We start from the raw sequence: 55,653 nt of genomic DNA on the forward strand, positions 1-55,653 counted from the left end.
GGTCTCGGTCGCGGCGCTGACCGTCTACGACATGCTGAAGGCGGCCGAGAAGACGATGCGGATCGAAGGCATCCGGGTGGTGGTGAAGACCGGCGGCAAGTCGGACCTGATGCTGAGGGACAAGGACTGATGGGCGCCGAACCCGCCCCCGGCGCGCTGATCCCGGTCGCCGAGGCGCTGGCGCGGGTTCTGGCCCTTGCCGATGCCCCCGCGACCGAGGTGGTGCCCCTGCGCGCCGCCGCCGGCCGCGTGCTGGCGGCCCCGGTGATCGCGCTCCGCGATCAGCCCCCCTTCGCGGCCTCGGCCATGGACGGCTACGCGATCCGCGAGGACGACCATGTGACCGGCCGCAGCCTGCGGGTGATCGGCGAGGCCGGCGCCGGGCATGCCTTCGCAGGCAGCCCCGGCCCCGGCGAGGCGGTGCGGATTTTCACCGGCGCCCCGGTGCCCGCGGGCGCCGAGCGCGTCGTGCTGCAGGAGGACGTCACCCGTTCGGGCGAGACGGTCGTGCTGGGCGAGCGGCTCGAGACGCAGACCAACATCCGCGCGCTGGGCCAGGATTTCCGCGCCGGCGACCGGATCGAGGCGCCGCGGCTGCTGCGCCCCGTCGATCTCGCGCTGATCGCCGCGATGAATGTGGCCGAGGTCACCGTGGCCCGCGCGCCCGAGGTGGCGATCCTCGCCACCGGGGACGAGTTGGTGATGCCCGGCGAAGACCCGCGCCCCGACCAGATCGTCGCCTCGAACAGCTTCGCGCTGGCCGCGATGGCCGAGGCGGCGGGCGCCCGTGTGCGGATGCTGCCGATCGCGCGCGATTCCGAGGCCAGCCTGCGGCAGAGCTTCGCGCTGGCCGCGGGATGCGACCTGATCGTGACCATCGGCGGCGCCTCGGTCGGCGACCATGACCTCGTGGGTCGTGTCGCGGTCGAACTGGGGATGGAACGCGCGTTCTGGAAGGTTGCGCTGCGCCCGGGCAAGCCCTTGATGGCGGGCCGGATCGGGGCGGCACGGATGCTGGGCCTGCCGGGCAACCCGGTTTCGGCCATCGTCTGCGGGCACCTGTTCCTGCTGCCGCTGCTGGCCGCGATGCAGGGCCTGCCGGGCGAGGTGCGCAGCCTGACCGCAGAGCTTGGCTGCGACCTGCCGGCGAACGGTCCGCGGGCGCATTACATGCGCGCGAGACTGACGGGCGGCGCGGGCCTGCCGCGGATCGCGCCGGTCGACAGCCAGGACAGTGCCCGCCTGCGGCTGCTGGCAGAGGCCGACGCGCTGCTGATCCGCCCGGCCGGTGACGGGGCCCGCCGCGCGGGCGACCGTGTGGACTACATCGCACTTTAACGACCGCGGCCGGCCGCGCTTGACACAAAAGCGGAACAGTGCCAGAACTTTGCACGAACTCCCGGCATGGGTCCGGGGGCAGGCTGCAAGGGGATCCGGTCGATGCTGACGCGCAAGCAACTGGAACTGCTGGACTTCATCCAGAAACGCATGGATCGGGACGGCGTCCCGCCCTCGTTCGACGAGATGAAAGAGGCGCTGGACCTGCGTTCGAAATCCGGGATCCACCGGCTGATCACCGCACTGGAAGAGCGCGGCTTCATCCGCCGCCTGGCCCATCGTGCCCGCGCGATCGAGATCGTGAAACTGCCAGAGGCGATGGAGCGCAGCCGCAAGGCCGCGGCCGAGGCGCCCGCCTCCGCCTTCGCGCCCAAGGTCATCGAAGGTTCGAAACCCGCGCCGGCGGAGCGCCCGGCCGCGGCGCTGCCGGTCGCGGCCGTGCATGCGCTGGAACTGCCGGTGATGGGCCGGATCGCCGCCGGCGTGCCGATCGAGGCGATCTCCGAGGTGTCGCACATGGTGGCGGTGCCCGGCTCGATGCTGTCGGGGCGCGGGCAGCACTATGCGCTCGAGGTCCGCGGCGATTCGATGATCGAGGCCGGGATCAACGACGGCGACATCGTCGTGATCCGCGAGCAGGACACGGCCGAAAACGGCGAGATCGTGGTGGCGCTGGTCGAGGGGCTTGAGGCCACGCTGAAGTATTTCCGGCGCAAGGGCGGGATGATCGCGCTCGAGGCGGCGAACCCGGCTTACGAGACCCGGATCCTGCCCGAGGCGGCGGTGCAGGTGCAGGGCCGCCTCGTCGGGCTGATCCGAAGCTACTGAGACGACCCTCGCGCGTCACGCGAGACATGACGCGCGAGGGGGCCGTTCGGCGGGGCTGCCGCTCGCGTGGCCGAGGCCAGAGCGGACGGCGCCGGCCTCTGGGATGAGGCCGACGCACAGGCGGAAAGCGCGGACAAAGTCGGCGTTCACGCTTCGGGTGATGCCGGTGCGGAAGATCGCCACGCAGATGGCAATGATCACGCTTGAGGCCCATCCCGCCCGGAAGATCGGGCCCGGGCGCGACTTTCCACCATGGCAGACAACCGCCGCCCCGCCTGACATTCCGGCCGGGAGGATCCCGCCCGGAGCCTGTGGCTGAACGCGATGCACATGGTCCTGCCCGCGATTGCCCGCGCCGGGCATCCGACGGGCAGCCTGTTCGGCGCCGGGTCAGCCGATCAGACGCGGCGCGCCACCGTAGGTTTCGTCGTAGTGACGCTTGAGCTGGACCAGCGCGATCCGCAGCACGATCTTGCCCGACCGCGCCGACCAGCCCATGCGCTGCTCGGCGGTCTCGAGCCCCTCGAGATAGCAGCAGCAGCGCAGCACCACGTCGCCCAGCCCGGGCCCGAGCGCGCGCAGCGCCGCCGCCACCCGGTCCCGCGCCGCGGCCGAGCCGCCCCCCGGTCCCGCTGACAGCGCGAGGCCGCCGCGATCACCCGCGGTCAGGAACCGCTCCCAGTTCTGCGCGACGCGCGGGCCGAGCTGCGCCAGTTCGAAATCCTCGCGCAGCCGCTCGCCCGCCGCGACCAGCTCGGGCGCCAGGAACGGCGCCCCGTCCCGCTCGCGCCGCCGCGCCAGCACCGCCACCGGGCTTTCCGCAAGATTGGCGCGCTGGCGGCGCAGGCGGCCGTCCTCGGGATCGGGGATCGACCGTTCCTCCCAGACCCGGTGCTGCTCGGCAAAGCCCGGGGCCTCGTCCTCGCCCGCCTGATGGCGGCGCAGCGCGGCCCGCCCCGGTCCGCTGATCTCGTAGACCAGCACCCGTCCCTGCCGGCGGGTCAGCGCGATCCAGTCGCTGACCGCCATCTGCTGCAGCAGCCCGCGCTCGGCCACCGCAAGGCGGACCCCGTCGCGCAGCACCGCCGCCCGCTCCATGTCGGGGGCGACCGCAAGGAACGCCCCCGGCTCCGCCAGCCGCGCGAGGATGCGCATCGGCTGGGACGTGTCGTGCTGGACCGCACCCGTCTGGGCGCGGCGCATCTCCTGGCTCATCGCTTGGTCCTCTCTCCCCTCCGCACCATCCGTCCCCCGCCGCGCGAAGCGCCCCAACGCCTCGTCGACCAGCGGGTCGTCCCGCCGCGCCTCGAACCGGCGGACCCTGCGCAGCACGGTCGAGGCATGGCAGCCCAGATCCCGCGCAAGCGCGCGGATCGACTGCCCGTCCTCGACATGGCTGAGATAGAGCCGCAGGTTCTCGGGCGCGCAGGTGCACGCCCCACCGGTCCCGCCTTTCGGCAGGGACCGTTTCCCGCTTGCAGACATCGGCGGTGCCTTCGTTGCCGCCCCCGAAACAACCGTCCGCTGCATTGGTTACCCGTCCGTTAAGAAAGCGCGACGGGAGCGATAATCGTTTACAAAAACCTAAATATCGGCAAGCGCAGCGTTCGCAGCATCGCGCTTCGACGCAACACCCCCCGACGCGGGTGCAGGATCACGGCTTCCGTTCCGGGAGTGATGTGATGATGCTCGATCCAGCCGAGGGGCCGCGCCCCTTCGCCCGTCCGCGCCTACTGTGGCAGGCCGCCGCCGCCGGCCAGCCGCTCTACCGCCGCGCGCCGACCCTGCGCCGCCTGCTGGCCCTGCCCGAAGCGCCCGAGCCGGCGCGGGCCGCGCTGCTGCTCGCCGCGCTCGAGGCGCTGTGCGAGACGCGGCGGCGGCGGGGCGATCCGGGCTATCGTCCCGCCCTGCATGTCGCGGCGCTGATCGCGCTGCTGGCCGAGACGCGGGCGCTGACGCCCCGGCCCCGGCCCGCCCTGATCGAGGCTTAAAGGAAGCTGTCGGCCATCGAGGCCTTCTTGCGCGCGACGTAGTCCTTCAGCGCCTCTTCGGTGCCCGGGTCGATCGCCGGCTTGACGTAGTCGGCCAGCATCTTCTCGACCCGCGCCGCGGCCAGCGCCACGGTGTCGCGCGCGCCCTCTTCCTCCCAGGTCTCGAAGGGCTTGTAGTCCAGCACCTCGGTCCGCCAGAAGGCCGACTTGAAGTTCGCCTGGGTATGGGCGCAGCCGAGGTAGTGGCCGCCCGGCCCCACCTCGCGGATCGCGTCCATGCCCTGCGCGTTCTCGTCTATCGCCACGCCCGCGGCCATCCGGTGCAGGATGCCCAGCTGGTCGGCGTCCATCACGAACTTCTCGTAGGAGGACACGAGCCCGCCTTCGAGCCAGCCGCAGGCATGCAGCATGAAGTTCACACCCGACAGCAGGCCCATGTTCAGCGAATTGGCGCTTTCATAGGCCGCCTGCGCATCGGGCAGTTTCGAACCGCAGAAGGCCCCGGCCGAACGGTAGGGCAGCCCAAGCCGGCGCGCGAGCTGGCCCGCGCCATAGGTGATCTGCGACGCCTCTGGCGTGCCGAAGGTGGGCGCGCCCGAGTTCATGTCGATCGAGGTCACGAAGGCCCCGAAGATCACCGGCGCGCCCTTGCGCACCAGCTGGCTGTAGGCGACGCCGGCCAGCACCTCGGCCAGCACCTGTGTCAGCGTCCCCGCGACCGTCACCGGCGCCATCGCGCCGCCGACGATGAAGGGCGACACGATGCAGGCCTGGTTCGCCTTCGCATAGACCTCGAGCGCACCCATCATCACCGAATCGAAGGTCATCGGCGAGTTGATGTTGATCAGCGAGGTCATCACCGTGTTCTGGTCGACGAAATCGTCCCCGAACAGGATCTTCGACATCTCGACCGAATCCGCGGCCCGCGACGGTTCGGTGACCGAGCCCATGTAGGGCTTGTCCGACAGCGTCATATGCGCCAGCAGCATGTCCAGATGGCGCTTGTTCACCGGCACGTCGGTCGGTTCGCAGACCGTGCCGCCGGAATGGTGCAGCCATTTCGACATGTAGCCGAGCTTCACGAAGTTGCGGAAATCCTCGATCGTGGCATAGCGCCGGCCGCCCTTGGCATCGCGCACGAAGGGCGGGCCGTAGACCGGGGCCAGCACGAGGCTGCGCCCGCCGATCTCGACGGTGCGCTCGGGGTTGCGGGCATGCTGCACGATCCGGCCCGGCGCGGTGGCGCAAAGCTGGCGGGCAAGACCGCGCGGGATCCGCACCCGCTCGCCCTGCACATCGGCGCCCGCCGCGCGCCACAGCTCCAGCGCCGCGGGATTCTCGACGAAGTTGACCCCGATCTCCTGCAGCACGGTCTCTGCATTGTGCTCGATGATCGCGAGGGCTTCCTCGTTCAGGATCTCGAGGTTCGGGATGTTGCGCTCGATGAAGCGGGCCGTCTCGATATGGACCGCCGTCCGTTCCGCCCTGCGTGCCGCGCCGCCACCCGACCGGCCCCGCCGTCCAACAACTTCGTCCATCGCTGCCTCCCGCGCATGCGTCCAATCATGTTCTAACCGCCCCACGGGGGCGCGCCGGGTCGGTTTTCGGCATCCGGCGACCGAAACCGACATAGCCGCCCCTGCCGGGAAGCGCGACCCTCTTGCGCCGCGCCCCCTCGCGGCCTATGCGCAGGCGCATGACCCAGCATGATCGCCTTCTCATCATCGACTTCGGCAGCCAGGTGACGCAGCTCATCGCCCGGCGTCTGCGCGAGTTGAACGTCTATTGCGAAATCCATCCGTTCAACCGGGTGGACGAAGCCTTCCTTCAGGAGTTCGCCCCCAAGGCGGTGATCTTCTCGGGCGGCCCGGCCTCTGTCATCGACGAGGGCTCGCCCCGGCCGCCGGCCGGCGTGTTCGAGCTTGGCGTGCCGATCCTCGGGATCTGCTACGGCCAGCAGGTGATGATGGAATGCCTCGGCGGCAAGGTCGAGCGCGGCCATGGCACCGCCGAATTCGGCCGCGCCTTCGTGCAGCCCGAAACCGAGACGATCGAGCTTCTGGACGGCTGGTTCGCCGCCGGGCGCGAGCAGGTCTGGATGAGCCACGGCGACCACGTCTCGAAGATCGCGCCGGGCTTCAAGGTTTACGGCACCTCGCCGAACGCGCCCTTCGCGATCACTGCCGATCTCGAACGCCGCTTCTACGCCGTGCAGTTCCACCCCGAGGTGCATCACACCCCGAAGGGTGCCGCGCTCTACGAGAACTTCGTGCGCCTCGCCGGCTTCAAGGGCGACTGGACGATGGCCGCCTACCGCGAGGAGATGGTCCAGAAGATCCGCGACCAGGTCGGTGATGCCAAGGTCATCTGCGGCCTGTCCGGCGGGGTCGACAGCTCGGTCGCGGCGGCGCTGATCCACGAGGCGATCGGCGACCAGCTGACCTGCGTCTTCGTCGATCACGGCCTTCTGCGCCTGAACGAGGGCGAGCAGGTCGTGCAGATGTTCCGCGACCACATGAACCTGCACGTCATCCACGCGCAGGAGCAGGACCTGTTCCTTGGCGCGCTGGAAGGCGTCTCGGACCCCGAGGTGAAGCGCAAGACCATCGGCCGTCTGTTCATCGACGTGTTCCAGAAATACGCCGACCAGATCGAGGGCGCGCGCTTCCTCGCGCAGGGCACGCTCTACCCCGACGTCATTGAATCGGTATCGTTCTCGGGCGGTCCCTCGGTCACGATCAAGTCGCACCACAATGTGGGCGGCCTGCCCGAGAAGATGGGGCTGAAGCTGGTCGAGCCGCTGCGCGAACTCTTCAAGGACGAGGTCCGTGCGCTGGGCCGCGAGCTTGGCCTGCCCGACAGCTTCATCGGCCGCCATCCCTTCCCGGGCCCCGGCCTCGCGATCCGCTGCCCCGGCGAGATCACCCGCGAGAAGCTGGAAATCCTCCGTCAGGCGGATGCGGTCTATATCGACCAGATCCGCAAGCACGGGCTCTACGACGAGATCTGGCAGGCCTTCGCCGCGATCCTGCCGATGCGCACCGTGGGCGTGATGGGCGACGGCCGCACCTACGACTACGCGCTGTCGCTCCGCGCCGTGACCTCGGTCGACGGGATGACGGCGGATTACTACCCGTTCACCCACGACTTCCTGGGCGAGACGATGACCCGCATCATCAACGAGGTGCGCGGCATCAACCGGGTGTTCTACGACGTCACCTCGAAGCCGCCGGGCACGATCGAGCTGGAATGACATCGCGTGCGCGCAGGCCGTCCAACCGGCTTGCGCGCCGCCGCCGCCTTCGCTAGAGAGGGCGCGTTGCGGGTGTAGTTCAATGGTAGAACGGCAGCTTCCCAAGCTGCATACGAGGGTTCGATTCCCTTCACCCGCTCCACTCTCCCCCAACCCCCAAGATCCGATTGACCCTGCTGACAGGCGTGACCGCAGGTCCTCGCCCTGGCGCGGGCTGTCCGCCACCGGGGCCCCTCCGGGCGCACCCGCATAGGGCGACAGGCCCGCGACAACGGGGCCCTGCCGCGCGGATTGTGCGAACGCACTAAATCTGGCGTGAAAACACACCTAACCCGCCAGACCTGCGCCGTTATTGGACCACAATCCGAAGCGATCTCTGCCTGAGGAAGACCCGGAAGGAGACGGCAGAATGCAACAGGTGGGTGAGTGGATGCGCAGCGAACTGCGGATGGTGCGCAGCTCGGTCGAGACCCTGCGCTGCCTTGGCGCCGCCATCGAGTTCTTCGGGCTCGCGTTCCTCTGCATGATCCTGACCGTCGCGCTCTGGTCGGTCTGGTAGCGCAAGCGCCGCACCGCGGCAAAAGCCGTCGCGAAGGGCTGGACCACGGCCCGCGCCGCCGCTACCGATAGGTCCCGACGCAAGCCGAAAGGAAGATCATGCCCGACATCACCCGCCTCGAAACCGGCGCCCGCATGAGCGAGGCGGTCATCTGCAACGGCATGGTCTATCTGGCCGGCCAGGTCGGCAACCCCGGCGAGAGCGTCGCGGACCAGACCCGCACCTGCCTGTCCGAGGTCGATCGCCTGCTGGCCCTTGCCGGCACCGACAAGACCCGGATCGTCACCACCCAGATCTGGCTGGCCGACATCGCCAGCTTCGACGACATGAACGCCGTCTGGGACGCCTGGGTGCCCGCGGGGCAGGCCCCGGCCCGCGCGACCGGCGAGTCGCGCCTTGCCGCGCCGGAATACCTCGTCGAGGTGATCGTCACCGCGGCCCTGCCGTAAGCTTTCGGCACGGGACGGTTGCACCCGCCCCGCACCCGCGCCATCATTGCGCGAATTGCAGCATCGCGACGCGGCGTCCCCGCCGCGTCCGCACCCCCGGCAGAAGCCGGGGCCGACCTGGAAGAGAGGACAGAACGCCCGTGGCGACACCGCCGACACCCCTCGCCGCCCCCCGCATCGCCCGCCGCCCCCGCGGCGGTACCCTCGGCGGGGTTGCCGCAGGACCCGCGCGATGACCGAGCGTTTTGCCCCCGTCCCCCCCGAACGGCTCTGGATCGACACCGACATGGGGTTCGACGACCTCGCGGCGGTGCTGCTGATCCGCGCCCGCTCGACCCGCATCGACGGGATCTCGCTGGTCGCCGGCAACACCGTGCTCGACCAGGTCATCCGCAACGCGCTGTCGGCGGCCGAGCATTTCGGCTGGTCCTTCCCGATCCATGCCGGGGCCGCCAACGCCCTGTCCGGCGACCCGATCGAGCCCTATTTCGCCCCCGGCGAGACCGGGCTGCCCGGCGGCCGCAACTACCTGCCGCCGGTCGCGGGCTCGATCGACAGCCGTGACGCGGTCGGCGCCATGGCCGAATGGATCCGCGAGGGCGGCCGCACGATCCTCGCGCTCGGGCCACTGACCAACATCGCCGAACTGCTGACCCAGCACCCCGAGCTTGCGAAGAAGTTCCGCCTGCTCTGGCTGGGTGGCTCGGCCGGTGCCGGCAACCAGACCGCCGCGGCCGAATGCAACGCCTATGCCGATCCCGAAGCGGTGCAGATCGTCTGCGATTCGGGTGTCGAATGGGGGATGATCGGGCTCGACACCTGCAAGCAGGTCACCGTCACCATCGTCGATGCCGAGCTGATCCGCGCCATGGGCGGCCCGCGGGCCGAGATCCTGGCCGACATGCTCGACGCCTATGCGCGCACGCCCGACCCGCTGGGCCGCCGGCCGATGCCGCTCTACGACCCGGTCGCGGCGGCGGCGTTGATGGACCCCTCGACGGTGCTGTTCCACCCGGTCGCGGTGGATTGCGAGCTGCAGGGCAAGCTCACCCGCGGGATGACGGTCGTCGAATGGCGGTCCTACGTGAAGCCGCCGAACACGATGATCGCCACCTCGACCACGCCCGACATGGTGCGAGAGTTGTTCCTCACCGGCCTTGCCGTGGCCGCGATCGAAGAACCCTCCGCGCGCCGCCAGGGCGCGCGGGTGTAAGCGCGCGCGCCTGAGGGTCAGGCCTTCACGAACAGCTTGCGCGGCACATCGGCCAGCAGCTCGTGGCCGGTCTCGGTGATCGCGACGGTTTCGGTGATCTCGAAACCCATGTCCGCCATCCACAGGCCGGTCATGAAATGGAAGGTCATCCCCGGCTGCAGCACCGAGGTGTCGGACGGACGGATCGACATCGTCCGCTCGCCCCAGTCCGGCGGATAGCTGACCCCGACGGCATAGCCCGCGCGGCTTTCCTTCTCGATCCCGTGCTTCGCGAGCACCGCGAAATAGGCGCGCGCGATGTCGCCGCAGGTATTGCCGGGCTTCGCCGCCGCCAGCCCCGCCTCCATCCCCTCCAGCGTCGCCTCCTCGGCGCGCAGGAAGGCGTCGGTGGGCTGGCCCAGGAACAGGGTGCGCGACAGCGGGCAGTGATAGCGCCGATAGCAGCCGCCGATCTCGAAGAAGGTGCCCTCGCCCGCCTGCAGGGGCCTCGCGTCCCAGGTCAGGTGCGGCGCGGCCGCGTCCGAGCCCGAGGGCAGCATCGGCACGATCGCGGTGTAGTCCCCCGCCTCGCCGTCGACACCCATGGTCAGGGTCTTCAGGATCTCGGCCGCGACGGTGGACTTGGGCACGCCCGGCTCGCAGACCTCGAGGATGCGGGCATGGGCCGCCCCGACGATGCGCCCGGCCATCCGCATGTAGTCGAGCTCGCGCGGGGATTTCACCGCCCGGCACCAGTTCACCAGCCCGGTCGCATCCTTGATGCGCGCCTCGGGCAGGCCGGCGCGCAGCGCGGCATCTGCGGCGGCGGTGTAATAATAATTGTCCATCTCGACCCCGATCCGCGCCAGCCGCAGCCCGCGCGCGACCATCGCCCGCGCCAGATGGGTGGCCGGGTGGTCGTCGGGATTCTGCACGCAGGCTTCGGGGTAGGACAGCACGTCCGCCTCGGGCAGCCAGGCGGTGCGCAGGGCGCCGGCGGCATCCATCGGGCGGCCGAACCAGAAGGGCTCGCCAATGATCGGCAGCACAACCCATTGATGGACATAGAAGGACCAGCCGTCATAGCCGGTCAGCCAATACATGTTCGACGGGTCGGCGATCACCAGCGCATCGAGGCCCGCGGCCTCCATCGACTGGCGGGCCCTGTCGAGGCGGGCGTCGAATTCGGCGGCGTCGAAATGCAGGACGGGAGCGGGCATGGCATCTCCTTGCGGCTCATGCCCAAGGGATGACCGATCCCGCGGCGGCTGTCACCTGCCGCGGCGCCGCAGGCGAACGGTCGCCGAAACCCGGCGGCATCGGGACAGTTTTCCGCAGTCTTCGTGACTTCAGGAAGGACTTATCACGACAAATCCGGTAGAGATGTCTTGGGTTAACAAGATGCCCATGATTCCGCCGCACTGCGGAAAAATCGGGCAAGGAAAGGACACTGCCATGTTCGCGAACCCGCGCTCGCCCCGGACCAATGCCCTCGCGCTGGGCGTCTTCGCCGTTGCCTATGTGGCGGTCATGGTCTTCCTGTTCGTGCCGAAAAGCTGGTTCGCGGCAGATGCCGGCACGCCCCAGCGCGCCGCCCTCGCCGCCGCGGCGGTGGACCAGCCGCTGACCCACTGACGCCCGGCCGCGCGCCCTCGGGCGCGGACCCACCAGCGCCCGGTCGCGCCCTTCGGGGCGGGTCCTGACAACGTTCGGTCGCGTGCCCTCAGGCGCCGACCGCCGCGCGCTCATAGCGCTCCAGGAAGGCCTCGACCGGCAGCGCGCGGAAATCGTCCAGCGCCGCCCGCAGCCGCTCGTGATCCCAGTCCCACCAGGCCAGCGCCATCAGCCGCTCGGCCGCCGGCGCGCTGAACCGTGCCCGCAGCGGCACCGCAGGTACCCCGGCGACGATCATGTAGGGCGCCACGTCCTTCGTCACCACCGCGCCCGAGGCCACGATCGCGCCGTGGCCCACCGTCACCTCGGGCTTCACGATGGCGCCGTGCCCGATCCAGGTGTCATGGCCGATCACCGTACGCCGGGCGGCGCGGGCGGCGAAGAAGGCCTCGTCCCGCCCCGCATCTTCCCAGTAGTCGCCCGAGCGGTACAGGAAGTGGTGCAGGCTCGCCGTGGTCATCGGATGGTCGGTCGGCCCGATCCGCACCATCGCCGCGATGTTGGCGAACTTGCCGACCTCGGTGTTGGCGATGTCGCAGAGCCGCTCGCAATAGCTGTAGTCGCCAAGGGCCGAGTTCAGCAGCCGCGCGCCCTCGCCCACCTCGCAGAACCGGCCCAGCGTGGAATTGAAGACCTCGGCGCCGGCGTGGATCAGCGGATGCTCTGCGGACAGTTTCGGCACGCTCATTCCCCCTTGATCAGGCGCCGGCGGATCTTGCCGGAAAGCCAGTCCATCGCCATCACCATCAGAAGGATCAGGGTGATGAAATAGGCGACCTCTTCCCAGTCCTTCTGGGTGATCAGCGCCTGAGTCAGCAGAAGCCCGATGCCGCCGCCGACGATCGCCCCGATCACCGTGGCCGAACGGGTGTTCGATTCCAGGAAATACAGCACCTGGCTCAGGATCACCGGCGCCACCTGCGGGATCACGCCCCAGCGGTTCCGTTGCAGCGTGCCGGCGCCGGTCGAGCGCAGCCCCTCGACCTGCTTGCCGTCGATGTTCTCGAGCGCTTCCGAGAACAGCTTCCCGAAGCTGCCGGTGTCGGTGATCAGGATCGCGAGCGCCCCGGTCAGCGGCCCGGGCCCGAAGGCGCGGGACAGGATGATCGTCCAGATCAGCCCGTCGACGCCGCGCAGGAAGTCGAAGACCCGCCGCACCCCGAACCGCACCGGCAGGACCGAGAAGTTTCTGGCCGCGAGGAACGCCAGCGGCAGCGCGATCAGCGCGCCCCCCATCGTGCCGAGGAAGGCCATCAGCAATGTCTCCAGCATCGCGCCGAAGACCCGGCCGTGCTGCCACATCCCGTTGTTCCAGAAGTCCTGCAGCATCGCCGACAGGTTCGACATGCCCGGCCGCAGCTCCTGTCCCGACACCAGCGCCTGCCCGATCTGGCCCCAGCTCATGAAGTGGAACGGGCTTTCGAGGTCGAAGAACCACAGCTCCCAGCCGTAGGAATAGCGGAAGACCTCGGTCTTGGCCTTGGTCACCGTCAGCCGCCCCTCGGGCGCGGTCACCTGCACCCGGGTGTTCGAGGCAGAAACATAGTCCGGCAGCGCCTTGCCCTCAGGCGCGGTGATCGTGATGCCCGAGCGTTCCGGCACGATCACCAGCGTGCCATAGCCCGGCAGCACCATCCGCACGTCCTCGGGCGCGATGCGCACGCCGGCACCGTCCTTCAGCGCGACATCGGTCACGCCCGCGTCCTCGCGCACCCAGTCGGGCCATTGCGCGGGATTGGCATAGGTGCCCTTGCGCTCGCCCTCGATGGCGACGCCGACCTCGCCCGAGCGGTTCTCGCGCGTGACATGGGTCTTGTAGCTGTAGCTGTCCGAAATCAGCGTGGCGCCGTTCTCCCACCGCGCCTTGCCCAGCAGTTCCGGCAGGTTGAAGGCGAACAGCGCATAGACGAGGTAGGTCAGCACCGCGGCCGGGACCGCGAAGGACATCAGCCGGCGGCGGGTCATGCGGGCCATGACCTCGGTGCGGACTTCGGGCAATGCGCCTTGGGCAAGCGTGGCGGTCATCGGCTCACTCCCCCTTCACAAGGCGGTTGCGCAGCGCGCTCGACCCCTGGTCGATCACCACGATGGTCAGGAACAGCAGCAGGAAAACGGCCGCGGCGGCGTCATAACGGCCCTGCCCCCAGCCGATCGCGATCTTCAGCTCGTAGCCGATGCCGCCCGCGCCCACGAAACCGAGGATCGCCGAAGCGCGGACGTTGATCTCGAAACGGAGCAGCGCGTAGCTCAGCCAGTTCGGCGCGACCTGCGGCAGCATCGCCAGCCCCATGCGCTGGCCCCAGCGCGCGCCGGTGGACAAAAGCCCCTCGACCGGTTTCGGGTCGGCGTTCTCGTTCACTTCCGAGAACAGCTTGCCCAGCGCGCCGACGGTATGGAAGCAGATGGCGATCATCGCCGGCACCGGGCCGCCGCCCAGCACGAAGATCAGCATCAGTGCGATGACGATCTCGGGCATCGCCCGGCAGAGGTCGAGCAGCCGGCGGAACACCGGCACGGCCTGTGGCCAGGGTGCAAGTCCCGGCGTCGCCAGCAGCGAGATCAGCCCCGCCAGCATCGCGCCCACAAGGGTCGAGACCGCGGCGATGTTGATCGTCTCGACCAGCGCCGGGAAGTAGGTGACCATGTTGCCGGGAAGCGCCGCGCGCTTTTCCCAGGCCTCGGCCAGAAGTTCGGTCGGGAAGTCGAAGACCCGGTGCAGGCCGGACCAGAAGCCGCCGGCATTGCGCCCATCGGCCAGGTCGAAGCCCGCGGCCATCATCGCCACGAACAGCGCGATCAGGACCGTGGAATAGACCCGCTTGCGGCGCGTCTGGGCGAGGTAGTCCTCGCGGATCGCGACAAGGCCGCGGACGCCCTCGCTGCGATGGATGTCGCTCGTGGTCTCTGCCATCTCGGCCCCCGCCTCGGTCTTCTGCGCCGCCTTCGCCGCCCCCCTCGGCGCAGGCATGAAAACGGGCGGGGCCGGAAGGCACCCGCCCGTCAGGTTCGCTAAGGCGATCAGCTGCCCGACATCTTGCGGGCGTCGATGATCGACTGGTACTGCTCGTGCTTCACCGGGATGAAGTCCTTGGCGTCGCCGCCGGCCACGCCATAGGCGCATTTGGCGTCCTCTTCCCAGAGGTTGGCGGTCAGCTCGGTGACCTTGGCCTTCACGTCCGCCGGCAGGGCCGAACGGATGACCATCGGGCCTTCCGGGATCTCTTTCGACTTCCAGACCTGCACGAGGTCGTTCATGTCGACGAGCCCCGCATCCACGGCCTTGCGCAGCGCGCCCGAGTTGTAGCCGTCTTCCCAGTTGCCCAGGCCGTCGGCCCAAGTCACGCCCAGATCCACGTCGCCGTTGTTGACCGCGACGATGGTCTGCTCGTGGCCGCCGGTGAACTTCACGTCCTTGAAGTACTGGCCCGGCTGCATGGCGATGCCCGACTGGGTCAGTTCCACGTTCGGGATCAGGTAGCCCGAGGTCGAGTTCGGGTCGCCGAAGCCGATGACCTTACCCTTGCCGGTCGCCATGTCGGTGATGCCGCTGTCCTTGCGGGCGATGCCGATCGAGTAGTAGCCGATCGAGCCGTCGAGGTTCTGCTTGACCAGCACCGGCTCCACCGCCTTGGCGTCGGTCAGGTAGACCTTGGCATAGCCCGAGGCGCCCATCCACGCCATGTCGATGGTGCCGCCCAGCAGGCCCTGGATCACGCCGTCATAGTCGGCGGGGGTGAAGACCTTGACCGGAACGCCCAGCGCGTCCTCGATCTTCTTGCGGTAGCACTCGTTCGAGTTCAGGCGGTCCTGGGCGTTCTCGCCGCCGAGGATGCCGATGTTGAAGCCCTTGATGTCCTGGGCCTGGGCGGTCGAGACGAGCGCGGTCGAAACCAGCGCGGCAGCGATAATGGCCTTCATGGCTTATCTCCTGGGGAGGGGTTCGCCCTGCCGCCGGTCCCCGCCGGACGGCAGGAAGGGGTCAGTCCGCCAGCATCCGCTGGGCGTAGGTGCCATCCGCCTGGTGCGGCGGGGCTTCCAGCGCCTCGATCGAGGTCGAGGTCGCGGCTTCCGAGAAACTCGCGTCGGCGCCGTAGATCTCGCGCGCGGCGGCGGTGGTCAGCAGGTCGGGCGTGCCGTCGAAGACGATCCGCCCCGCGCGCATCCCGATCACCCGGTCGCAATAGCGCCGCGCGGTGTCGAGCGTGTGCAGGTTCGCGATGACGGTGCGCCCGTCCTCTTCATGGATGCGCCGCAGCGTCTCCATGACGATCTGGGCGTTCATCGGGTCGAGCGAGGCGATGGGTTCGTCGGCAAGGATCACCTTCGGGTCCTGCATGACGGCGCGGGCGATCGCCACGCGCTGCTGCTGGCCGCCCGACAGCGCCTCGGCCCGTTTCGGGGCCTGTTCGGCGATGCCGAGCCGGTCGAGGATGTCGATGGCCTTGAGGATGTCGTCCCTGGACCAGACGTTGAACAGCGTCGCCAGCGTGCCACGGCGGTTCAGAAGCCCGTGCAGCACGTTCGACACCACGTCGAGCCGCGGCACCAGATTGAACTGCTGGAAGACCATCGCGCAATCGGCCTGCCAAACGCGCTTGGCCGCGCCCTGCAGCGCCAGCACGTCGCGGCCCTCGACCATCAGCCGGCCAGAGGTCGCGTCGGTCAGCCGGTTCATCATCCGCAGGAAGGTCGACTTGCCGGCGCCCGAGCGGCCGATGATCCCGATCATCATCGGGCGGTCGACCTGGAAGGTGGCGTTGTCCACGGCAGGACCGCGCCCGAAATCCTTGGTCACACCCTCGACTGAAATGAGCATCCGGCCCCCGCTTGCTGCTGGGGCCGGAGTAGGCCGCGTCGGTCACGCGGAAGAGTCGGTTTGCTGAAAGTTTTGCGACAGGCGCGGATGACGCCCGACGGGACGCGTCACGCCTCGGCCAGAAGCCCCCCGGCCCGCGCGACCCGCCCGAAGAGGCCCAGCGAGATCGCCGCCATCACCGCCGCCAGCACCAGGAAGGCGCCCTGGATCTCGAAGGCCTTGACCAGAGGGGCCGAAACCAGCGGCGACGAGAACTGGCCCACGAAGAAGGCGGTGGTCAGCATCCCCGCCGCGCGGCCGCGCTGGTTCGCGGGCACCCGGTTCAGGAAATAGGTGGTGTAGTTGGCCATCGACGGCCCGATGCCAAGGCCGGTGATCATCACGCCCAGGATCGACAGCGGCAGGCTTGCGGTCTGCGAGATCAGCAGGAAGCCCGAGGCCATCAGCGCGAAGCTGGTCGCGAAGACCGTCATCGCCGAGGCATATTGGCGGATCCGCCCGTAGAACAGCGCCCCCGGCGTCGCGGCCAGCATCATGCCGGCCATGATCATGCCGGTGAAGGCGCTGTCGGTCACGCCCATCTCGGCCAGCCGGAAGGGCATGCGCGTGGGCATCATGTAGAAGGTGGACATGAAGACGAAGGCCAGCCCGCCGGTGAAGGCGAAGAGGCCCCAGGGGAAGCCGCCCTCGGCCGTCTCGCCGGCCTGCACGCCCGAGGCCAGCGCGCCGCGGCGCGCGGTATGGGGCCGCAGCAGCAGCAGCGCCGCCAGCGCGATCGGCAGCGCGATCAGGTAGACCGCGAAGGCCCCCCGCCAGTGCAACGAGGCCAGAAGACCGCCCAGCACCATCACGACGACCCCGCCGCCCGACATCGCCGCGCCCTGCAGGCCCATGTAGCGCGCCCGCGCCGGCCCGTGCCACAAGTCGGTCGCATAGGCCATCGCCAGCGTCATCGACCCCGCGACGCCCAGACCCAGCAGCGCGCGCCCGGCCAGAAGCTCGGTCAGCGACTGCGCGACCAGCCCCGAGGCGCCGCCCAAGCCGTAGCAGACCAACGAGAAGACCAGCAGCGCCAGCCGGTTCCAGCGGTCCGCCGCCCAGCCGAACAGGCCCGCGGCAAGGATGACCGAGGCCGAGGGCAGCGTCAGGATCAGCCCCGCCAGCGTGTCGATGCCGGGGGTGTCGGCGAAATGCTCTTTCAGCCCGGGCAGCGAGGGCGAGATCGTCGCATTCGCCATCACCGTCATCGAGGCGACAAGCAGGACGGTGACGGTGACGGCCGTGCCGGGACCGGCGGAAACGGCCGTCTGGGAAGAGGTGGTCATCGGGACTTCCTTGCGGAGCGAACCGCGGCCGGGGCACCGCCAGACAGGGGCCCGACCCGACGGGGGCGCGGCGCGTGGCGCGGTGACCCCGTGCGGGGCGGTTCGTGGGATTTGGTGCTACGTCACTAAACTAGTCGGTTCGATTGGGTCGCACAAGAGATTTGATGCAGTTGCAGCAAAGTTTGTGCCTCTAATCGCTGGCCACCCGATACGCCGGGACGCATGCGCATGGGCGGATCCGCCCGGACCGGCGCCCCGAAACGCGAAGGGCCCCCCGCATGGCGGAGGGCCCGAACCGTCCCGGCTGGTTGCCCGGGGCTCAGTGGTGGTGCGCGCCCTCGATCTTGCGGCCGGTGATCCGCTCGATCCAGTAGAGGACGAAGACGAAGAACACCGGCACGAAGAACACCGCAAGGATGGTGGCCGAGATCATGCCGCCGATCACCCCGGTGCCGATCGCGTTCTGCGAGGCGGCCGAAGGGCCGGTGGCGATGGCCAGCGGCACCACGCCCAGCGTGAAGGCCATCGAGGTCATCAGGATCGGGCGGAACCGCAGGCGGCAGGCCTCGACCGCGGCCTCGAGCAGCGTCATCCCCTCCTGCCGCAGGTCCTTGGCGAATTCCACGATCAGGATCGCGTTCTTCGCCGACAGGCCGATGATCGCGATCAGGCCGACCTTGAAGTAGACGTCGTTCGGCATGTCGCGCAGCATCACCGCAAGGATCGAGCCCAGCACCCCCAGCGGCACCACCAGCATGACCGCCAGCGGGATCGACCAGCTTTCGTAAAGCCCCGACAGCAGCAGGAACACGAAGACGATGCTCATCGCGAAGAGGATCGTCGAGGTGTTCCCGGACGAGATCTCTTCCAGCGTCTGGCCGGTCCATTCATAGGCGAAGCCCGCGGGCAGCTCGCCGGCAAGGCGCTGCATCTCGGCCACCGCCTCGCCCGAACTGTGCCCCGGCGCCGCCTGCCCCGCGATGCGGATCGCGGGATAGCCGTTGTAGCCCACGACCTGGCTCGGGCCCTGGCTCCAGCTGACAGAGGCGAAGGACGAGAACGGCACCATGCCGCCCTGATCGTTGCGCACGGTCAGCTTCAGGATGTCCTCGGGCGATTTCCGGGCCATGTCCTCGGCCTGCACCACCACGCGCTGCAGCCGTCCCTGGTTCGGGAAGTCGTTGACATATTGCGAGCCGAAGGCGTTCGATACCGTGGTCGCGATGTCGGCGAAGGCCACGCCGAAGGTCTGGGCCTTGTCGCGGTCGATGGTCAGGTTGACCTGCGCCGCGGCGGGCATGCCCTCGACGCGCAGGCCCACAGCGATGCCGCCCTTGCCGGCCTCGGCGATCAGCTGGTTGGCCGCCGCCATCAGCGCCTGCTGGCCGTTCCCGCCCCGGTCCTGAAGCCGGAACGAGAATCCGCCGGTGGTGCCGAAGCCCGGGATCGGCGGCGGGCTCAGCGCGAAGGCCCGCGCGTCCTTCAGCCCGTAGAGCATGCCGTTGGCCTGCCCCGCGATCTCGGTGGCGGAACGGGCACGGTCGGCCCAGTCCTTGAAGGTGATGAACATCAGCGCCGCGTTCGGCCCCTGCCCCGAGAAGCTGAAGCCGCGGATGCCCACGACGTTCTCGACCTCTTCCATCGACTGGAAGACGCCCAGCGCGCCCTGCACCACCGCGTCGGTGCGCTGGGTCGAGGCCGCGGGCGGCGCCTGCAGGTCGGTGATGATGAAGCCCTGATCCTCGTTCGGCAGGAAGGACGACGGCAGGCCGGTGAAGGCATAGCCGACATAGCCCACGATCGCGAGGTAGACGACCATCACCAGCCCCGAGCGCCGCGTCAGCCCGCGCACGCCGCCGGCATAGCGCCGCGTCATGCGGTCGAAGCCGCGGTTGAACCAGCCGAAGATGCCCTTGCGCTCGTGATGGCCGGTGACCGGCTTCAGGAAGGTGGCGCAGAGCGCCGGCGTCAGGGTCAGCGCGAGGAAGGCCGAGAACAGGATCGACACCACCATCGTCAGCGCGAACTGGCGATAGATGATCCCGGTAGAGCCGGGGAAGAACGCCATCGGGATGAACACCGCCGCCAGCACCAGCGTGATGCCGACGATGGCCGACTGGATCTGGCCCATCGCCTTCTGCGTGGCCTCCCGCGGGGCCAGCCCCTCTTCGGCCATGATCCGTTCCACGTTCTCGATCACGACGATGGCGTCATCGACGAGGATGCCGATGGCCAGCACCATCGCGAACATGGTCAGCACGTTGATCGAGAACCCCGCGACCAGCATCACCGCGATGGTGCCCGCCAGCGCGATCGGCACGACGATCGTCGGGATCACGGTGTAGCGGAAGTTCTGCAGGAAGATGAACATCACCACGAAGACCAGCGCCACGGCTTCCAGAAGCGTGTGCAGCACCTTCTCGATCGACGCGGCCACGAAGGGCGAGGTGTCGTAGGGGATCGCATAGCTCATGCCCGGCGGGAAGAACTGGCTCAGCTCCTCCATCTTCGCCTGCACCGCGGCCGAAGTGTCCAGCGCGTTGCCGTCCGAGCTTTGCTGGATGCCGATGCCGGCCGCCGGCTGGCCGTTCAGCCAGCTCGAGAAGCTGTAGGTTTCCGAGCCGACCTCGACGCGGGCCACGTCGCCCAGCCGCACGGTCGAGCCGTCCGGGTTGGCACGCAGCACGATGTCCTCGAAGGCGTCGGGGTCCTGCAGCTGACCCTTGACCAGCACGGTCGCGGTCAGCTGCTGGCCCACCGGGTTCGGCGTCGCGCCGATCTGGCCGGCGGCGACCTGCGCGTTCTGCGCGCGGATCGCGGTGGCGATGTCGGCGGTCGACAGGCTGTAGCCGGTCAGCTTGTCGGGATCGATCCAGACCCGCATCGCCTTTTCCGACGAGAAGGCCTGCGCGCGCCCGACACCGTCGATGCGGCGCAGCTCGCCCAGCACGTTGCGCGTGGCGTAATCCCCAAGCTGCGTCGCATCCATCGAGCCGTCGTCGGACTTCAGCATGACGAACATCAGGAAGCCCGTGCCCGCCTCTTCGACCTGGATGCCCTGGTCGACGACCGACGAGGGCAGCACCGGCTCGACGCGCGCGATGGCGTTCTGCACGTCGACCTGCGCGGTCGACACGTCAGTGCCCGGCGCGAAGGTCGCGGTGATCGAGACCGAGCCCGAGACGTCGGAGGTGCTTTCGAAATAGACGATGCCGTCGATGCCGTTCAGCTCTTCCTCGATCGGCTGGGCGACGGACTGGTACATCTCGGTGGGGGACGAGCCGGTATAGACCGCCGAGATCTGGATCTGCGGCGGCGCGACCTGGGGATATTGCGCGATCGGCATCTGCGGCAGCGCAAGCGCCCCCGCGATGACGATGAAGATGGCGATCACCCAGGCCAGGACCGGGCGGACAATGAAGAATTGCGACATGGGTCCGCCTTCAGTTCTTCGGCTGGTCCGCGGCAGGCTTAGCTGCGGCGGCGGCCTTGGGATCATAGGGCGAGGGCACGACCTTGGCCTGCGGATAGACCTTCATCAGCCCCTCGACCACGACGCGGTCGCCGGGGGCCAGCCCCTCTTCGACCACCCAGCGCCCGTCCTCCAGCGTGCTGCCCAGCTTCACCGGGCGGACGGCGACGGTGTCATCGGCGCCGATCACATAGACCTGCGCACCGCCCTGGTTGTCGCGGGCGACCGACATCTGCGGGATCGCGATCGCGTCCTGACGCACGGCCTGCTCGATGCGGACGCGCACGTAAAGACCGGGCAGCAGGTGCCCGTCGGGATTGGGGAATTCGCCCCGCAGCGTCACCTGCCCGGTGGTGCTGTCGACCGTTGCCTCCGAAAACAGCAGCCGCCCGGCATGCTCATAGGCGGTGCCGTCGTCGTAATACAGGTGCACCTCGGCCTCGCCCGGCGCAGTGGCCGACAGCTGCCCGGCCTCCAGCGCGCGGCGCAGCGCCAGCACCTGGCTCGAGGACTGGGTGAAGTCGGCATAGACCGGGTCGAGCTGCTGGATCGTCGCCATCACGTCGGTCTGCGCGGTGACCAGCGCGCCCTCGGTGATCAGCGCGCGGCCGATGGTGCCGTCGATCGGCGCCTTCACCTGCGTGTAGTCGACGTTCAGCTGCGCCTCCTGCAGCGAGGCCTGCGCCACGGCGACATCGGCATCGGCCTGCGCCAGCGTGGTGATCGCGTTCTCGTAGGCGGTGCCGGCCGCGACGTTGCGCTGGCGCAGCTCGGCCTGCCGGTCGGCGTCCAGCCGCGCGTTCTGCTGCGCGGCCTGGGCGCGCTGCAGCGTGCCCTGCGCCGAGGCGAGCCGCGCCTGGAACGGCCGCGGGTCGATCTTGTAGAGCACGTCGCCCGCATGCACGGCGCTGCCCTGCTCGAAGACGCGCTCCTCGACGATGCCCGAGACCTGCGGGCGCACCTCGGCCAGCCGCGTGGCCGAGATCCGGCCCGGCAGGTCGTTCACGATGGGCAGCGGTTCGGGCTTGATCTCGATGAAGCTGACCGGGGCCGGCGGCATCTGCTGCTGGGCCAGTGCCGGGGCGGCGAACAGGCCGAGGCCGATGGCGAGAGAGGGAAGAAGACGGGTCATCGAATACCTTCGGAAGACGGAGGGCCGGCGGGGCAGACGGGCTCTGCCCCGCCCGCGGCATCGGGCTGGATCTGCGCCCCGATCAGGTCGAGGCAGCGGTTGCGGAAAGCGGGGTCGATCTCGCGGAAGCCGAAATGCTCCAGCGATTTCAGGCCGAAGAAGGCCAGGTAAGCAAGAAGGGCGGCGTCTTTGTCGCCGGCCTCTGCGGTGATGCGTTCGAGGTCGTCGGTCACGCAGTCGCGGACCACGGCGCGGCATTCGTCATGCGCGGCCACCCCGGCCGACAGGATCATCGCCGTGGCGACGTCATCGTCCGAAGGCGGCTTTCGCGCGCAGTCCAGAAGCCCGCGCAGCCAGCGGTCGCGGCCCTCGGGCGCGGCAGCGCAGGCCTCGGCCTGCGCGGCGCGGTGGCGGCCGATGCGGGACCGGGTGAACTCGGCCAGAAGGGCCGCCTTGTTCTCGAAATCATAGATCACGCTCGATTTCGAGATCCCGGCCTCGCGCGCCACGGCGTCGATCGACAGGCCCGACAGGCCGTGCTGGCGCACCACCTGCTCGATGGCCGTCATCAGCGTCTCGCGATCGATGCTGCGCCTGCGGCCCATGCCGGGTCACTCGTTCGTTAATTTCCAACTGAACGTTCGAGTATGATTTCGCGCGGCCGTTTTCAACGGGGACCGATGCATTTTCCGCCGGCGGACGCAAAAAAGACGGCTGTATCGTCACCGATATGCCGCAGTGCCGCATTTCTGGGCGGGGTCCGGCGCCTCAGGGGCTATCGGCGGGCAGCAGGCCCATGCCGCGCATGTAGATGCCGATGCCGGCCTCCAGCAGGTCTTCCGGCGCGAAGGGCCCGCGCGCGCCGGGAGTGCCGCGGGCGAACAGCTCGACCACGCCGTGGCTCATCGCCCAGATATGGGCCGCGACCATCGAGGCCGGCGGGCGGCGGTCTTCGGGCAGATGTTCGGTCAGCGCGGCGGCGGCGCGGTTCAGCACCGACTGGCTGCGCTGCGCGACCGCCGCCAGTTCCGGCGAATGCCGTGTCGAGATGCCGCTTTCGAACATCGCAACGTAATGGCCCGGAAACTTGCGGGCAAAGGCTAGGTAGGCGCGCCCCGTCGCCTCGAAGGCGGCCAGCGTCGAGGGCCGGCCGTCGTTCCAGGCGTGGTCGATCAGGTCGGCGAAGATCGCGAATCCCTGCCGCGCGCATTCGGCGATCAGGTCGTCCCGGCCGGCGAAATGGCGATAGACCGCCGCCGGGGTCACGCCCGCGTCCTTCGCCGCTTCGGACAGCGTGAAGCCCGAAGGGCCCTGCGCCTCGATCCGTCTCAGCGCGGCATCGACCAGCGCCTGGCGCAGGTTGCCGTGATGATAGCCCTGCTTAGCCATTCGCCTCGCGTCCCGCGAGGATCTCGGGCCCGCCGCAGATCGCCGGATCGGGCTTGCCGATCTTCGCCAGATCGCGGCCCGGATAGTCGACCGCGTTCAGGATCGCCCGGATCGCCGCCAGCCGCGCGCGGCGCTTGTCCTCGGACAGGATCACCGTCCAGGGCGAGATCGTGGAATGGCTGCGGATCAGCGTCTCGTGGATCGCCTCGGAATAGGCGTCCCAGCGTTTCAGCCCCTCGACGTCGATCCAGCTCAGCTTCCACTGCTTCAGCGGGTCCTTGGCGCGGTCGAGGAAGCGGCGCGTCTGCTCGGCCCGGCCGACCTCGAGCCAGATCTTGACCAGGGTGATGCCCTCGTCGACCAGAGTGTTCTCGAAATCAGGCAGTTGGCGGAAGAACCTCGCGCGGTCTTCCGGGGTGCAGAAGTCGAAGACCTTCTCGACCACGCCACGGTTGTACCAGCTGCGGTCGAACAGCGCGACCTCGCCCCTGGCGGGCAGCCAGTCGACATAGCGCTGGAAATACCACTGCCCCGCCTCGCGCTCGTCGGGCTTCGGCAGAGCGACGATATAGGCCGAGCGCGGGTTGAGGTTCTGGCGGATCACCCCGATGGTGCCACCCTTGCCGGCCGCGTCGCGCCCTTCGAACAGCACGACCAGCCGGCCGCCGGCGGCGCGCATCCCGGCGAGCATCCGCACCAGCTCGACCTGCAGCATCTCCATCTCGGCGTCGTAGACCTTGCCCTTCAGCACCTTGGCATAGGGATAGGCCGGGTCGAGGATCTGCTTCTCGTCGGCCTTGGCGATGGCCTTGCGCACCGGGTCCGGCGCAGCCTTGTGATACCAGTCGAGGATATCTGCGACGAAGGGGATCTCGGGCTGCGGCGCCCCGGCTGCGGCCTCCGTGGGCTCGGCGGATTTCTTGGACATGTCTCGGTTCCGGCTCAGGGATTTTGGTCAAGTATCGCGATCAGCGCGGCTGGGGCAATCGCGCTTATGCCCGCCCTTCGGCGCGGGCCGCCGCCCGGTCGATCGCCGCGACCAGCGCCGCGGGCCGCGCATGGTGCGGCATGTGCCCGACCCCCTCCAGCATCACCAGCCGCGCCCCCGGCACCGCGGCGGCCAGCGGCTGGGCATGGACCGAGGGCCAGACGATCTCGTCCGCCGTGCCATGCAGCATCTCGACCGGCAGGTCGAGCTGCGGGTAAAGCTGAGGCATAGCATGAAGTTCGCCCTTCAACGCCTTGCGTTGCCTTGCATTCAAGCGAAGCACGCCGCGTGTCGCCGACAGCATCGGCCCGAAATGCGCGGAATAGCCTTCGGGCACCGGATCGGGCGCGAAGACCTCTTCGACCGCGCGGCGCAGGGTGGCACGGCGCACCCAGGCGGCGATCAGCGGCACCAGCAGTCGCTGGCCCCAGCCCGCCGAGGTCAGGCGGTAGAAGAGCGGCATTCCCCCCTTCCAGACATGGCTCGGCGCCGCGACCAGCACGAGGCCAGAGATCGGCCCCACCCGCCGCGCCGCCCAGGCCAGCGCCACCGCGCCGCCGTAGCTGTGGCCCAGCACCAGCGGATCGCGCGCGCCCAGAAGCGTCACCGCGGCGCTGAGGATCCGCGCCTGCGCCTCGAGCCCCTCGCGCCCCGGCGCCGGATCGGACCAGCCGAAGCCCGGCCTGTCGGGGATGAACAGGCGGTAGGGTCCGGCCAGCCGCTCGGCCAGCGCGAAGGTGAAATCGCGCGCAGCACCCGAGGCGCCGTGGATCAGCACGAGGTCGGGAATGCCCGGCCCGCCCTCGCCGCGCACCACCACATGCAGGCGCACGCCGCGGGCGGTGACGAATTCGCCCTCGGGCGGGTGGCTGCGGCGTTCGCGCGCCTCGCGCCGGGCAGCGCGGAACGGGGTCGCGGCGGCGAGGACCGCCACCGCGAGGATCAGGGCAGGAAGCGCCTCAGCGCCCAATCTCGGCCAGGTCGTAGGGGGTCGACTGGTAGATCTCGTTGATCCAGTTGCCGTAAAGAAGATGCGCATGGCTGCGCCAGCGGTTCAGCGGCGGGCGCGCGGGATCGTCCGAGGGATAGTAGTTGTCGGGCACGTTGATCGGCTTTCCGGCCGCGGTGTCGCGGTCGTATTCCTGCTTCAGCGTGCCGGTGTCGTATTCGAAATGGTTGAAGATGTAGAGCGCGCGATGGCCCGGATCTTCGACCAGACAGGGTCCGACCTCGTCCGAGCCCAGCAGCGTCAACAGTTCGCCATCCGCCGCGATCTCGTCCTGCCGCATCTCGGTCCAGCGCGAGACGGGAATCACGAAGTCATCCGAGAAGCCCCGCAGGTAAGGCGAGGCCGGCGCGAGGTTCTGGTGGCGGAAGCAGCCGAAAGCCTTGGCGTCCAAGACATGCTTGCGCACGCCCGGATGGAAATGGTGGATCATCGCCATGCCGCCCCAGCAGACGCCGAAGGTTGACTGCACATGGGTCTGGGTCCAGTCGAAGACCCGGCAGAGCTCGTCCCAGTAGGTGACCTCCTCGAAGGGCAGATGCTCGATCGGCGCGCCGGTGATGATCAGCCCGTCGAACTTCTCGCCCGAGGCCTCGACCTCGGAGAAGGGGCGGTAGAAGGCCTCCATGTGCTCGGCCGCGGTGTGCTTGGACTGGTGGTCCGACATGCGGATCAGCTGGAAGTCGATCTGCAGCGGCGTCGCCCCGATCAGGCGCGCGAACTGGTTCTCGGTCTGGATCTTCATCGGCATCAGGTTCAGCAGGCCGATGCGCAGCGGCCGGATGTCCTGGGTGGCGGCGCGCCCGGGGCTCATCACCATGACGCCCTCCTTCGAGAGGATCTCGAAGGCGGGAAGCGTCTCGGGAAGGGTGATGGGCATCGGTCGTCTCCTGAAGGGTGTGTGCGCAGATAGACCCTGCGCCGCGCGATCTCAAGGGAAAGGGGCGCTGCCCCCTCTGTGCCTCACGGCACATTCACCCCCGGGATATTTCTGCCAATGAGAAGCCGCGTTTTCTTACTTGCTCAAATATCCCCGCCGGAGGCATCCGCCGCGGGTCAGCCGCGCCGGTCGAGGGCAAGGGCGACGAGATCTGCGAAATCCTGCGCGTCGCGCGACCGGGCGACCTCTTCGGCCGTGACCTTCACGCCCCAATGCGCGGCCATCGCCGCGTAGCGCGGCTGGCGGTGCGCCAGCGCACGGGCATAGGTCCAGCGCACGAAGGCATCGGGATCGACCGTGGCCTCGGTCAGGCCGGTCTCGTCGAGGTAGGCCGCCCAGGCGGCGGTGAGGAAGTCGGGCTGATAGTACATCGGCTTCGGGGCGCGGTCGAAGCGGCGCACGAGTTCGTCGGTATGGGCGTCGGAGCCCTCGATCCAGACCATCAGCGTGCGCGAGGACAGCGCGGTCAGCACCGCGTCGGCCGGGTCCCAGGGATCGACGACCTCGCAGATCGAGCCGCCCGAATCGCAGACGAAATGCGGGTAGCCGTAGATCGCCTGCGCGCGGTCGATGAAATGGCCGGTGTCGAGCAGCGCCGCGATCTCGGCCCGGCGGTGCTGATCCTGGCGCAGCCGGTACTCGGCCAGGCTGAGGCCGCCCTTCGCCGGGTCGCCGGGCTTGCCGAGATAGGTCGAGAGCGGCGCGAGGTTGTCGAAGGTGATGTTCGAGGCGATGAAGACCGAGTCGGTCATCAGCAGTTCGCGCAAGAGCGGCACCTTCATCGCCTCGCGCTTGAAATTGTCGGCGATCAGCTCGCCCATGTAGCGGGTGCCGATGCGGTAATCGATCGAGTAGTGGAACCAGCCGCCCGCCGCGCGCAGCGCGTTCGAGACATGGGTCTTGCCAAGGCCCGACATCCCGAACAGCAGCACCCGGCGGTTCTCGGCCGCCTCCCAGGCCTTGCGGCTGTCGTAGATCATCGCCTTCGCCTTCCCTTCCGGTCCCTTGGCCGGTTCCTAGCGGGCCATCTGCGCGACGTCACGGGGTTTCCTGCGCAGCAGCCGCCCGTCAATGGTCACGAGCCCCGCCGCGATCAGCGCGAAGCCGGCGAAGGCCCGCGCGGGCAGCGCCTCGCCGAAGAACAGCGCCCCGAGCAGGATCGAGATCGGCGCCACCATCAGCGTCACGAGGCTGGTGTTGCCGACACCGGCCAGCGCGATCAGCCGGAAATACAGCAGGTAGGCAAGGCCCGTCGCCACCGCGCCAAGGTAGCAGACCGCGAACCAGTCGACCGGCCCTGCCCCGGCGAAGCCGCCCGTCCCGGGCAGGCTGCCGGCGGTGCCGCCGATCAGCGCGGCGGGCAGCGCGAAGACGGTCGCGCCGGTCAGCATGCCGGCGGCCGAGACCTCGGGCGCGGTTCCGGTCGAGGCGAGGCGCGCGATGACACCGCCGAAGGCATAGCTGAGCGCGGCGCCCAGAACCGCCAGCTGGCCGATCGAGGCCGGGTCGAAGGCCGCGAGCCGGTGCAGCCCCAGCGTGACGCTGACCCCGAAGACGCCAAGCGCCACCCCGGCGGCCTTGCGCAGGCCCAGCCGTTCATCCCGGAAGGCGATGGCGGCGACGGTGACGCCGAGGATCGCGGTCGAGGTGTTCAGGATCGCGGCCAGCCCGGAATCGATCCGGGTCTGGCCCCAGACGATCAGCGCGAAGGGCAGTGCGCTGTTGAAGAACCCCATCAGCAGGAAGCTGGCCCAGACCCGGGGCGCGCGCGGCAGCGGCAGGCCGCGGGCGGCGACGACGCTCCACATCACCAGCGCGCCGATGCCCACGCGCAGCGCCACGGTGGGGGCGACGCCGAAGGCATGCACGGCGACGCGGTTGCCGGGGAAGGACCCGCCCCAGATCAGGGCGAGAAGCAGCAGTTGCGCCCAGGCGGCGGGGGGAATCTGGCGTTGGCTCATGGCGACCTTCTGGCAGCGCGCGCGCGCGGGCGCCACCCGGATGCTGCGGATCCGGCGCGCCGCGGCAAAGCGGCGGCGCCGGGAGATGTCAGGCAGCCGCGGCCAGCGCCGCGGCCCCGGGGATGTCAGGTGGCCGCGGCCAGCGCCGCGGCCTCGGCCCGTCGGCGGCCGTCGACATAGAGGCTCACCCAGTTCGCGGCGAAGATCACCGCGCCGCCAAGGATCACCATCGGGTCGAAGGGCTCGGCATAGAACAGCGCGCCCACCACCGCGATCAGCGGCAGCCGCAGGAAGTCGATCGGCGTCACCACCGAGGCCGGGGCGAGCGAGAGCGCGGTGGTCAGCGACATGTGCGCCACCACCCCGGCCACCGCCACGAGGCCCAGCATCAGCCAGTCCTGCCCCTGCGGCCAGAACGGGTGGCCCGCGGCCAGCAGCAGGGGCAGCGCCATCAGCCCCTGCAGGACCGACATCCAGAACAGCACCGACAGCACGCTGACCCGCCGCGTCAGCCACTTGGTCACGATGGCAGAGCCCGCGAAGCCCACCGCCCCCAGAAGCGCGGTCAGGATCCCCGGCGAGAGCCCGCCGGCGCCGAAGGGCCGCGCGACGATCAGGATGCCGCAGAACCCCGCCAGCGCGCTGGCCAGCTTCACCGCGCCCAGCCGCTCGCCCAGCAGCAGCGGTGCCACCAGCGCGACCATGATCGGGTAGGAGAATTCCATCGCGAAGAGCTGCGCGAGCGGGATCATCGCCAGCGCGTGGAACCAGGCGTTCTGCCCGGCGAAATGCGAGGCGTTGCGCAGCAGGTGCAGGCCCATCGCCTGCGGGCGCAGCTCGGCCCTGCGCCGCATCGCCACCGCGAGGCCCGCGACCAGCACCATCCCGATCACCGAGCGCCAGAACATCGTGCCCAGCGTGGTGATCCCGTCGCTGAGCCCCCGCGCCGCCATCGCCATCGCCGAAAACCCGAGGATCGCCCCCAGCATCCAGAGCGCGGCGAGATAGGGCCTCTCGCCAAGGGAAGACGGGTGGGACATCGGCAGGCGCTCCTCGGCGCGGCCGGGGGAAGGCCGCTCGCGGGTCAGGCTTAGACCTCGCCGCCGGTGCTCACAAGCGCAGGAGCGACATTCCGTCGCGGCTTTGGGCGGCGGCGGCCACAGACGACAGGTCCGGGGGTCGTTCCGCGCCCCTAACACCCGTGCCAGCGCAATCGCCGCCGTCCGGACACCGCGGGTGATCCCCGCGGCGCCCCGCGCCCGCGCAAGGGCTGCGGCCGCGTGCCGGCGTCTTGAGCGCCCCTGTCGGCGTGACCCCCGCGGTCCGGTCACCGCCGCGGCGCCTGCGGCGCGACCGCTCCCGCTCACAGGTTGCGGCACGGCGCCGGCGTCCTCTGCGCCTCATCCGGCGTGATCGCAGTGGTCAGGTCATCGCGGCAAGGCCGACAGGGCGCCCGCGCCGTCGCATGGGCTGCGACCCGGTGCCGGCGTTCGGCGCGCCCCTGACTGGCGCGATTGCGGGCGCTCGGTCATCGCGACGGCGGCGACAAGGCACCCTCGTCTGCGCATAGGCTGCGACCCGGTTCCCGCATCCATCGCACCTCCCGCCGGCGCGATTGCGGCGGTGCTGTCGCTTGCGGCGGCGCCGATAGGGCGCCCGCGCACAGGCTGCGGCGCGAATCAGACGTCCCTTTCAGACCGCCTCGTGACCGGGCCCGCGCGGCGTCAGGCGACGGGCCGCCCGCCCGCCCGCGGCCGGCGGCCTAGCGGAACAGCACCAGCGCCGAGGGCGACCAGGCGACGCGGGTCCGGGTCCGAATGTCCAGCACCGGGCGGCCGGGCGTGTTGCGCATCGAGATCCGCACCGGCTTTTCCACCCCGTCCAGACGCACGTCGTAATAAGTCATGTCGCCGTAATAGACGACCTCCTCGACGGTGCCGGGGGTCTCGCGCTCGGGCGCGGTCTGGCCCTCGTAGAGGATCGTCAGCGTCTCGGGCCGGAAGCCCACGCTCGCGCCCTCGCCCGTCAGCGGGCCCGGCGCCTGATCGGCGCCGATCTCGGTCTGGCCGAGCCCCTGCACCTCGACCGTGATCCGCCCCCCCGCCTCGCCCACGACGGCGGCGGGCAGGAAGTTCATCACGCCGATGAAATTCGCCACCTCCTTCGAGGCCGGGCGGCGATACAGAGTCTCGGGATCGGCGAGCTGGGCGATCTGGCCCTCGAACATCACCGCGATCCGGTCGGACATGACCAGCGCCTCTTCCTGGTCATGGGTGACGAGGATGAAGGTGATCCCGACCTGACGCTGCAGCTTGATCAGCTCGACCTGCATGTGCTCGCGCATCTTCTTGTCGAGCGCCGACAGCGGCTCGTCCAGAAGCAGCACCTTCGGCTTCAGGATCAGCGCGCGCGCCAGCGCCACCCGCTGCCGCTGCCCGCCCGACAGCGCATGCGCGGCGCGGTCGCCGTAGCCGCGCAGCCCCACCATCTCGAGCGCTTCCTCGACCCGCCGGGCCTTGTCGGTGCGCGAGCCGGGGTCGCGGCGCAGCCCGAAGGCCACGTTCTGCGCCACGCTCATGTGCGGGAAGATCGCGTAGGACTGGAAGACCATGTTGGTCGGGCGCTTGTTGGCCGGGATCTGCGTCGCGTCCTTGCCGTCGATCAGCACGGCGCCGGACGAGATGTCCTCGAACCCGGCGATGGTGCGCAGAAGCGTGGTCTTGCCGCAGCCCGAAGGGCCCAGCAGCGAGAAGAACTCGCCCGCCCGGATCGAGGCGTTGATGCCGCGCAGCGCGTGGTAGTCGCCGTAGTATTTGTGGACGTCCCGGAACTCGATCATCGTCGGGCGCGGGGCCTGTCCCGTGGCCTTGGCGGTTGGGGAAAGGGTCACAGGAAGCCTCCGGTATCCTTGCCGCCGGTCTTCGCGATGCCGCGGCGGCGGTAATATTCGGCCAAAGTCAGAAGCACGATCGAGAAGGCCACCAGCAGGGTGCCAAGCGCCATGATCGTCGGGATGTTCTTGGGGAAGCGCAGCATCGAGTAGATGTAGACCGGCAGCGTCACCTGGTTTCCGGCCAGGAAGAAGGCGATGATGAATTCGTCGAGCGAGATGGTGAACGAGATCAAGAGCGCCGAGATGATGCCGGGGGTCACCAGCGGCAGGATCACCAGCCGGAAGGTCGACCATTTCCCCTCGCCCAGGTCATAGGCGGCCTCTTCCAGCGAGCGGTCGAGGCTGTTGAAGCTGGCGGTCAGGATCGCGATGGCGAAGGGGGTGCAGACCAGCGTGTGGCCCATGATGACGGTGCCGAGGTTCAGCGTGAAGCCGACGCCCAGGAGCACCATCAGCAGCGAGAGCGAGATCAGGATGTCGGGCAGCACGAGGGGCAGCATGATCAGCCCCATGATCGGGCCCTTGCCCTTGAAGTCGTAGCGGGTCGAGGCGCGGGCGGCGAAGATGCCAAGCACCGTGGCCGCCACCGCCGAGGTCACAGCGACGATCAGCGAATTCGTCAGCGCGGTGCGCAGGGTGGTGTCGCCAGCCATCGTCTCGAACCACTTGGTGGTGAAGCCGCGCAGCGGGAAGGCGATGATCGTGCCGTCGTTGAAGGCGAAGAGCGGCAAGAGGATGATCGGGGCGTAGAGGAACACGAGGTAGAGGATCGTGTAGGTCTTGAGCCCGAGGCCGTTGGATTTCATCGCGGGCTCCTCAGCGCGTGGTCTTCTTCAGGAAGCGGCGGTTGGCGAAGACGAAGGCCACCGACAGCAGCCCGACCGCCGCCATCGCCACCACCGCCAGCGCCGCGCCAAGCGGGCGGTTGTCGAGGCCGAGCATCCGGTTCTGGATCAGGTTCGCGATCATCGGAAGCTTGCCGCCGCCGATCACCTCTGGCGTGACGTAGTCGCCCACCGTCGGGATCAGCACGATCAGCACCGCGGCGACCACGCCCGGCATCGCCAGCGGCAGGGTGACGCGCCAGAAGGTCATCAGCCGGCTTTCGCCGAGGTCCTGTCCCGCTTCCAGCAGCGAGCGGTCGATCTTTTCCAGCGCCACGAAGATCGGCAGGATCGCGAAGGGCGCATAGGCATGGGCCAGCGTCAGGACGATCGAATTGGTGTTGTAGAGCAGGAAGGACAGCGGCTCGTCGATCAGGCCGATGGTCTTCAGGCCCGAGTTCACCACGCCGTTGAACCCGAGGATCACCTTCCACAGGAAGACCCGGATCAGGTAGCTGGTCCAGAACGGGATGGTGATCAGGAAGAGCCACAGCGACTTGCGGTTCGGGGCGACGTGGAAGCTGACGAAATAGGCCACCGGGAAGGCCAGGATCACCGTCGCCGCCGTCACCAGCACCGAGACATAGAGCGAGCGCCACAGGACGGCGCGATAGATCGGCTCGGTCAGCGCGGCGGTGTAGTTTTCCAGCGTGAAGGTCCAGTCGACCGTGGCCGGCTGGCTGGAATCGGTCAGGAAGGAATAGAGGAACATCAGCGCCAGCGGCGCGCCCAGAAGCAGCAGCGCGACGATCAGCGTGGGCGAGATCAGGGCAAGGCCGGCCGCGTCCTCGCTGCGCCGGAAGCGCGCCCACCGGGTCTGGTCGTTCATGCCTGGCGCCCCTTCTTGCCTTGCGCACAATTTGCCCTTTCGAGGGGCATGGGATCAAGGGGCCAAGTGCCGGATGCGAAGCGGGGATTTCGCGGCGTGGGGCAGATGCCGCGAAAACGGGCAGCGCCCGGCGCAGTGCAGTTGCCCGCGAATGCGGCGGCGGGTCGCCGCGAGCGTTCCCGGATCCACAGCGCGGGTGGCCAGAGGAAGGACGAGCCGAAGCGGGGCACGGTGCGACCGCTGACGCCGGGGGCTCTCCGCGCACCACGCGCTCGCCACCCATGGCGGAGGGCGATGCGCCGCGGGCCATTCCCGTTGGGGCGCTCGCTCCGACAGGCCGCACGAGCCGCCAGAGGGCCAGTCTGCACGTGGCGGGAGCGGCGCATCACCCTCTGCCGGCCGTGCGCCCCTGCCCGCGAACACGCCTCGGGACGCAGACGCGGCGCGGTGTGACCCATTCTTGCCGTCAGATCGGTACCGGAGCCCCGCCGGCCGCCGCAGAAGCCGCCGGATCGGGGCCGCTCCGCACGAGGCGGGACCGGCGCAGCATCCGCCGCCGGTCGTGGAGTTCTTCCCGCAAGCGGGCCCGAGATGGGGCGCACTGCGGCGAGACCACCCTGTGCCGTCGGATCGCGACCGGGTCGTCGGGCGGCCCGCGGCCGGACGATGTCAGAGGTGGTGCAGGACCAGCGGGCGGCCGCCGACCTCGGTCACCTCCAGCTCCATGTCGTAGAGGGGGCCAAGCACGGCGGGGGTCAGCACCTCGGCGGGCGTGCCTTGGGCGATCACCCTGCCCTCCTGCATGGCGACGACATGGTCGGCCCAGGCGGCGGCGTAGTTCACCTCGTGGATCACCACGACGATGCTCTTGCCCTCGTCCCGAAGCCGCCCGAGCTCGCGCATCAGCGAGCGGGCATGCGACATGTCGAGGTTGTTCAGCGGCTCGTCCAGCAAGAGCCAGGGCGTCGACTGCGCGAAGGTCATCGCGAGGAAGGCGCGCTGGCGCTGGCCACCCGAAAGCTCGTCGAGGAAGCGGTGCGCGAGCGGGTCGAGCCCGAAGCGGGTGATCGCGGCGGCGATGGCGAGGTCGTCGTCGATCCGCGGCCGGCCGCGGTGATGCGGCCAGCGGCCGAAGCCCACCAGCTCGGCCACGGTCAGCCGGCTCGCCACCGGCGTGTCCTGCCCCATGATCGCGACATGGCGCGCAAGCTCGGTCGTGTCGGTCGCGGTCACGTCGAGCCCGTCGAGCGTGATGCGCCCCTGCGAACAGGGCATCAGCCGGCCGATCAGGCGCAGAAGCGTCGACTTGCCGGCGCCGTTCGGGCCGATCAGCGCCGTGACCTTGCCCGCCGGCAGCGTCAGGTCGATGTCGGACAGGATCTTCGCCGCGCCGATGCTGTGCGACAGGCCCTGGACCTCGATACCCCTCATCGCACCCGTCCCTTCAGAAGCAGCCAGAGGAACACGAGGCCCCCGGCGAATTCGATCACCACGCTGAGCGTGCCGGCAAGGCCCAGGAACCGCTCGAACAGCAGCTGCCCGCCGACGACCAGCACCGCCCCGGTCAGCGCCGCCGCCGGCAGCAGCCGGGCATGGCGCGCGGTGCCGGCCAGCGCCCGGCCGAGGCCTGCGGTGATCAGCCCGAGGAAGGCCACCGGCCCGACCAGCGCGGTCGAGACCGCGACCAGAACCGCCGTCAGCGACAGCGCCGCCACCATCACCCGGTCATGCGCAAGGCCCAGCGACACCGCCGGATCGCGCCCCAGCGCCAGCACGTCGAGCCGCGCCGACAGCCGCCACGCGGCGCCCATCGCCAGAAGCGCGATCGGCGCCGCCCAGATCAGCAGCGCGCCGTCGATGCGGCTGAAGCTGGCGAAGCTCGCCGCCTGCACCATCGCGAAATCGTTCGGATCCATCGCCCGCTGCACCAGTCCGCCCAGCGAACGGAACAGCACGCCAAGGATCACTCCGGTCAGGATCATCCGCGCGACATCGCCCGAGCCCGCCCGCGTCAGCAGCGTACCGAACAGCGCCAGCGCGGCGGCGGTCATCACCACCGTCTCGCCCAGGAATTTCGCGCCCACCGGCACCGCGGCATAGCCGGCGATGCCGAGGCCCGAGATCATCAGCACCTGCCCCAGCATGTAGAGCGCGTCGAAGCCCATGATCTGCGGGGTCAGGATCCGGTTGCGGCTGACGGTCTGGAACAGCACCGTCGCGACCGAGACCGCGGCACCGATGATCAGCATGCCCGCCAGCTTCTCGGCCCGCAGTTCGAGGATGAAGGCCCAGCCGCGGCCGAGGCCCTGGAACAGCCAAAGCCCCGAAACCACAAGCAGTGCCGCGGCCATCAGCCAGAGCGCGCGACGCCCCGCGACGCTGCGGGCGCGCGGAGTGTCCGCCGGGGCCGGGGCGAAGCTGAGGGCCGCGTCAGCCATGGCGGCGCACGGCAGGGGTCGAGGGCGCGGGGCGGCGCCAGAGCAGCCAGAGGAACAGGCAGGCCCCGATCACGCCCAGCACCGAGCCCACGGGAAGTTCGTAGGGATAGCGCACCAGCCGCCCGATCAGGTCGCAGGCCAGCACCAGCGCCGCGCCGCCTAGCGCGGTCGCGGGCAGCGTCCGGCGCAGGTTGTCGCCCATCAGCCGCTGAGTGATGTTCGGCACGACGAGGCCCACGAAGGGCACCATGCCCACCGTCGCCACCACCATCGCCGTCACCACCGCGACGACGACAAGGCCGAGGCGCATAACCGCCTCTGGCTTCAGGCCAAGGCTGGTCGCGCGGTCGGTGCCGAGCCCGAGGATCGCGAAACGGTCGGCCGCGACGAAGGCCAGCGCCGCGGCGCCCCCCGCGACCCAGAGAAGCTCGTAGCGGCCCGAGATCACGCCCGAAAACTCGCCGCTCATCAGCCAGACCGAGACGAATTGCAGAAGGTCGGTCTCCCAGCCGATGAAGGTGACGACCGCCTGCAGGATGCCCGCCAGGATCATGCCGACCAGCGGCACCAGCAGCACCTCGCGCACTGGCAGGCGGCGCACGAGGCGCAGGAAGAGCCATGTCGAGGCCAGCGCCGCCACCGACGCCGCCAGCATCTGCGACCAGATCGGCGCGCCGGGGAACGAGGCGTTGACCAGAAGCAGCCCCAGCGCCGCGCCCTCGGCGGTGCCGGTGGTGCCCGGCTCGACGAAGCGGTTGCGCACCAGCTGCTGCATCACCACCCCCGCCACCGACAGGGCCGCCCCGGTCAGGATCACGGCCAGCGTCCGCGGCAGCCGCGAGACGGTCAGCACCAGCCAGCCATCCGCCGCCAGCGCCGACGTGCCGAGCCCCGCCGCGCCGACCATCAGGCTCGCCAGCGCCAGCGGCACCAGCACGAGCGCGAAGAGGATGGCCGGGTTGCGGAGCATCGGCGGATCACGAGCCCTTGCGGAAGGCCGCGAGGATCTCGTCCATCGTGCCCATCATCTGCTGGTAGCCGCCGCCGGCGATGTAGAGCGGCGCGGGCGAGAGATAGACCACCTGCCCGGCCTTCGCGGCCTTGGTGCCCGCGACCAGCGGGTTGTCGAGCGTCGCCTGCGCGGTGCCGTCCTCGGCCTCGCGGCCGATGGCCACGGCGCGGTCGACGACGATCAGCCAGTCGGGATCGGTCTCGGCGATGAACTCCATCGAGATCGCGTCGCCATGGCCGGCGACTTCCAGCCCCGGATGCGCCTCTTCCAGCCCGATGGTGTCATGCAGCCAGCCGAAGCGCGAGCCGCGGCCATAGGCCGAGAGCTTCGGGCCGTTCGCCATCACGATCAGCGCCTTGCCCTTGCCTTCGGCGGCGGCCTCGACCTCTTTCAGCTTGGCCTCGTAGGCCTGCGCCAGCTCGGCCGCCTTGTCTTCCTTGCCGAAGAGCGCGCCGTATTCCTTCAGCCGTTCCTCGGCCCCCGCCGCCACGTCGGTCGGCATGGTCATGTCCGCGACCGGCGCGATGCGCGAGAGCGCGTCGAACTGCTTGGCCGAGCGGCCGCCGATGATGATCAGGTCGGGCTGCAGCGCCGCCACGGCCTCCATGTTCGGCTCGAACAGCGTGCCCACCGTCTCGGCGTCGCCGCGCTTGATATAGGTGACGTAGGTGTTGTCGGTGACGCCCACCGGTTCGACGCCGAGCGCCTCGATGGTGTCGAGCGCGGCCATGTCAAAGACCACGACGCGTTCGGGCGTCTTGTTGATCTCCATCGGGCCGCGGGCGGTCGTCAGGGTGAAGGCCTGCGCGAGGCCGGGCAGCGCCAGCGACGCGGCAAGCACCGCGGCGGCGGGCAGCGCGGGGAAACGGATCGAGGACAGCATCGCGGGGGACCTCCGGGGACTGAGGGAAAGCGTGTGGCTGTCAATGGCTTCACGCGGGTCACCCCGAGGCCTAGCGCCGCGGCGGCGCGAGGTCCAGCGATAATCCTAAGGAAACAGTCGGGAATTCACCGGATGGTGATCGCCGCTGCGCCAGCCGGCCCCGACCGTCAGCCCTGTGCCGGGCGATAGATGAAGCCGTAGGTCGGATTGATCCGTCCGTACCCGGTGGTGTTCTCGACCCGCACCGCGGACCAGTCGTTGTCTTTCGACACGTCGACCACCCGGTCCGAGGTGATGCGGTTGCGCGTCCAGTTGGCCTGCGTCACCTCGATCTCTCGCGCGCTGATCACGCCGGAGACGACGGCGACATGGCCCAGCGGCATCGCGCCCGAGGCGCGGAAGTTCAGCACCGCGCCCACCACAGGCTTGCGCCCGCGCGGATAGTCATCACCCGCCCCGCGCCACCAGGTGGCGGCATTGCCCTTGATCTCGATCCCCGAGACATCGCGGGCATAGGGCACGCACCAGATCCGCCGGCGGCCGTCCATCCGCTCGGCCGCCGTCTGCGCCGCGGCGGCAAGATCGCCGGGATCGACCGCGGCCACCACGATCCGCCCGGGCGCGGGATCGCCCTGCTGGCGGGCGGCGGCGGGCAGGCCCGCGCCGGCGGTTGCGGCCAGAAGAAGCGCCCCGATGACAGCCTTATGGCCGGTGATGTTCCGCATGCCCCGTCTCCAGTCCCCAGCGTCCGTCCTTGAGATCGGGCGCGCTTGCCGGCGCGCCCGGAGCGGCGGATGACCGAAAACCGGTTAATGAGGCAACCTGTGACGGACAGGCGTGGAACGCCTCGGCGACGCGCCGCCGACCGCCGCAGGCAGTGTTCGGCACGATGCCGCGCAGCAGCGAAAACCTCACCCGAGCGTGAAGAGGGTTTCGACCTCGCGCTCTTGCGTCACCGCCACGATCCGGCGCAGCCGCCCGTCCTGCGCGGCGAGCCGCGCGGCGATGGCGGGCACGGCCTCGCGCGGGGCAAGGCAGAGCGCGGTCGAGGCCGCGTCGGCCAGCGCGGCGCTGTCGGCCTCGACGGTGACGGTGGACCAAAGCGCGGGCTCGCCCCGTGGCCCGAGGATGTGGCCCTGACCGGGGCCGAGCCACAGCGCGCCGGGGCTCGAGGTCGCGAGCGCAGTGCCGGTGAGCGTCACCGTGCCGAAGGTGCCAAGATCGGGGTCGCCGAGGCCCAGACGGAACGGCCCGCCCAGGCTTGCGACCTCTCCCATGTCGACGAGCGCGCGGGTGAAGCCTGCGGCCGCGAGGTCGGCGCGGATCAGATCGGCGGCCCAGCCCTGCGCGATGCCGTTCAGCGTCAGCGCCTGACCGGGGGCCAGCCGGACCGCGCCCGCCTGCGCGTCGATCCGAACCCTGTCCCAGCCCACCGCCGCCCGGGCCGGTGTGGGATCCTCGCCCCGTGCCAGCGCCTGCCACAGCGGCTGCACCGTCGGATCGAAAAGCCCCCCCGTCGCCGCGTGGATCTGCCCCGCCAGCGCCAGCACCCCGATCAGCAGCGGATCGGCCCCGGCGCAAGCGCCCGAGGCATTCAGCCGCGACAGCGCCGATGCGGGGCGTTGCAGCGAACACAGCCCCTCGATCCCCGCGATCCGCGCGGCGACGCCGGCCAGCGCCGCCTCTGCCTGCGCGCGTGGCCCCGACAGCGTGATCCGCGCCGGGGCGCCGAAGGCCATGCCCTGCCATTCGGCCGCCGCGGCCTGCCCGGGCCGCGCGGCCAGCGCCGCCGCGCTGATCTGCAGGAACCGCCGCCGACCGATCATTTCGCCCCCCCCGGCATCCGCCGTCCCTTCGCCGCCAGCACCAAGGGCACGCAGGCCTTCGGATCGTCATGGATCGTCACGCAGTCGAGGCAGGCGAAGCATTCGGCGTAGTCGATCTTGCCCGAGCGCCCGATCGCGCCATAGCGGCAGCGCACCCGGCACAGCTGGCAGGGCGTGCCGCACTCAACCCGCCGCGGGATCCAGCGGCGCAGGCGCAACAGGTCGCCAAGCGCCATCACCGCGCCCAAGGGGCAGAGATAGCGGCAGAAGCCCTTGAAGGTCACCGCACTCAGCGCCAGCCAGAACACCGCGTAGGCGACGTAATACCATTCGCGGCGGAAGAGGGTGGTGACGGCGGTCTTGAAGGGCTCGATCTCGGCCACCTTCTCGGCCCGCGCGGGCGCGAGGAAGGCCACCGCCACCAGCCCCGCCAGCGCAACGTACTTGCCCCATTTCAGCCGCCTGTCCCACAGTGCCGAGGGCTCCCACTGGCGCAGGCCCATCCGGCGGCCCAGATGGCTGGTGAACTCCTGCATCGCGCCGAAGGGGCAGAGCCAGCCGCAGAAGAGCCCCCGCCCCCAGATCACGAAGCCCGCAATGGTCACCGCCCAGATCACCAGCGAGAAAGGATCGTAGAGCAGCACCTCGAGCCCGCCGCCCCCCGCCGCGGCCCGCACCACCGCAAGGACGGTGACGATCGAAAGCTGCCCCTGCCCCCAGAAGCCGACGAAGCCGGTCATCGCCGCCAGCAGCGCCAGCCGGATCGGGGTGAAGCCCGGCACGGCGGCGAAGCGGCGCATCCCGGGGCCCAGCAGGACAAGCAGCGGCACCAGTGCGAGGGCCAGCGCGATCAGGTCGCCCTGCCGGTTGCGGATCGCCTCGCGCCAGGGCGGCAGGCCCGGCGCGGCACCGGCGTCGGGCTGCAGGAAGAAGCGCGGATCGGCGCGGCTCATCAGCGTGAAATGCTGGGATCCGAGCTCGGGCTGGAACATGCCATGCGCCCGGACCGCCTGCGCCGCCAGCACCCAGTCGCGGGTCGGGTCGAACCCCAACCGGCGGTCGGTGCGCAGGATCATCGCGGTGCCGTCGCGCAGCGCCTGCGGCACGCCTTCGTTCAGCGCGAAGCTGAGATCGGCGTCGCGCAGCGCGACCGGAAGCCCGTCCTGCGTCGCCGACAGCCGGTCGGGCGCGGTGTTGCGCACGAAATCCTGCGACACCAGCCCGTGCCGCCCCGCATCAACCACGAGGATCGGCTCGTCCTCGGGCGAGACGGCCAAGAAGCGCTGCAGATCGCGCAGGCCCGCCGGGTCGAGCGCCGCCCGCGCCACCGAGGGCGGGCCGAGGTCCACCACCCAGAGGTCCAGATAGACCCCCGCCGGATCGGCCTGCGCCTCGGGGTCGTCGGCGGCCCAGACCGTGCCGGCGAAGGCCGCGTCCAGTTCGGCATTGCTAACCTTCAGGTTGCGCGCGAGGCCCTGATCGACCAGCGCCTGCCAGTCGAGCGGCTCGTCATGGGCCGGATCGGGGCGCGGCGGCGCGCCGGTCTTCACGCCGCGCATCTTCTCGCGCGCGACCGCCAGCGCCGCGGCGAGGATCGATTCATGCGCGATCCGCACGCTGGCCGTCGCCTTGGTCACCCCGTCGAGATAGACCAGATCCGACCCGCCGCCGCCCGCGCCATAGGGCGTGCCCACCACCAGCGGCTCCGAGATCGAATGGCCGCGGTACTGTTCCAGAAAGGCCCGGAACGGCGCTTCGCCCAGGCCCGAGACGAAGATCGGTTCGTTATGGTGCAGCAGGGTCACGTCGAGGAACCGTCCCTCGAGGTCCAGCGTCACCAGCATGTCGATCGGCTGGCCCGAGAAGCCGGGGATCGGCGCCAGCGGCCCGGTCTCGAACACGTAGCCCGCCAGTGCGCCGCCCGAGTTCAGAAGCTCGTAGACGCCGTCGCCGCCTGTCTCTGCCCCCAGCGCCATCGGCGGCACGATCCGGGCCGCGATCTGGTCGCGCGGCAGGGGCGCGGTGCCGGCGGCAAAGACCTTGCCGGTGGCAAAGACGGTGCCGAAGGACAGACAGAAGACCAGCACGGCTGCCAGCCGTGGCCACAGAATGCGCATCACCGTCCTCCCGTCGCGGAGGCTAGGCGCAGGCTCCCCCGCCCGCCTATCCGACCAAGGTATGGGACTGTTCGCTAACCGAATCGCCGCTATGCTCGCGGCGGGGAGGCTTAGCCATGCAACAGCGGGTCACGGTCGCAGAGACGGCACCGCCGGCGGTGCCCGCTGCGCTGCGCCCGCCGCGCCGTTCGGGCCGCGGTCCGATCTTCCTGGCGTCTCTGGCCGCGCTGGTGGCGCTGTGGTGGGGTCTGGCGATCCTGAAGGCCGATCCGCAGGTGCTGCCCGACCCGCCCAGTGTGTTGGCGGTGTTCTGGGACGAGACGCTTTCGGGCCGCTTGCCGCACCACCTGCTGGCGACGCTGCGCCGGGTCGCGATCGCCTTCGTGCTGGCGATGGCGATCGGCTCGGTGATCGGCGTGGCGCTGGGGCGCAACCGGACGCTCGACATGATCGCCGACGCCTGGGTGACGGTGTTCCTGAACCTGCCGGCGCTGGTGCTGATCGTGCTGTGCTACCTGTGGATCGGGCTGAACGAGACCGCGGCGATCCTGGCGGTGACGCTGAACAAGACCGCGATGGTCATCGTCACCCTGCGCGAGGGGGCGCGGACCTTCGACCCGACCCTGCGCGACATGACCCGGGCCTTCGGCTTCTCGCGCTGGAAGCGGTTCCGCCATGTCATGCTGCCCGAGCTTGCGCCCTTCCTTGCCACCGCCGCGCGCAACGGGCTGGCGGTGATCTGGAAGATCGTGCTGGTGGTCGAGTTCCTGGGCCGCTCGGACGGGATCGGCTTCCGCATCCACATGCATTTCCAGCTGTTCCAGACCGCGCATGTCATGGCCTATGCGCTGGCCTTCGTCGCGGTGATGCTGGCGGTGGACTATCTGGCGATCCAGCCCTTCGAACGCCGCGCCCGCGCCTGGCGAAAGTCGCCCTGACGCGGGGACCGGCGCCCCCCCTCAGGCCAGCCCGGCCTCGGCACGCAGCTGCGGGCGAAGGCGATCGAGCCACATTGCCAGGATCACCAGCGGCGCATTGTCGATCTCGCCGCTGTCCAGCAGCTCCATGAACCGCGCGAAGGGCAGGACATGGCTGCGGATGTCCTCTTCCTCGGCCTCGAGCCCGCCGGTCCCCACCACCGCATCCGGCAGGTCGCAGACCGCGACATAGTGATAGAGATATTCGCTGAGCGCCCCCGGCGAGGCATAGCAGCTTGGCCCGCGCAAGAGCCGGGTCAGCGTCAGCCCCGCCTCTTCCGCGGCCTCGCGCCGGGCGGCCTCTTCGGGGCTTTCGCCGCCGTCAATGCGCCCGGCGATGGTCTCGACCAGCCAGGGCTCGGCATCACCGCGGGCCATGGCGCCGACCCGGAACTGCTCGATCAGGTGTACCCGGTCGCGCACCGGGTCATAGGGCAGCACGATGACCGCATCGCCCGAGACGAAGACCGCGCGGTTCGCCTCGCGGCTCATCGCGCCGTCGAAACGTCGCCAGGACAGGTCGTATTCCTCGACCGCGAAATAGTTCGCGTAGGGCCGCGACAGCCGGCCGATGCGGATGTCGTCCGCGCCCTGCGCGCGGCGCAGGGTCACGGGCGCCGTCTCGCGCGCGCGCACCTCGGCCCCGCCGCGCACCAGAAGCTGGGTCCAGCGCCGCGCCGCCCGCTCGGCCCCGCCCTCAAGCCCGTATTCCGCCATGAAGGCCCGCGCCGCGGCGACCGAGGTTTCGCCCCAGCGCGCGCGCCAGTCGGCGAAGTCCCACAGCCCGCCAGAGATCCAGCCGGGATCCTGCGGGCGGAAGAGCGCCGCCTGCACCGGCCCCTCGGGCATCTCGAGCGTCACCGGCGCACCGTCGAGGGTGAAGCCCGCCTCGTAGAAGCGCAGCCGGTCGATCTCGGCCGCGGTCAAGCCCTCGACCAGCAGCCCCTCGGTCACCGCGCCATGTTCGGGCAGGATCATGGGGAAGGCCTCGGTCCCGGCGCGGTTGACGGCGGTCAGCACGACATGGCCGGCCAGCTGCGCCGGGCGTGCCGGCGGCAGCCGCCCGGTGACCGTGGCCAGAAGCGCGGGATCGCGCAGCGATCCGTAGAGGAACAGCCGCATCTCAGCGCCAAGCCCGGCCGGCGCGTGCCGCGGCCCAGGCGGCAAGGATGCCGCCCAGGATCAGCGTCGCCAGCACGTCGGGATGGAAAAAGAGCTGCCCGTAGTCCAGCGCCAGCGCGAAGACGCCGACCAGCGCGTCCATCGGCCCGCGGTAGCGCCCGTCGAGCGAACGCAGGATCATCACCACGAACGAGGTCACGAACAGCGTCGCCACCGCCGTCACCGCCGCGGCCTTGATCCCGGCGCTGGCGAAGGTGACGAAGCCCGGCGGGCCGACCGGGGCCAGCGTCGGGCGCGGGCTGAGGTCGCGGCCCAGCAGACGCCAGCCGATCAGCGCCCCGATCGCCGCGGCGATCTGGCCGAGCCGCCCGGGGCTCTGGCCATCGGGAAGGTGCGGGGCCACGGCGACGGCGCCAAAGAACCCGACCGCGGCCAGGCAGAGCGCGGCCACCAGCTTCGCGGCATTCGGCATCTCAGCCCGCCACGGTCTTCGCCCGCGGTCCGGGGCGGGTCACGGTCATCTGGGTCACGTCGCAATTGCCGCCATGGAAGGTCCCCGCGCAGGAGGTCAGGTAGAGGTTCCACATCCGCCGGAACCGGTCGTCGAAGCCAAGCCGCGCCACCTCGTCCCACCTGTCGTTGAAGGTGACATGCCAGCGGCGCAGCGTCTGCGAATAGCTTTCGCCGAATTCGCGCGATCCCGCAACGGCCAGCCCCGCGCGTTCGACCTCGCGCTTCAGCGCGCCGGGCGAGGGCAGCATGCCGCCCGGGAAGATGTGCTTCTGGATGAAATCGACGCCGCGGCGATAGATGTCGAACCGCCGGTCGGGGACGGTGATGATCTGCAGGCAGGCGGCGCGGCCCGGCTTCAGCACGCCGTGCAGCCGCTCGAAGAACACCGGCCAGTATTTCTCGCCCACCGCCTCGAACATCTCGATCGAGCCCACGCCGTCATACTGGCCGCGCTCGTCGCGATAGTCCTGCAGCTTGATCTCGACCCGGTCCGACAGGCCTGCCCGCGCGATCCGCGCCACCGCGTAATCGCGCTGCGCCTGCGAGATCGTGAGCCCGGTCACCTTCAGCCCGCGCTCGGCGGCGGCATATTCGGCAAAGCCGCCCCAGCCGCAGCCGATCTCGAGCACGTGCTCGCCGGGGCTGACCCCCATCCGGTCGACGAGGCTTGCGTATTTCGCGCGCTGGGCGGCCTCGAAGCTTTCCTGCCCGGTCTCGAACAGGGCCGATGAATAGGTCATGCTCTCGTCGAGCCAGAGGCTGTAGAACTCGTTGCCCAGATCGTAATGCGCCGCGATGTTGCGCTTGGCCTGCGCGCGGGAATTGCCGCGCAGCCAGTGGCGCAGCCCCTCGAAGGCGCGGGCCAGCCGCATGCCGGGGAAGCCGTCATAAAGCTCGTCATTGCCTGCATGGACCAGATCCATGAAGGCCATCAGGTCCGGGGTCGACCAGCCGCCCTCCATGTAGCTTTCGCAAAACCCGAGATCCCCCTCGCGGATCAGCCGCGCGAAGAGGTCGGGATCGTGGATCTCGATCTCGGCCACCGGGCCGGGGCCCTGCCCCTCGGCCCGGAAGCGGCGGCCGTCAGGCAGGGTGAAGTCGATCCGGCCATGCGGCATCCGGCGGGCCAACTGGAAGACGCTGGCGAAATAGCGCGGCAGCCCGGTCTGGCCCTCGGTCGTCGTCAGCATGGCATTCCCCTTAGGTCGTTTCAGAAAAGTTAATCAAATCCCCGGCGGGCGGTAAACCGCCGGGTCTCTAGCGGTGCGAAACTATCAGCACGCCGATCACGATCAGCGCGACGCCCGCCCAGGCGCGCGCCGAGAGCGCCTCGCCAAGGAAGAGCGCGGCGAAGACCGCAACCAGCACCACCGACATCTTGTCGATCGAGGCGACCTGCGCGGCGGGCCCCAGCGAGAGCGCGCGGAAGTAGCACAGCCACGAGGCGCCGGTGGCGAGGCCCGAGAGCACGAGGAACAGGCCCGCCTTGCCGGGAATGGTCGAAAGCGGCTGCCACTGGCCGCGCAGGCTGACCATCAGCGCGAGGAACGGCAGGATCACCAGCGTGCGCAGGAAGGTGGCGTAATCCGAGGGCACGTCGCGCAGGCCGACACGCGCGAAGATCGCGGTCAGGGCGGCGAAGGCGGCAGAGAGCGCGGCCCAGAGGGGCCAGGAGAGCATGAGCATGGGCGGGGCTCCTGTGGGAGGACGGAAGGGGGCGCTGCCCCCCGGCTCCTGAAGGAGCCTCCCCCCGGAGTATTTCGGCCAAGCCGAAAGGCAAACCGCGCAGGTTCGCATTGGCGGAAATATCCCGGGGAGACGGCCCGGCGTCAGCCGGGGCGGCGGGGCGGAGCCCCCCTTTGCGCCTCATTTCGACTGGTAGGCGGCCAGCGCCCGCTCGCGCCCGGCCTTCAGCTCGATCAGCGGTGCGGGGGGCGTGGCGTCGGATGAGAGCTGCCAGGACTTCGGGCAGGCCTCGAAGAAGGCGCGGGCGGTGGCGGGGGGCTGCGCCTGGCCCTCGGCCAGCCAGCGGCGGCGATAGGCGGATTTCGGGTCGAATTTTTCGGCCTGCGAGGCAGGATTGAAGATCCGGAAGAAGGGGGCTGCATCGGGGCCGCAGCCTGCGACCCATTGCCAGCCCAGCGCATTCGAGGCCGGGTCCCAGTCGATCAGCGTCTCCTCGAACCAGCGCAGCCCCACCCGCCAGTCGGTGAGCAGGTGCTTGGTCAGGTAGGAGGCCACCACCATCCGCGCCCGGTTGTGCATGGTGCCGGTGACGAACAGCTCGCGCATCGCCGCGTCGACCAGCGGCTCGCCGGTCCGCCCGCGCCGCCAGGCTTCGGCCTCGGACGAGTCGCGCCGCCAGGGGAAGCCGTTCCAGTCCTCGCGGAAGTTGCGGGCCGAGAGGTCGGGGGCGTGATACATCAGGTGCCAGGCGAAGTCGCGCCAGGCCAGTTCCTTGAGGAAGGTCTCGGCGCCGCGCGCGCCCTCGTCCAGCGCCCGCAGGCCCGCGTGCCAGACCGTGCGTGGCGAGATCTCGCCCCAGGCGAGATTCTCGGACAGGCCCGAGGTGCCGGCAAGGTCGATGCGGTCGCGGTCCTCGGCATAGTCCTGCAGCTTGCCGTCGAGGAAGCGGTGCAGCCGGTCGCGGGCGCGGTCTTCGCCCGGATGGGCATGCTCGGCCACGACCGCGGCGCCCCGGCGCATCGCCGCGCCGAGCGCCCAGTCCTCGAGACTGTCGCTGTCGGGCCAGCGGGCGGGCGCGGGGATGCGCGCGGGCGCGCGCAACGGCTCGGCCACGCCGCGGGCGCGCAGCGCCTTCCAGAACGGGGTGTAGACCTTGTAGAAACCGCCCTGCCCGGTCTCGATCTCCCAAGGCTCGGCCAGGGTGTGGCCGGGATGGCTGTCGACCGCGAGCCCGTCCTCGCGCAGCGCGGCCTTCACCGCGGCGTCGCGGGTCCGGGTCGGCCCGTCATAGGCGCGCGTCCAGGCGGCCGCCCCGGCCCCGGTCTCGCGCGCCAGCGCCCGCAGGACGGGCAGCGCCTCGCCCCGGCGCAGGATCAGGCGGCTGCCCTTCTCTTCCAACCGCGAGGCGAACGCCTCGATCGCGAGGCCGAGCCGCCATTTCGGCGCCGCGCCCCAGCCCTCGACCAGCGGATCGAGGATCACCACCGGGATCACCGGCCGCCCCGTGGCACAGGCCGCCGCCAGCGCCGGGTGGTCCGACAGGCGGAAGTCGCGGCGCAGCCACAAAAGAATCGGTGCGGGGTCGGTCATCGGCGGGCTCCGTGGGTCGTCGGCACTGTGTGGTCGGGCAGCACGGCGGTGTCCTCACCGCCCCTCCCCGGCTCCACATCTGGCTCTACGCGGCGGCAGGGCAACCGGACCACCGCCGCATGCGGGTTTCGTCGTTGCCCGTTCTTCGGGCAATGCCGCCACGGCTTCAACCTGCGGGCCGCGGGGGGCCGGGAATCCGCTTGGCGGGGACCGGGGCGGCGATTAGCGTTCCCGTGGACCAGAAGGGATCCCGGGGCGCCGACGGCCCCGTTTCGAAAGGACATTCATGACCCGCATCTCCAAGCTCCTGGCCTCGGCCGCCGTGGTTTCCACCGGCCTGAGCGCCGCGCTTCCCGCCTTCGCCGCCGACAAGGACCTGACCGTCTTCGACTGGGCCGGGTTCGAGGAACCCTCGATCTACCAGGGCTATGTGGACAAATACGGCGACTCGCCGACCTATGCCTTCTTCGGCGACGATGACGAGGCCTTCCAGAAGGTCTCGTCCGGCTTCAAGGCCGACGTGGTCCATCCCTGCTCGTCCGCCGTGCAGAAATACCGCGACGCCGACCTGATCGAACCCTGGGACGTCTCGAAGATCGCCGCCTTCGGCGACATCGATCCGAAGTTCCTGAACTCGCCGATCTTCAAGGACGACAAGGGCGTCTGGTTCCTGCCGACCGACTGGGGCGTGTCGGCGATCGCCTATGCCAAGGCCGAGGTGCCGGAAGAGGACGTGGCCTCGCTCGACGTCTTCCTGAACCCGAAATACGAAGGCCGCATCTCGCTGCCCGACAGCGCCGACGACGTCTGGTCGCTGGCCTATCTGGCCACCGGCACCACCGACTGGACCAATGTCACCGACGAGCAGTTCAAGGCCGCCGCCGACTGGCTGCGCAAGGCCAACAAGCTGGTGCGGTCCTACTGGTCCGACCCGTCCGAGATGAGCCAGCTGATGGCCTCGGGCGAGGTGCTGGTCGCCTGGTCCTGGAACGACGGCATCGCCTATCTGAAGGATGACGGCTTCGACGTCGGCTTCCAGCGCGAGGCCAAGGAAGGCTCGTCGACCTGGTTCTGCGGCTACGTCAACATGAAGGACGGCCCCGGCTCGGAAGAGAAGGCCTATGACTTCATGAACGCCTGGCTCGCCCCCGGCTCGGCCCGCGGCCTGCTGGACGCGATCGGCTATGGCCATTCGAACAGCAAGGGCATGGCCGAGCTGCCGGCCGAGGAAGTCGCCGATGCGGGCCTTGCGCCGATCAACGCGCCGATCCTCGCGCAGACCCCGATCCCGGCCGAGCAGCGCGAAAAGCAGCTGCAGGAGTTCGAGCAGATCAAGGCCGGCTTCTGATCCGCGCCTGACGGCACCGACCGCCACCCGCAGCGCCCGCGCGATCCCGCGCGGGCGTTTTCCGTTCGCGCCCCCCTTACCCGCGCGGCGCCCCCCTCACCGCCGCCCCGGCACGCGCTCCCGTTCGGGCCCTGCACAGGTCCCGCCGCCCGCCGCCGGCCGGACCCGGCAGCGCTTGTTCCGACGCTGCGGAAGGCCGCGCCAGCCGCCACGCGCCATGCCCGCGCGCCGGCGCCGGCCCTGCCCCGGCGTCACCCCGCCATGGCACCGGCGTGCAAAAGCCCGCAAATCGTGCGGAGGCCGCCATAATTCCGCCCCAGCCCACCTGCGATGTCTTGACGTACCAAAGCCCCGGAAAACGGGGTGTGAGAAGGGGAAGTGCAATGGCCGTCGCCGAACGCATCGACTATTCCGAGTACCAGTCGCAGGCTCAGTTGCCGCGCGTTTCGGAAGAAGACGCCGACGATCTGTTCCGCCGCATGCAGGCGCAGACCCTGCGTGCCGAGAAGGCCCAGAGCCTTCCCTCGGGCTGGTGGATCCTGGGGCTTGCCCCGCTTGGTCTCAGCTTCTGGATCGGGCTGGGCATCTGGATCTTCGGCTGAGGCCGCGCCCGCCTAGCGCGGGATGATCAGGTCCGCCTTCAGCCCGCCCAGCCGCTCGCTCTCGCCCAGGCGCAGGGTGCCGCCGTGGCTGCGGGCAACGTCCGCGGCAATCGCGAGACCCAGGCCCACCCCGGACCCACGGTCCTGGTTGCGCGCCGGATCGAGCCGCGCGAAGGGCCGCAGCGCCTCGTCCCGCCGTTCCCGCGGGATCCCCGGCCCGTCATCCTCGACCGAGAAGACCACCGCGCCGTCGCCGTCGGTCAGGCTCACCTCGACGCAATTGCCATAGCGCACGCCATTGCCGACGAGGTTGTCGATCGCCCGCCCCAGCGCCCCCGGACGCGCCTTCAGCGACCCGGCCACCGCCGGCATATCGCCCAGCGTCACCGGCTGGCCCGCGCGCTCGGCCCGCGCCTGAAGCGCGGTCAGGAAGGCCACCGGCTCCAGCACCTCGACCTCGCTGTCCTGCGCATCGCCCCGCGCGAAGGCAAGGAAGGCGTCGATCAGCCGCTCCATCTCGGTGATGTCGCGGGCCATCGCCAGCGTCTCTTCCTCTTCCGGCAGCATCGCCAGTTCCAGCTTCATCCGGGTCAGCGGGGTGCGCAGGTCGTGGCTGACGCCCGACAGCATCATCGTGCGCTGTTCCATCTGCCGCTCGAGCCGCGCCCGCATGTCGAGGAAGGCCGCGCCCGCCGAGCGCACCTCGGACGCGCCAGAGGGGCGATAGGGTGTCGAGCGGCCGCGCCCAAAATCCTCGGCCGCCTGCGCAAGCCGCTTGATCGGCTTCAGCTGGTTGCGCAGGAAGATGAAGGCGATGCCGGTCATCAGCACCCCGGTGATCGCCATCAGCACGATCAGCTGGTGCGGGTTCGAGGCCGAGACCCTGCGGCGGTCGAACTCGACCAGCATCGGCCCCCATTTCGTGTCGAGACCCAGCCGCACCAGCCGGTCGCGCGACAGGTCGACCCCGCGCACCCCCTCGAGCTGCGCGCGCAGGGTCGAGATCACCGTGCGCCCCGAAATGTCCGTGGCCTCGACCTGGTCGCGGGTCGGGGTTTCGGCGGGCAGCAGCAGCGAGACGCCCGCCGCCTCTGACAGGTCGCCCGCCGCCCGAGCCGCGGTGAGCGCATCGGCCGAACCCTCGACATCGCTGAGGATCGAGGCGAGCCCGCTGACGAGGCTGCGCGTCATCTGATCGGTGACGTCCTCGTAGAGCCGCTGCACGACCATGGCGGTGATGACGATCTGCAACGCGATCACCGGCACCGCCAGAATCAGCAGCGACCGCCCGTAAAGCCCGCGCGGCAGCCAGCGCTTGATCCAGACGGGCCGCGACCGCGGCAGCGCGCGGACGATGCCGCGCCGGCGCGGGCCGCCGGGTGCGGGCGACGGGGGGTTTTCGTTCGGGCTCGGGGCTGGCAGGCTGGTCATGAGGGTTCCGCGGCGCGACAGGCGGCCGGGACCCAGCCTAGAGCCACCGGAGGAGAACGGAAAGATGACAGCGCCGCCCGCGCCGCCCACCGGACGGATCCGGCCCGGCCTTCGGCGGGTCCTCGCCGCCAATCCCTCGGCGATGACCGGTCCGGGCACGAACAGCTACATCCTTGGCGAGGGCGAGGTCGCGGTGATCGACCCGGGCCCGGCGGACGAGGCGCATCTGCAGGCGCTGCTTGGCGCACTTGGCCCCGGCGAGCGCGTCACCCGGATCCTCGTCACCCATGCCCATCGCGACCATTCGGCGCTGGTGCCACGGCTGGCGGCCATGACCGGGGCCGAGGTTCTGGCCTTCGGCGACGCGCTGGCCGGGCGCAGCGCCGCGATGGCGCGGCTGGCGGCCGCCGGGCCGCTGGGGGGCGGCGAAGGCGTCGACGCGGGCTTTCGGCCCGACCGCAGCCTCGCCGACGGCGAAGAGATCGCGGGCGACGGCTGGAGCCTGACGGCACTGCACACGCCCGGGCATTTCGGCAACCACCTGTGCTTCCTCTGGGGCGACATGGCCTTCACCGGCGATCTGGTGCTGGGCTGGACGAGTTCGCTGATCTCGCCCCCCGATGGCGATCTCGGTGACTATCTTGCCGCGCTCGGCCGCCTGCAGGCGCGCGGCGCGACGCTTGGGCTCGCCGGGCATGGCGCCGACATTCCCGACCTTGGCGCCCGGATCGAGGCGCTGGCCGCCCATCGCCACGCCCGCGACCTCGAGATCCGCGCCACGCTGGCCGAGGCCCCGGGCACCGCAGCCGAGATCGCGGGCCGCGTCTACCGGGACATCGCGCCGTCCCTGCTGCCGGCGGCATCTCGCAACGTGCTGGCGCATCTCGTGGATCTGGCCGAGCGCGGGCTTGCGGCGCCCCTCGACCCGCTTGCGGCCGACGCACGCTTCGCCCTCGTGACCGGCGTTTGACGGCTCACGTAAGGGCAGCCGGGCCGGGTGTCATTTTATCGTTTTCCCCCTCTGGACACCCCCGGAATCCGCGGCTATATCCGCCCTCGTGTTCCGGCGTAGCTCAGCGGTAGAGCAGTTGACTGTTAATCAATTGGTCGTAGGTTCGATCCCTACCGCCGGAGCCAACTAACTCAGAAAGCCAGTTGTTTTCAGTTAGTTGGCAGTGACACACCGCCCCTGTCACACAAGCAAACACCCCCTGCATCCGCGGGTCCATCATGTGACCGTGCGTGGAACTGCTCGGAGGTCCGCTTGAACCCGAGCCTTAGGGCCGCTCGGACATCGTCGGGGAAACTTCGCCTGTACGCGTAGCGACCGCCCCACTCTTCTCCGATGCACTGCAAGACCCGGAAGACACACATCCGTGCGTCTCTCCTGCGCGTGAACGTGTACCACACGGGAAACTGGATCAGCGCTTGCTTTGTCTTACCGATGAAGACGAGAGGAGAATGGTGCCCAGAGCCGGAATCTAACCAGCGACACGCGGATTTTCAATCCTGCAATCGCATTCACTCCATGGAACGAGAAATCCGGACAACTCTCCGCCAAAGAATAATTACTCACACACTATCAGTGCCTTACTCATAGAGCGCGCCTCTCGTCAACGACTGATCTGCCTCCCTCCGACCGCAGACACTTTAACCTGGGGACAAAGTCCGATGCGATCTGGTGTCCCCATGGCGTCCCCGATATCCTGCTCGCAAGCAGCGCGTGGCAGGGACGAGGGCAGGAATGGCAAAGGTCGATCTGACAGACCACATGATCAAGAAGCTGGTTGTCGAGGTCAGGACGGACTTCCCCGATGCCCGCGCTCAGGGGCTCTCCCTACGGGTGACGCCGAACGGCGCAAGAACCTGGGCCGTTCGCGGGACGGCGGCGGACGGGTCGAAGCAAAGGATCACGATCGGAACATACCCGGACATGTCACTCCGAGACGCCCGCATCAGGGCAGCGGACGTCATGTCCGCGATCAGGTCCGCTTCCGGAAATTTGAATGCCGCGAAGCGAGACGCGGCCACAGCACGATCTGGCCATCCAACGTTGAGGGAGTTGATCGGGGAATACGAAGCCGGTCCGGGGGCTGGGAAGACGATCTGGACACGCACCAAGCGCGACATGGATTCAGAAGCCAGAAAGCGGATCCGGACCGTCTTTTCCGGGCTGCTCGACGTCCGGATCACCGAAATCCCGGATGACGACTTTGCGGATGCGATGCTGAACTATGTTCCGAAATCGGGAGCGGTGAAGGCGAACGGCCAGATATCGAAGGCTAGGGCGTATCTTATGCCGGTGCTCGACTGGGCTGCTGGCCGCGGAAAATTCCGGGTAGCTGGTCGTCGTCGGCGTCCAACCCTCGACGTAGCAGACATCAGAGACACGATCGACCCGGCAACGGACGACGAGGAAATCACGGGAAAGCGTGAGCGGGTCCTGCTCGCCGACGAGTTATCTGCAGTCCTGCCCTTCCTCATCTATCCTGCCCCTAGATCGCTCCGGATGAAGACACATCCAGAACTCGATGTTCGCCCTCTTGCTCTGATGTTCATCTTGCTGACTGGCGCTAGGTTGCGCGAGGTTTGCGCGGCCAGATGGCGCCACATCGATGCTGATGCGAAGACTTGGTTCAAACCTCGGGTTAAATCCGTGCAGGGCGGACCTCGGACACAGATGCTACCGGTTCCGGATGCGGTGCTGCGGCTACTGGACGCGATTCCGGACCACCTTGGCCGAGATCCGGATGACCTCATCTTCCCCAGCCTAGCCGGAACAGAACTGGACAACTGGGAGCGGATCACCGGTGCCATCATGCGGGAGTCCGGCACCGCTGACTGGCACCGCCATGATCTGCGTCGGACCGCGGCGACGATCATGCGCGCGGCCGGGGTGGAACTGTCGACCATCGACCGGATCATCGGCCATCGAACCAATCATCGGCGCGAAGAATCCAGCCGGGCCATCGATGCATATCTGTCGGACATCGACCTGTCAGGGATCGCAGAAGACCCGCAGCGGGTCGCTCTAGAAAAACTCGCCGGCATCTATGAGCGGATCATCAGGAACAATGTCGCTCTGGCGGCGCACTAAAAGGCCTATCAGGCACAAGGCCCATTGATCTGCTGGCTCGTCGTGGCTCCCGGCTCCGCAAGGAGGCCGACATGAAGAGCAACCTGTGCTAATCGACGTGGCGCAGGACTGAGGGCACGGAGGCTTCGTCGGTCAGATGAAACCCTGGGAGAGGGCTATCTCCACGCTGTCACCGACGGCGAAGGCCTTCCGCTACGCCACATCATGACAGCAACTCAGTTGAACCTAGCGCGGCCCGCCCGTGACGAGGTTCGACAACGACGACGCTAAGATAGATTCCGCGCACAGATCCTGTCAGGCCTGCCATGAATCTGCGCATTTCCAGTTCGATGCGCAGAATAACTGCACTCGAATGGCATCGGCCCACTGAAAAAGCCGCATTGCAGCATTCAGTTCGCGCTATCACTTGGGGCAGCAGAACGAAGACACTGATATCAATGGAACTCTCCCGGTCCATCCCCCCCTTCCTCACCGTAACAGGTCTAGCCGCTCACCTGATCATGGCGCAGTTATATGGCTGACTTTGCCTTAGTGCTGAGCTTCGCCGACGCCTTCAGGACAACCGTGATCATAGGCGCGTGCGCAGCGATCTTCTCGATGCTCTGGGGCACAACGCTGTTCGCAATCACGCTTGCTCCGCAGCGGATCTTCTCGCTGGTCGTCGGTGCCTACGTCCAGGTTTTCCGGAACATCCCGGTGCTGGTCCCCCTATACCTCGTCTACTTCGGCTTTCCGATGATCGGCCTCGTATGGCCGGCCGCAGTCTGCGGGATACTCGCTCTGGTCCTACAGCAAGGAGCCTATGTCAGCGAGATCCTGCGCTCGGCCGCCAAGGCGATCGATCGATCGCAGCAGGATGCCGCGCGCTCGATCGGACTTTCTCCGTGGGCAGTCTTCCGTCACGTCTATCTGCCGCAGATCGCGGTCTATGCGCTTCCTGCACTCGGCAATCAGTCGGTTCTGCTCGTCAAGGACACCTCCCTGCTCTCCGCAATCGCCGTGGTCGAGGTGATGATGAAGGCGAGACTGGTCGTCGAAGGATCAGGCACGGTCTACCTGCCCTTTGTCATCGCGACCGCGCTCTATCTCGTCTTCGTGCTCGCGATCGACATCGTGTTCGCCCTCTTGGGCCGGAGGGTGCGCTGGAAATGACCCAGAATGACCTCATCATGCTGGTGCGCGCGACACTGAGCACGCTTTACTTGGCTGCTGGCACAATCCCCTGTGCCACGGCGCTGGCCGCGCTCCTTGTGCTGCTGGCGATCTCGCGCCACCGCGCCTTGCGCTGGACATACGCCGGGCTACGCTGGCTCGTGCGCGGCACCCCGCTCGCGCTGCTGGCGCTGCTGATCTACTACGCGCTCGCCGGCAACGGCATCGCGGTTCCGCCAGTCGTGGCGGGGATCCTCGTGCTCGCGATCTATTTCTCGATCCTCTTCGCGGAAGTGATCCGTGGCGCATTGCTGGCGATCCCGCGCACCGCGACCGACAGCGCGTTGAGCCTAGGCCTTCCGCGGATGGCGACGCTGACCCGTGTCATCCTGCCGATGCTGCTGCGCCAGGGCCTGCCCGCCTACATCAACGTCTGCGTTATGGCGATCAAGGGATCGTCGGTCCTGTCGATCATCGGGGTCTGGGAACTCACCTACGCCTCGCGCGAGATCATCGAGCGCAACCTCGAGGTCTTCCAGGTGCTCTCGGTCGCTGCCGTCCTCTACTTCCTCATCTGCTTCGGCGCCGACCGCTGCGGCCGCTGGGCCGAGGCCCGTCTGGCCCGGCGCGGCTACCAAACCCAGAGATAAACGATGCTCGAGCTCACCAACCTGCGAAAATCCTACGGCCCGCTCACCATCCTCGACGGCGTCAGCCTGACCGTGGCCGAAGGCGAGGTCGTGGCCCTGATCGGTCGATCGGGCTGCGGCAAGAGCACGCTGCTGCGCTGCATCAACTTCCTTGAAGACTATGACGACGGCGAGATCCGGCTGGACGGGCGCAGGCTCTGGCACCGCGAAGGGTCGCGCAGCAGCCTTCCCCGTCGCGACATCGAACGTGATCGCCAGCGCATCGGAGTGGTCTTCCAGCAATACAACCT

The 55,653-nt window shown here is 69.3% G+C and carries 53 protein-coding genes and 2 tRNA genes (2 of these 55 only partly in view); 19 read left to right on the plus strand and 36 right to left on the minus strand.

Annotation, left to right across the window (positions count from 1 at the left end; genetic code table 11):
- The 3 genes from moaC to lexA form a co-directional block, all read left to right on the plus strand.
- On the plus strand, window positions 1-130 hold the 3' portion of the coding sequence (gene moaC, locus V8J36_RS10500) for a cyclic pyranopterin monophosphate synthase MoaC (RefSeq protein WP_336467239.1). Its footprint begins 350 nt before the window's first position; only the last 130 of its 480 coding nucleotides appear in the window; its start codon lies off the left edge, out of view; the stop codon is at window positions 128-130.
- Between the two features lie 26 nt (window positions 131-156).
- Complete coding sequence (locus V8J36_RS10505) at window positions 157-1,338, plus strand: molybdopterin molybdotransferase MoeA (protein WP_336467557.1); 1,182 nt, start codon at window positions 157-159, stop codon at window positions 1,336-1,338.
- A gap of 102 nt (window positions 1,339-1,440) precedes the next feature.
- Window positions 1,441-2,166 (plus strand): transcriptional repressor LexA, encoded by a 726-nt coding sequence (lexA, locus tag V8J36_RS10510; RefSeq protein WP_336467240.1) that lies wholly within the window; start codon window positions 1,441-1,443, stop codon window positions 2,164-2,166.
- Window positions 2,167-2,181: 15 nt separating this feature from the next.
- Here the strand turns inward: lexA and V8J36_RS10515 are convergent, their stop codons facing one another.
- Together V8J36_RS10515 and V8J36_RS10520 are read right to left on the minus strand one after the other, a co-directional pair.
- The gene (locus V8J36_RS10515) at window positions 2,182-2,367 is read right to left on the minus strand and encodes a hypothetical protein (RefSeq protein WP_336467241.1); all 186 of its coding nucleotides are present in this window, start codon (window positions 2,365-2,367) and stop codon (window positions 2,182-2,184) included.
- Window positions 2,368-2,556: 189 nt separating this feature from the next.
- Complete coding sequence (locus tag V8J36_RS10520) at window positions 2,557-3,651, minus strand: DUF6456 domain-containing protein (RefSeq protein ID WP_336467242.1); 1,095 nt, start codon at window positions 3,649-3,651, stop codon at window positions 2,557-2,559.
- A 197-nt stretch (window positions 3,652-3,848) separates the two neighbouring features.
- Between V8J36_RS10520 and V8J36_RS10525 the strand changes: the two genes are divergently transcribed.
- Complete coding sequence (locus tag V8J36_RS10525; protein WP_336467243.1) at window positions 3,849-4,157, plus strand: DUF6477 family protein; 309 nt, start codon at window positions 3,849-3,851, stop codon at window positions 4,155-4,157.
- Here V8J36_RS10525 and V8J36_RS10530 read toward each other — a convergent pair.
- Window positions 4,154-5,695, minus strand: coding sequence for a trimethylamine methyltransferase family protein (locus V8J36_RS10530; protein WP_336467244.1), 1,542 nt, complete (start codon window positions 5,693-5,695; stop codon window positions 4,154-4,156). The genes V8J36_RS10525 and V8J36_RS10530 overlap by 4 nt on opposite strands.
- Window positions 5,696-5,853: 158 nt before the next feature.
- Here V8J36_RS10530 and guaA point away from each other — a divergent pair, with 158 nt between their 5' ends.
- The 5 genes from guaA to V8J36_RS10555 all read left to right on the plus strand — a co-directional run bounded on the left by guaA (window position 5,854) and on the right by V8J36_RS10555 (window position 9,631).
- Complete coding sequence (guaA, locus tag V8J36_RS10535; RefSeq protein ID WP_336467245.1) at window positions 5,854-7,410, plus strand: glutamine-hydrolyzing GMP synthase; 1,557 nt, start codon at window positions 5,854-5,856, stop codon at window positions 7,408-7,410.
- Between the two features lie 68 nt (window positions 7,411-7,478).
- Window positions 7,479-7,552: transfer RNA gene (locus V8J36_RS10540), tRNA-Gly, on the plus strand.
- A gap of 267 nt (window positions 7,553-7,819) precedes the next feature.
- A complete protein-coding gene (locus V8J36_RS10545; RefSeq protein WP_336467246.1) occupies window positions 7,820-7,969 on the plus strand; it encodes a hypothetical protein in 150 nt (49 codons plus the stop codon).
- A 98-nt stretch (window positions 7,970-8,067) separates the two neighbouring features.
- Window positions 8,068-8,418 (plus strand): RidA family protein, encoded by a 351-nt coding sequence (locus tag V8J36_RS10550; protein WP_336467247.1) that lies wholly within the window; start codon window positions 8,068-8,070, stop codon window positions 8,416-8,418.
- A 232-nt stretch (window positions 8,419-8,650) separates the two neighbouring features.
- Complete coding sequence (locus V8J36_RS10555; protein ID WP_336467248.1) at window positions 8,651-9,631, plus strand: nucleoside hydrolase; 981 nt, start codon at window positions 8,651-8,653, stop codon at window positions 9,629-9,631.
- Between the two features lie 17 nt (window positions 9,632-9,648).
- Here V8J36_RS10555 and doeA read toward each other — a convergent pair whose 3' ends face one another.
- Entirely contained in the window at window positions 9,649-10,830 is a 1,182-nt protein-coding gene (gene doeA, locus V8J36_RS10560; RefSeq protein ID WP_336467249.1) for an ectoine hydrolase DoeA, read from the minus strand.
- A gap of 235 nt (window positions 10,831-11,065) precedes the next feature.
- Here doeA and V8J36_RS10565 point away from each other — a divergent pair, with 235 nt between their 5' ends.
- Window positions 11,066-11,245: a hypothetical protein gene (locus tag V8J36_RS10565; RefSeq protein WP_336467250.1), complete on the plus strand. Its 180-nt coding sequence runs from the start codon at window positions 11,066-11,068 to the stop codon at window positions 11,243-11,245.
- Window positions 11,246-11,333: 88 nt separating this feature from the next.
- Here V8J36_RS10565 and V8J36_RS10570 read toward each other — a convergent pair whose 3' ends face one another.
- The 26 genes from V8J36_RS10570 to V8J36_RS10695 form a co-directional block, all read right to left on the minus strand.
- Entirely contained in the window at window positions 11,334-11,966 is a 633-nt protein-coding gene (locus V8J36_RS10570) for a chloramphenicol acetyltransferase (protein WP_336467558.1), read from the minus strand.
- 2 nt (window positions 11,967-11,968) lie between these two features.
- Window positions 11,969-13,309, minus strand: coding sequence for a phosphonate ABC transporter, permease protein PhnE (gene phnE, locus V8J36_RS10575; RefSeq protein ID WP_336467251.1), 1,341 nt, complete (start codon window positions 13,307-13,309; stop codon window positions 11,969-11,971).
- Window positions 13,310-13,313: 4 nt separating this feature from the next.
- Window positions 13,314-14,195 carry a phosphonate ABC transporter, permease protein PhnE gene (phnE, locus tag V8J36_RS10580; protein ID WP_336467252.1) on the minus strand — a complete coding sequence of 294 codons (882 nt, stop codon included), beginning with the start codon at window positions 14,193-14,195 and terminating at the stop codon, window positions 13,314-13,316.
- Window positions 14,196-14,302: 107 nt separating this feature from the next.
- Window positions 14,303-15,202 (minus strand): phosphonate ABC transporter substrate-binding protein, encoded by a 900-nt coding sequence (phnD, locus tag V8J36_RS10585; protein WP_336467253.1) that lies wholly within the window; start codon window positions 15,200-15,202, stop codon window positions 14,303-14,305.
- 61 nt (window positions 15,203-15,263) lie between these two features.
- Entirely contained in the window at window positions 15,264-16,100 is an 837-nt protein-coding gene (phnC, locus tag V8J36_RS10590; RefSeq protein ID WP_336467254.1) for a phosphonate ABC transporter ATP-binding protein, read from the minus strand.
- A 107-nt stretch (window positions 16,101-16,207) separates the two neighbouring features.
- On the minus strand, window positions 16,208-17,425 hold the full coding sequence (locus tag V8J36_RS10595; RefSeq protein ID WP_336467255.1) for an MFS transporter: 1,218 nt from the start codon (window positions 17,423-17,425) through the stop codon (window positions 16,208-16,210).
- Between the two features lie 319 nt (window positions 17,426-17,744).
- The gene (locus V8J36_RS10600; protein ID WP_336467256.1) at window positions 17,745-20,858 is read right to left on the minus strand and encodes an efflux RND transporter permease subunit; all 3,114 of its coding nucleotides are present in this window, start codon (window positions 20,856-20,858) and stop codon (window positions 17,745-17,747) included.
- 10 nt (window positions 20,859-20,868) lie between these two features.
- Window positions 20,869-22,029, minus strand: coding sequence for an efflux RND transporter periplasmic adaptor subunit (locus tag V8J36_RS10605; protein WP_336467257.1), 1,161 nt, complete (start codon window positions 22,027-22,029; stop codon window positions 20,869-20,871).
- Complete coding sequence (locus tag V8J36_RS10610; RefSeq protein WP_336467258.1) at window positions 22,026-22,634, minus strand: TetR/AcrR family transcriptional regulator; 609 nt, start codon at window positions 22,632-22,634, stop codon at window positions 22,026-22,028. The genes V8J36_RS10605 and V8J36_RS10610 overlap by 4 nt, the downstream gene beginning before the upstream one ends.
- A gap of 163 nt (window positions 22,635-22,797) precedes the next feature.
- The gene (locus V8J36_RS10615) at window positions 22,798-23,418 is read right to left on the minus strand and encodes a TetR/AcrR family transcriptional regulator (protein ID WP_336467259.1); all 621 of its coding nucleotides are present in this window, start codon (window positions 23,416-23,418) and stop codon (window positions 22,798-22,800) included.
- Entirely contained in the window at window positions 23,411-24,346 is a 936-nt protein-coding gene (gene ppk2, locus V8J36_RS10620; RefSeq protein WP_336467260.1) for a polyphosphate kinase 2, read from the minus strand. Before ppk2 ends, V8J36_RS10615 begins: the two co-directional genes overlap by 8 nt.
- Before the next feature lie 64 nt (window positions 24,347-24,410).
- A complete protein-coding gene (locus tag V8J36_RS10625) occupies window positions 24,411-25,340 on the minus strand; it encodes an alpha/beta fold hydrolase (protein ID WP_336467261.1) in 930 nt (309 codons plus the stop codon).
- A gap of 25 nt (window positions 25,341-25,365) precedes the next feature.
- Window positions 25,366-26,292 carry a homoserine O-succinyltransferase gene (locus tag V8J36_RS10630; protein ID WP_336467262.1) on the minus strand — a complete coding sequence of 309 codons (927 nt, stop codon included), beginning with the start codon at window positions 26,290-26,292 and terminating at the stop codon, window positions 25,366-25,368.
- A 176-nt stretch (window positions 26,293-26,468) separates the two neighbouring features.
- A complete protein-coding gene (locus tag V8J36_RS10635; RefSeq protein ID WP_336467263.1) occupies window positions 26,469-27,332 on the minus strand; it encodes an ATPase in 864 nt (287 codons plus the stop codon).
- A gap of 36 nt (window positions 27,333-27,368) precedes the next feature.
- Entirely contained in the window at window positions 27,369-28,313 is a 945-nt protein-coding gene (locus V8J36_RS10640) for a DMT family transporter (protein WP_336467264.1), read from the minus strand.
- Window positions 28,314-28,438: 125 nt separating this feature from the next.
- On the minus strand, window positions 28,439-29,353 hold the full coding sequence (locus tag V8J36_RS10645; RefSeq protein WP_336467265.1) for a DMT family transporter: 915 nt from the start codon (window positions 29,351-29,353) through the stop codon (window positions 28,439-28,441).
- Between the two features lie 722 nt (window positions 29,354-30,075).
- A complete protein-coding gene (locus V8J36_RS10650; protein WP_336467559.1) occupies window positions 30,076-31,152 on the minus strand; it encodes an ABC transporter ATP-binding protein in 1,077 nt (358 codons plus the stop codon).
- A gap of 47 nt (window positions 31,153-31,199) precedes the next feature.
- Window positions 31,200-32,012, minus strand: coding sequence for an ABC transporter permease (locus tag V8J36_RS10655; RefSeq protein WP_336467266.1), 813 nt, complete (start codon window positions 32,010-32,012; stop codon window positions 31,200-31,202).
- Between the two features lie 10 nt (window positions 32,013-32,022).
- On the minus strand, window positions 32,023-32,919 hold the full coding sequence (locus V8J36_RS10660; RefSeq protein ID WP_336467267.1) for an ABC transporter permease: 897 nt from the start codon (window positions 32,917-32,919) through the stop codon (window positions 32,023-32,025).
- A gap of 669 nt (window positions 32,920-33,588) precedes the next feature.
- Entirely contained in the window at window positions 33,589-34,350 is a 762-nt protein-coding gene (locus V8J36_RS10665; RefSeq protein WP_336467268.1) for an iron ABC transporter ATP-binding protein, read from the minus strand.
- Entirely contained in the window at window positions 34,347-35,270 is a 924-nt protein-coding gene (locus V8J36_RS10670; RefSeq protein WP_336467560.1) for an iron chelate uptake ABC transporter family permease subunit, read from the minus strand. Before V8J36_RS10670 ends, V8J36_RS10665 begins: the two co-directional genes overlap by 4 nt.
- A gap of 79 nt (window positions 35,271-35,349) precedes the next feature.
- Complete coding sequence (locus V8J36_RS10675; protein ID WP_336467269.1) at window positions 35,350-36,327, minus strand: ABC transporter permease; 978 nt, start codon at window positions 36,325-36,327, stop codon at window positions 35,350-35,352.
- 7 nt (window positions 36,328-36,334) lie between these two features.
- Window positions 36,335-37,252, minus strand: coding sequence for a siderophore ABC transporter substrate-binding protein (locus tag V8J36_RS10680; protein ID WP_336467270.1), 918 nt, complete (start codon window positions 37,250-37,252; stop codon window positions 36,335-36,337).
- Between the two features lie 167 nt (window positions 37,253-37,419).
- Window positions 37,420-37,977: a CHAP domain-containing protein gene (locus V8J36_RS10685; RefSeq protein WP_336467271.1), complete on the minus strand. Its 558-nt coding sequence runs from the start codon at window positions 37,975-37,977 to the stop codon at window positions 37,420-37,422.
- 186 nt (window positions 37,978-38,163) lie between these two features.
- On the minus strand, window positions 38,164-39,078 hold the full coding sequence (locus tag V8J36_RS10690) for an FAD:protein FMN transferase (RefSeq protein WP_336467272.1): 915 nt from the start codon (window positions 39,076-39,078) through the stop codon (window positions 38,164-38,166).
- Window positions 39,075-41,195, minus strand: a complete 2,121-nt coding sequence (locus V8J36_RS10695; RefSeq protein WP_336467273.1) for a 4Fe-4S binding protein — start codon at window positions 41,193-41,195, stop codon at window positions 39,075-39,077. Before V8J36_RS10695 ends, V8J36_RS10690 begins: the two co-directional genes overlap by 4 nt.
- A gap of 116 nt (window positions 41,196-41,311) precedes the next feature.
- On the opposite strand from V8J36_RS10695, the gene V8J36_RS10700 reads away from it, so the two are divergent.
- Window positions 41,312-42,133 (plus strand): ABC transporter permease, encoded by an 822-nt coding sequence (locus tag V8J36_RS10700; protein WP_336467274.1) that lies wholly within the window; start codon window positions 41,312-41,314, stop codon window positions 42,131-42,133.
- Window positions 42,134-42,154: 21 nt separating this feature from the next.
- On the opposite strand, the gene V8J36_RS10705 is transcribed toward V8J36_RS10700, so the two are convergent.
- From V8J36_RS10705 to V8J36_RS10725, 5 genes are all read right to left on the minus strand, one after another.
- Window positions 42,155-43,294, minus strand: a complete 1,140-nt coding sequence (locus V8J36_RS10705; protein ID WP_336467275.1) for an NUDIX domain-containing protein — start codon at window positions 43,292-43,294, stop codon at window positions 42,155-42,157.
- 1 nt (window position 43,295) lies between these two features.
- A complete protein-coding gene (locus V8J36_RS10710) occupies window positions 43,296-43,766 on the minus strand; it encodes a TrgA family protein (RefSeq protein WP_336467276.1) in 471 nt (156 codons plus the stop codon).
- Window position 43,767: 1 nt separating this feature from the next.
- Window positions 43,768-44,997 carry a cyclopropane-fatty-acyl-phospholipid synthase family protein gene (locus V8J36_RS10715; protein ID WP_336467277.1) on the minus strand — a complete coding sequence of 410 codons (1,230 nt, stop codon included), beginning with the start codon at window positions 44,995-44,997 and terminating at the stop codon, window positions 43,768-43,770.
- A 67-nt stretch (window positions 44,998-45,064) separates the two neighbouring features.
- Entirely contained in the window at window positions 45,065-45,493 is a 429-nt protein-coding gene (locus tag V8J36_RS10720; protein WP_336467278.1) for an EamA family transporter, read from the minus strand.
- Between the two features lie 180 nt (window positions 45,494-45,673).
- Window positions 45,674-47,083, minus strand: coding sequence for a cryptochrome/photolyase family protein (locus tag V8J36_RS10725; RefSeq protein ID WP_336467279.1), 1,410 nt, complete (start codon window positions 47,081-47,083; stop codon window positions 45,674-45,676).
- 286 nt (window positions 47,084-47,369) lie between these two features.
- Between V8J36_RS10725 and V8J36_RS10730 the strand changes: the two genes are divergently transcribed.
- Together V8J36_RS10730 and V8J36_RS10735 are read left to right on the plus strand one after the other, a co-directional pair.
- Window positions 47,370-48,431 carry an ABC transporter substrate-binding protein gene (locus tag V8J36_RS10730; protein WP_336467280.1) on the plus strand — a complete coding sequence of 354 codons (1,062 nt, stop codon included), beginning with the start codon at window positions 47,370-47,372 and terminating at the stop codon, window positions 48,429-48,431.
- A gap of 383 nt (window positions 48,432-48,814) precedes the next feature.
- On the plus strand, window positions 48,815-49,033 hold the full coding sequence (locus V8J36_RS10735; RefSeq protein ID WP_336467281.1) for a hypothetical protein: 219 nt from the start codon (window positions 48,815-48,817) through the stop codon (window positions 49,031-49,033).
- Between the two features lie 12 nt (window positions 49,034-49,045).
- On the opposite strand, the gene V8J36_RS10740 is transcribed toward V8J36_RS10735, so the two are convergent.
- Window positions 49,046-50,464: an ATP-binding protein gene (locus V8J36_RS10740; RefSeq protein ID WP_336467282.1), complete on the minus strand. Its 1,419-nt coding sequence runs from the start codon at window positions 50,462-50,464 to the stop codon at window positions 49,046-49,048.
- A 64-nt stretch (window positions 50,465-50,528) separates the two neighbouring features.
- Between V8J36_RS10740 and V8J36_RS10745 the strand changes: the two genes are divergently transcribed.
- From V8J36_RS10745 to V8J36_RS10770, 6 genes are all read left to right on the plus strand, one after another.
- Window positions 50,529-51,434 carry an MBL fold metallo-hydrolase gene (locus V8J36_RS10745; protein ID WP_336467283.1) on the plus strand — a complete coding sequence of 302 codons (906 nt, stop codon included), beginning with the start codon at window positions 50,529-50,531 and terminating at the stop codon, window positions 51,432-51,434.
- Between the two features lie 92 nt (window positions 51,435-51,526).
- Window positions 51,527-51,601, plus strand: a tRNA-Asn gene (locus V8J36_RS10750).
- Between the two features lie 607 nt (window positions 51,602-52,208).
- Window positions 52,209-53,561: a tyrosine-type recombinase/integrase gene (locus V8J36_RS10755; RefSeq protein ID WP_336467284.1), complete on the plus strand. Its 1,353-nt coding sequence runs from the start codon at window positions 52,209-52,211 to the stop codon at window positions 53,559-53,561.
- A 513-nt stretch (window positions 53,562-54,074) separates the two neighbouring features.
- A complete protein-coding gene (locus V8J36_RS10760; RefSeq protein ID WP_336467285.1) occupies window positions 54,075-54,713 on the plus strand; it encodes an amino acid ABC transporter permease in 639 nt (212 codons plus the stop codon).
- On the plus strand, window positions 54,710-55,363 hold the full coding sequence (locus tag V8J36_RS10765) for an ABC transporter permease subunit (RefSeq protein WP_336467286.1): 654 nt from the start codon (window positions 54,710-54,712) through the stop codon (window positions 55,361-55,363). The genes V8J36_RS10760 and V8J36_RS10765 overlap by 4 nt, the downstream gene beginning before the upstream one ends.
- A 3-nt stretch (window positions 55,364-55,366) precedes the next feature.
- Window positions 55,367-55,653 carry the 5' end (the start) of an amino acid ABC transporter ATP-binding protein gene (locus V8J36_RS10770; RefSeq protein WP_336467287.1) on the plus strand. The gene runs 460 nt beyond the window's last position, so the window shows 287 of its 747 coding nt (coding positions 1-287); it begins with the start codon at window positions 55,367-55,369; the stop codon falls past the right edge of the window.

Source organism: Frigidibacter sp. MR17.14, assembly GCF_037095735.1.
GTDB lineage: Bacteria > Pseudomonadota > Alphaproteobacteria > Rhodobacterales > Rhodobacteraceae > Frigidibacter.

What these genes read in the sequence shown, in the direction of transcription:
- lexA (WP_336467240.1), top strand. Translation starts at nt 1,441, where the DNA reads ATGCTGACGCGCAAGCAACTGGAACTGCTGGACTTCATCCAGAAACGC.
- V8J36_RS10520 (WP_336467242.1), bottom strand. Translation starts at nt 3,651, where the DNA reads ATGTCTGCAAGCGGGAAACGGTCCCTGCCGAAAGGCGGGACCGGTGGG.
- V8J36_RS10525 (WP_336467243.1), top strand. Translation starts at nt 3,849, where the DNA reads ATGATGCTCGATCCAGCCGAGGGGCCGCGCCCCTTCGCCCGTCCGCGC.
- V8J36_RS10530 (WP_336467244.1), bottom strand. Translation starts at nt 5,695, where the DNA reads ATGGACGAAGTTGTTGGACGGCGGGGCCGGTCGGGTGGCGGCGCGGCA.
- guaA (WP_336467245.1), top strand. Translation starts at nt 5,854, where the DNA reads ATGACCCAGCATGATCGCCTTCTCATCATCGACTTCGGCAGCCAGGTG.
- V8J36_RS10545 (WP_336467246.1), top strand. Translation starts at nt 7,820, where the DNA reads ATGCAACAGGTGGGTGAGTGGATGCGCAGCGAACTGCGGATGGTGCGC.
- V8J36_RS10550 (WP_336467247.1), top strand. Translation starts at nt 8,068, where the DNA reads ATGCCCGACATCACCCGCCTCGAAACCGGCGCCCGCATGAGCGAGGCG.
- V8J36_RS10555 (WP_336467248.1), top strand. Translation starts at nt 8,651, where the DNA reads ATGACCGAGCGTTTTGCCCCCGTCCCCCCCGAACGGCTCTGGATCGAC.
- doeA (WP_336467249.1), bottom strand. Translation starts at nt 10,830, where the DNA reads ATGCCCGCTCCCGTCCTGCATTTCGACGCCGCCGAATTCGACGCCCGC.
- V8J36_RS10565 (WP_336467250.1), top strand. Translation starts at nt 11,066, where the DNA reads ATGTTCGCGAACCCGCGCTCGCCCCGGACCAATGCCCTCGCGCTGGGC.
- phnE (WP_336467251.1), bottom strand. Translation starts at nt 13,309, where the DNA reads ATGACCGCCACGCTTGCCCAAGGCGCATTGCCCGAAGTCCGCACCGAG.
- phnE (WP_336467252.1), bottom strand. Translation starts at nt 14,195, where the DNA reads ATGGCAGAGACCACGAGCGACATCCATCGCAGCGAGGGCGTCCGCGGC.
- phnD (WP_336467253.1), bottom strand. Translation starts at nt 15,202, where the DNA reads ATGAAGGCCATTATCGCTGCCGCGCTGGTTTCGACCGCGCTCGTCTCG.
- phnC (WP_336467254.1), bottom strand. Translation starts at nt 16,100, where the DNA reads ATGCTCATTTCAGTCGAGGGTGTGACCAAGGATTTCGGGCGCGGTCCT.
- V8J36_RS10595 (WP_336467255.1), bottom strand. Translation starts at nt 17,425, where the DNA reads ATGACCACCTCTTCCCAGACGGCCGTTTCCGCCGGTCCCGGCACGGCC.
- V8J36_RS10600 (WP_336467256.1), bottom strand. Translation starts at nt 20,858, where the DNA reads ATGTCGCAATTCTTCATTGTCCGCCCGGTCCTGGCCTGGGTGATCGCC.
- V8J36_RS10605 (WP_336467257.1), bottom strand. Translation starts at nt 22,029, where the DNA reads ATGACCCGTCTTCTTCCCTCTCTCGCCATCGGCCTCGGCCTGTTCGCC.
- V8J36_RS10610 (WP_336467258.1), bottom strand. Translation starts at nt 22,634, where the DNA reads ATGGGCCGCAGGCGCAGCATCGATCGCGAGACGCTGATGACGGCCATC.
- V8J36_RS10615 (WP_336467259.1), bottom strand. Translation starts at nt 23,418, where the DNA reads ATGGCTAAGCAGGGCTATCATCACGGCAACCTGCGCCAGGCGCTGGTC.
- ppk2 (WP_336467260.1), bottom strand. Translation starts at nt 24,346, where the DNA reads ATGTCCAAGAAATCCGCCGAGCCCACGGAGGCCGCAGCCGGGGCGCCG.
- V8J36_RS10630 (WP_336467262.1), bottom strand. Translation starts at nt 26,292, where the DNA reads ATGCCCATCACCCTTCCCGAGACGCTTCCCGCCTTCGAGATCCTCTCG.
- V8J36_RS10635 (WP_336467263.1), bottom strand. Translation starts at nt 27,332, where the DNA reads ATGATCTACGACAGCCGCAAGGCCTGGGAGGCGGCCGAGAACCGCCGG.
- V8J36_RS10640 (WP_336467264.1), bottom strand. Translation starts at nt 28,313, where the DNA reads ATGAGCCAACGCCAGATTCCCCCCGCCGCCTGGGCGCAACTGCTGCTT.
- V8J36_RS10645 (WP_336467265.1), bottom strand. Translation starts at nt 29,353, where the DNA reads ATGTCCCACCCGTCTTCCCTTGGCGAGAGGCCCTATCTCGCCGCGCTC.
- V8J36_RS10650 (WP_336467559.1), bottom strand. Translation starts at nt 31,152, where the DNA reads ATGATCGAGTTCCGGGACGTCCACAAATACTACGGCGACTACCACGCG.
- V8J36_RS10655 (WP_336467266.1), bottom strand. Translation starts at nt 32,012, where the DNA reads ATGAAATCCAACGGCCTCGGGCTCAAGACCTACACGATCCTCTACCTC.
- V8J36_RS10660 (WP_336467267.1), bottom strand. Translation starts at nt 32,919, where the DNA reads ATGAACGACCAGACCCGGTGGGCGCGCTTCCGGCGCAGCGAGGACGCG.
- V8J36_RS10665 (WP_336467268.1), bottom strand. Translation starts at nt 34,350, where the DNA reads ATGAGGGGTATCGAGGTCCAGGGCCTGTCGCACAGCATCGGCGCGGCG.
- V8J36_RS10670 (WP_336467560.1), bottom strand. Translation starts at nt 35,270, where the DNA reads ATGGCCGCGGCACTGCTTGTGGTTTCGGGGCTTTGGCTGTTCCAGGGC.
- V8J36_RS10675 (WP_336467269.1), bottom strand. Translation starts at nt 36,327, where the DNA reads ATGCTCCGCAACCCGGCCATCCTCTTCGCGCTCGTGCTGGTGCCGCTG.
- V8J36_RS10680 (WP_336467270.1), bottom strand. Translation starts at nt 37,252, where the DNA reads ATGCTGTCCTCGATCCGTTTCCCCGCGCTGCCCGCCGCCGCGGTGCTT.
- V8J36_RS10685 (WP_336467271.1), bottom strand. Translation starts at nt 37,977, where the DNA reads ATGCGGAACATCACCGGCCATAAGGCTGTCATCGGGGCGCTTCTTCTG.
- V8J36_RS10690 (WP_336467272.1), bottom strand. Translation starts at nt 39,078, where the DNA reads ATGATCGGTCGGCGGCGGTTCCTGCAGATCAGCGCGGCGGCGCTGGCC.
- V8J36_RS10695 (WP_336467273.1), bottom strand. Translation starts at nt 41,195, where the DNA reads ATGCGCATTCTGTGGCCACGGCTGGCAGCCGTGCTGGTCTTCTGTCTG.
- V8J36_RS10700 (WP_336467274.1), top strand. Translation starts at nt 41,312, where the DNA reads ATGCAACAGCGGGTCACGGTCGCAGAGACGGCACCGCCGGCGGTGCCC.
- V8J36_RS10705 (WP_336467275.1), bottom strand. Translation starts at nt 43,294, where the DNA reads ATGCGGCTGTTCCTCTACGGATCGCTGCGCGATCCCGCGCTTCTGGCC.
- V8J36_RS10710 (WP_336467276.1), bottom strand. Translation starts at nt 43,766, where the DNA reads ATGCCGAATGCCGCGAAGCTGGTGGCCGCGCTCTGCCTGGCCGCGGTC.
- V8J36_RS10715 (WP_336467277.1), bottom strand. Translation starts at nt 44,997, where the DNA reads ATGCTGACGACGACCGAGGGCCAGACCGGGCTGCCGCGCTATTTCGCC.
- V8J36_RS10720 (WP_336467278.1), bottom strand. Translation starts at nt 45,493, where the DNA reads ATGCTCATGCTCTCCTGGCCCCTCTGGGCCGCGCTCTCTGCCGCCTTC.
- V8J36_RS10725 (WP_336467279.1), bottom strand. Translation starts at nt 47,083, where the DNA reads ATGACCGACCCCGCACCGATTCTTTTGTGGCTGCGCCGCGACTTCCGC.
- V8J36_RS10730 (WP_336467280.1), top strand. Translation starts at nt 47,370, where the DNA reads ATGACCCGCATCTCCAAGCTCCTGGCCTCGGCCGCCGTGGTTTCCACC.
- V8J36_RS10735 (WP_336467281.1), top strand. Translation starts at nt 48,815, where the DNA reads ATGGCCGTCGCCGAACGCATCGACTATTCCGAGTACCAGTCGCAGGCT.
- V8J36_RS10740 (WP_336467282.1), bottom strand. Translation starts at nt 50,464, where the DNA reads ATGACCAGCCTGCCAGCCCCGAGCCCGAACGAAAACCCCCCGTCGCCC.
- V8J36_RS10745 (WP_336467283.1), top strand. Translation starts at nt 50,529, where the DNA reads ATGACAGCGCCGCCCGCGCCGCCCACCGGACGGATCCGGCCCGGCCTT.
- V8J36_RS10755 (WP_336467284.1), top strand. Translation starts at nt 52,209, where the DNA reads ATGGCAAAGGTCGATCTGACAGACCACATGATCAAGAAGCTGGTTGTC.
- V8J36_RS10760 (WP_336467285.1), top strand. Translation starts at nt 54,075, where the DNA reads ATGGCTGACTTTGCCTTAGTGCTGAGCTTCGCCGACGCCTTCAGGACA.
- V8J36_RS10765 (WP_336467286.1), top strand. Translation starts at nt 54,710, where the DNA reads ATGACCCAGAATGACCTCATCATGCTGGTGCGCGCGACACTGAGCACG.